The organism is Actinoplanes sp. NPDC051513, assembly GCF_044454685.1.
Classification (GTDB): Bacteria; Actinomycetota; Actinomycetes; order Mycobacteriales; family Micromonosporaceae; genus Actinoplanes.
On record NZ_JBITDW010000004.1, the window covers coordinates 1 to 57055 of the forward strand.

Sequence of the window (57055 nt, forward strand, 5' to 3'; positions counted from 1 at the left end):
CTCGGCGGCGAAGACCACGAATTCGAACTCGCCGAGACCCGCGTCGCCCTCGGGCCCGCGCTGGCCACCCTCGACGAGCGCGAGCAGAAGATCCTGACGCTGCGTTTCTACGGCAACCTCACCCAGTCGCAGATCGCCGACCAGATCGGCATCTCCCAGATGCACGTCTCGCGCCTGCTCACCAAGGCCCTCACCAAGCTGCGCAACGAGCTCAGCGCGACGTTCTGACCCTCCCGTGGTCTGTGGACAACCGCAAAGAATTGTCAGACCCACCTGCTTCACTCGGCCCCACCCAACGAGGGTGGGGGCGGCCCGGGTGGCCGGAAGAGCCTCGCTTGTTGATCACGACGGCGAAAATGAAGGCCAGGGTTCGGGTGGTCCGCCACTGCCCGACGCCCGATATAGAAGAGCCCCGGCTTCGGCCGGGGCTCTCCGCTTGCCTGGAGCCTTGGGTGGGTGTCGAAGACCCTGGGGCGCTGCCCCAGACCCCGGCCGCGCTCGGAGATCAGCCTGGCGGGATGGTTGCGGTGGGTGGTGGGGTGATCTCCTCACGGCGACATCCTCGAGGGAATGGCAATGGGGCTGGGATGCAACCACACCCCAGTTGCATCCCAGCCCCATTGCCATGGGTCGCGGCTGCCGCCGCGAGGAGATCACCCCACCTGGGGGCCTCTGGATGACGGCCGGCACTCCTCGTGGGGCTCTAGTTGAGGTTGGCGCCGGCGTGGTGGCTCGGGTGGGGTGGTGCTCGTCGCGGCGGGGTCGGCGCGGTGGCTTTGCCCGAGGTCGGCGTCTGGCGTGGCGGTGTTGAAGACTTCCTGCTCGCGGCGCGCCGGAAAGCTTCAAGATTGCGGGTCGGGCTCGTCTGGGTGCGCGAATATGTCGGGTATCGGCTGAATTTGCTAGTTACGGTGGCCGGAAGGCGGGACGGTTGCCCACGTCTGGGGACGGGAGTCCGTTAGCCGGGAACGCGGGGTCCGGCATGCGGGACACGCGCGGTGGACCGACGCGCAGGAGCCCCGAACCGACCGGCCTGGGGCTCCTGGAACGCCTGCTTCACTGAGCGCCGGAAGCGCGCCAATTCAGCTGGACCAGAAGCTGGCGGGCCTGGTCGGCGACCTCGGGGTCGGTGACGACGGCGTACTGGCCGGCCTGCAGGGAGCTGCGCGAGGCGAAGTCCCGGCGGCCGCCGGTGGCGGCGTGGGCGATCGCGCCGAAGATCGCGCCCCAAGCCGCGCCGATCAGCAGGCAGACGAAGATCACGGCGAACCAGTTGGAGTTGCTGAACAGGCCGAACAGCAAGCCTACGAACAGGCCGAACCAGGCGCCGCTGGCCGCGCCGGCGCCGGCCGCACGGGCCGTGGTGAGGCGGCCCAGCACGTTCTCCACCAGGCGCAGGTCGGTGCCGATGATCGCGGTGCGCTCGACCGGGAACTTGTTGTCGGAGAGGTGGTCGACGGCCTGCTGGGCCAGGGCGTAGTCGGGGTAGGTGCCGACCATGACGGTCGGGACCGCGGGACCGGGCGGGACCTGGCCGGGCAGGCGCGGCACGGTGCCGCCGGGGCCGGGCGGTACCGGGCCGGCGCCGCCGCCCGGATTACCAGTGGTGGCGCCGTACGAGGCGGCGGGGTCGGGCTCGGGAGCGGGGCCGGGGGTGGCTGCGGGGCCGGGCACCGCGCCGGAGCCGGGGGCGGTGGGGGTGCCGCTATCGGATGGGGTGGTCACTTCTTGCCTCCCTTGGTGCGGCGGGCCGGTCGGCCCGCCTTTGCGGGCGCGGACTCGGCGGCCCGGTCGCGGGCTGCGAGCCACACCCAGATCAAGAAGCCTCCGGCCACGGCGGCGGCGATGCCGGCCGAGCCGGTGAGGAACGCGAATCTGCCGGATACCAGGGCCGCGGTCATTCGAACATTCATGGCGACCGAGATCAGGCCGAACACGCCGGCGGCGCCGGTGATCACCGCCACCGCCAGCAGCGCGGCCGTGGTGAGGCGGCTGGGGCGGCCGGCCGGGCCGGCGGCGCGGCGGAACAGGCGGATGGCGAACAGGGCGAATGAGGCCCAGGCGAGCACCAGCAGCACCGCGGCGACCACGTCGCTGGGGCGGTGCCACTCGGCCCAGACGGTGGCCACCCCGATCACGGTGACGTAGGCGGCGCCGGCCAACGCCACGATGCCGCGTACGGCCGCGGGCAGCACCAGGATCAGCGCGCACACCACCGAGGCGGCGGCCGCGGCGTGGCCGCTCGGGAACGAGTTGGGGCCGGGGAAGCCGGAGAGGTCGGGGCGGGGGAGCCGCACCTTGAGCAACTGACAGCTGGCGTTCGCGCCGAGCACCAGCACGCCGGTGCCGATGGCGAGGTCGATCCGGCGGCGCAGCACGCCCACCGCGACGGCGACCAGGCACACCAGCACCAGGGTCACCAGCGTGGTGCCGTTGAGCGCGCGGCTGAGCACCTCGACGACGCGCTGGTGGTGGACGTCGCCGCCGAGCATCGCGGTGGTGTCCGCGTACTGGCCGGTGGTCGTCTGGACGAATGCGAGGTACATCGCGGCCACCCCGCCGGCGGCCAGGATCGCCACCGCGAGCGGGGCCAGCACGTGCCCGGCCCCGGGTGTGGACGGGGCGGACCTCCGAGTCCGGGACGCCAGGGCCGTCATCGAGGGTGGTCCTCCTGCTGCGGGGTGCGGGTGACGAAGACGGTAGCCGTTTGCCCAACCAAGGACCTTTTCACGCATCGGTGTACAGCCCCCGCTCCTGAAGCGCAACCGGCATCGCTCTTCGCCCGCAACGCCCCCTCGCGACCTTCGTACGGACCGACGACACGAAGGGACCTTCATGGGGCTCAACACCCGCCGACTGCTCGCGGTGCCGCTGATGGCGCTGGCCGCCGGCGCGGGGCTGGTGGTGGCGCCCGGCGCCGCCGAGGCCGCTGCCGTGACGGCAACCGTCAAGGTGGGCAGCACACTCAAGACCAGGTCCGGGCCGTCGCTGGCCGCGAAGATCACCGGGTCGCTGCGCAACGGGCAGAAGGTGACGGCTTCCTGCCGGGTCACCGGGCCGTCCGTACGAGGCTCGGTGCGCACGACCACGCAATGGGACCGGCTCAGCGATGGCTCGTACGTGAGTCACGCGTACCTCGTGATGAGCAAGACGGTCCCGCTGTGCGTGACCACGACGCAGAAGGTCGTCCCGGTGAAGGCGAAGCCGGCCTACAAGGTCGGCACGGTGCGCAGCGCCGACGGCCTCGTGAACATCCGCAGCGGCCCGTCGACCGCCTACCCGGTGAAGCGCTCGGTCGCGACCGGAGCGACGGTGCAGGGCGTGTGCGGCGTGGTCGGCTCGATGGTCAGCGGCACCGTCCGCTCGACCACGCAGTGGAACCGGCTCAGCGACGGCAGTTACATCTCGCACGCCTACGTGGTCACGCCGACCCTGCACCTGTGCCCGGGCGCGTCGACCAAGCCGATCGTCGCCCCGACGCCCGACCAGTTCATCGTGGCGGCGGCGCCGGGCGCGCAGAAGGGCTGGCGGGAGTACGGCGTGCCGGCGTCGGTCACGATCGCGCAGGCCATCCTCGAGTCGGGCTGGGGGCGTAGCAGCCTCTCGGTCACCGACAGCAACTACTTCGGGATCAAGTGCCAGGGCAGCAGCTACGGCACGCTCGCGAAGGGTTGCCACGTCTACAACACCACCGAGTGCGACAAGGCCGGCAAGTGCTTCGCCACCACGGGGAGCTTCCGGATCTACGCGAACATGGCGAACTCGTTCCGCGACCACGGCAACTTCCTGCGGGTGAACAGCAGGTACAAGCCGGCCTTCAGCTACACGAAGGACGCGAACAAGTTCATCTGGCAGGTGTGGAAGGCCGGGTACGCCACCGACCCGAACTACTACACGAAGATCACCACGCTCATGGCGTCGCACAACCTCTATCAGTACGACATCGGGAAGTGAGCCCCGCCCCCGTCGGCCGATCGCGCCGGCGGGGGCGATTTGCGTATTACGCTCGCATTGGTGAGTTTGGTGAGGCGACGGGGGAGCGCTACTGCCGCGGCGGGCGCCCGCCGGGGCCGGTTGACCGGTCCCTGGCTCGCCGCCGCCGTGCTGGTCGTCGGGCTGGCCGCCACCCTGCTGATCGTCGCGGGCGTGCGCTCCGCCCAGCGGGACAACGCCGAGAGCGTCATGGACCAGCGCTCCGACATGGCCGAGGCCGCCGTGCTCGCCGAGACCGAGCGGTACAGCTCGCTGCTCGCGGCGACCGCGGCCGGCCTGGCCACCGACAACGCGATGACCTGGGAGGACTTCGACGCGGCCACCTCGCCGCTCGCCTCCGCCTCGCTGATCGGCGCGTCCAGCGTCTCCTTCGTCGTGCCGGCCGTGGCGTCGCGGATCCCGGCCGTGCAGCAGCTCTGGCGCTCGCGCGGCGCGGACGGGATCGTGCTGCAGCCCACCGCCGACAGCGACGAGCACTACTTCACGATCTTCACCCGCGGCCTGGGCGGCGCCGCGGCGCCCGTCGGGACGGACGTGGCCGCCGCGAGCGAGCCGGCCAACGCGCTGATCGACGCCCGCCGGATGAGCGTGCCGACGGTCTCCGACACCTACGTCCTGCTGCGTGACCGCAACCTGCCCGCGGCCAGGCAGCAGCACTCGTTCGTCTTCGCCGCGCCGATCTGGCCGCGCGCCGCCGATCCCACCTTCCGCGGCTGGCTGGTGCTCGGCATGCGCGGTCAGGACTTCCTCAACGGCGTGCTCGCCACGGTCAGCCAGGGGCAGCTCGAGGGGGTGCTGCGCGCCCACAACACCGACGGCAGCCAGCCGGTCGTCGCCCGCTACCCCGCCGCCGGCGAGCCCGACCTCGAGCGGCAGTCGCTGCTCGACGTCGCCGACCGGGAGTGGACGCTGACCGTCCGCGCCGACTCGGGCCACCTGCCCGGCGCGCGCAGCGGCCTGCCCGGCGCGGTGCTCGGCGGCTGCCTGACGATCACGGTGATCCTGGCCGGGCTCGTCCACGTGCTCGCCACCGGGCGGGAGCGGGCCGTCGCCCGGGTCCGCGAGGCGACGGCCGAGCTGCGGGTGGCCGAGGCCGAGAGCCGGCGGCAGGCCGGCCTGCTCGGCGCGGTGATGACCAGCATCGGCGACGGCGTCGGCGTGGTCGACGAGAACGGCAGGTTCCTGCTGCACAATCCGGCCGCCAAACAACTGCTCGGGGTCGACGACGACACCGAGCAGCCGGACGGCTGGCAGGAGCACTACGGGCTGTTCCGGCCGGACGGGCGCACGCCGTTCCCGGTCGACGAGCTGCCGCTGATGCGGGCCCTGCGGGGCGAGCACGCCAACGGCGTCGAGATGGTGGTGCGCAACCCGGCCCGGCCCGAGGGCATCGTGATCAGCGTCGACGGCCGGCCCCTCGACGTCAGCGCGGGGCAGCGCGGCGCGGTCGCGGTGTTCCACGACATCACCGACCTGCGCCGGTACGAGACCGACCTCGCCGTGTTCGCGGGGGTGGTGGCGCACGACCTCAAGGCGCCGCTGACGGTCATGCGGGGGCACTGCGAGGTGGCCGAGGAGGCGCTCGAGGACGGCGACGACGCGCGGCCCTCGCTCGAGCGCATCCAGCGGGCGGTCCAGCGGATGAGCGGGATGATCGACACGCTGCTCGCGTACACCACGGCCCGGGACGCTCCGCTCAACGTCGAAGCGGTCGACCTCGGCGCGCTCGTGGCCGAGGTGGTGCAGGACCGGGCCGGGCACGACCCGCCGCCGGAGGTCTTCGTCGGGGAGCTGCCGGCCGTGCGGGCCGACCCGGCGATGCTGCGGCACGTCCTCGACAACCTGATCGGCAACGCGCTCAAGTACGTGCGCCCGGGCGCCGTCGCCCGGGTCGACGTGACCGCCACCCCGATCGGAACCGGCCCAGCCGGAACCGGTCCGGCCGGTTCCGGCTGGACCCGGATCGACGTGGCCGACCGCGGGATCGGCATTCCGGACGCCGAGAAGCCCGCGGTGTTCGAGAGGTTCCATCGGGCCCACGTGTCCGCCGGGTACGCCGGGACGGGGCTGGGCCTGGCCATCTGCAAACGGATCGTGGAGCGCCACGGCGGGGAGATCGGCGTGGACGACAACCCGGGTGGCGGTACACGGTTCCACTTCACGCTGGAGGTGTCGGACATGAAGCTCAGGTCGAGGAAGAAGGACGACGAGAGGGCCCGCGAGAAGCTGGAGCGGGCGCTCGCCGAGCGGTCCGCGATGGAGAACGTTCGCCTGCCGGGGATGAGCGCGCTGCCGGCCGCCGATCCGTCGGCGGGCGACCCCAGCGCCGCGCGGCTGCGCTCGCCGGTTCCGCACCACGACTGAAGCCGCCGGCGGCGGGCATGATTGCGGGTATGAGCATTCCCGCCCTTCCGTTGCCCGTCGCGCCCGCCATGCCGCTGCTGGGGTTCGGCACCTGGCAGATCCGCGGCGACGCCGCCTACCGGGCCGTCCGGCACGCTCTCGACGCCGGCTACCGGCACATCGACACCGCCACCATGTACGGGAACGAGGCGGAGGTCGGTCGCGCGCTCGCCGACTCGGGGGTGTCGCGCGACGAGGTCTTCGTCACCACCAAGCTGCCGCCCGAGCGGGCCGGCAAGGAACGCGCGACCCTCGACGCCAGCCTCCGGGGGCTGGGCGTCGACGCCGTCGACCTCTGGCTCATCCACTGGCCGCCGTCCCGCGGGCGGGCGGTCAAGGTGTGGGAGCAGTTCATCGCGCTGCGCGACGCCGGGCTGGCCCGTAACATCGGCGTCAGCAACTTCGGGCTCGACGAGATCGACGACCTGACCAAGGCGACGGGGGAGACGCCGGCGGTCAACCAGATCCGCTTCGGCCCGACGCTGTGGGACGCCGGCCTGGTCGAGGGACACCGGGCGCGTGGTGTGGTGGTCGAGGGCTACTCGCCGTTCAAGACCACCAACCTGCGGGACGCCGCGCTGACCCGGATCGCCGAGGCCCACGATGTCGACGCGGCGCGGGTGGTACTGCGCTGGCACGTACAGCATGAGATTGTCGTGATCCCCAAGTCGAAGACCGCCGCGCGCATCACAACAAACTACGACATTTCTGGTTTTGAACTCACGGCCCAGGAGATGGCGGCGATCGACGCTCTGGGGCGGCGTTAATCACCAGGCGTTTCACGCCGGATCCGCCTATTCTTGCTGCGCTATGTCGACAACACCCGCCGCGCTTCGCACCCGGCTAGCTGAGCTTCTTCCCCGCGACGAACGGCGACTCCAGCGCCGGCTGGACGGCACCAGAAAGATCCGTGACGAGGCGGCCCGGGCCGTCGTGCTCGCGGAGATCTCGTCGGAAGCCGACGCGGCGTTCGAAAGACTGCGGGCCCGGCTCGCCGCCGTGCCCAAGGTCACCTACCCCCAGGCGCTGCCGGTCAGCCAGCGCAAGGACGACATCCTCGCCGCCATCCGCGACCACCAGGTCGTGGTGGTGGCGGGCGAGACCGGCTCCGGCAAGACCACCCAGATCCCCAAGATCTGCATGGAGCTGGGCCGCGGCGTGCGCGGCCAGATCGGGCACACCCAGCCCCGGCGCATCGCGGCCCGCACGGTCGCCGAGCGCATCGCCGAGGAGCTCGACCGTCCGCTCGGCTCGACGGTCGGCTACAAGGTGCGCTTCACCGACCAGGTGAGCGACGACACCATGGTCAAGGTGATGACCGACGGCATCCTGCTCGCCGAGATCCAGAACGACCGGCAGCTGCTCCGGTACGACACCCTGATCATCGACGAGGCGCACGAGCGCAGCCTCAACATCGACTTCATCCTCGGCTATCTGCGCGAGCTCCTTCCGCGCCGCCCCGACCTCAAGCTGATCATCACCTCGGCCACGATCGAGACCCAGCGGTTCGCCGAGCATTTCGCCGGCAAGGACGGCAAACCGGCGCCGGTGATCGAGGTCTCGGGCCGCACCTACCCGGTGGAGGTCCGCTACCGGCCGCTGGTCATGACCACCGAGGACGATGTTGAAGAGCCGATGGACCAGGTCGACGGCATCGCGGAAGCGGTCGACGAGCTGGGGCGCGAGGGCGACGGCGACATCCTGGTCTTCCTCTCCGGCGAGCGCGAGATCCGCGACACCGCCGACGCGCTCGGCAAGCGCAACCTGCGCGGCACCGAGATCGTCCCGCTCTACGGCCGGCTCTCGGCCGCCGAGCAGCACAAGGTCTTCGAGCGGCACAGCCAGCGGCGGGTCGTGCTCGCCACCAACGTCGCCGAGACCTCGCTGACGGTCCCCGGCATCCGCTACGTGATCGACCCCGGCACGGCCCGGATCAGCCGCTACTCCAACCGGCTCAAGGTGCAGCGGCTGCCGATCGAGCCGGTCTCGCAGGCCAGCGCCAACCAGCGCAAGGGCCGCTGCGGCCGGCTTGCCGACGGCATCTGCGTCCGGCTGTACTCGGAAGAGGACTTCGAGGCCCGCCCCGAGTTCACCGAGCCCGAGATCCTGCGTACGAATCTCGCCTCCGTCATTCTCCAGATGACCAATCTGGGGCTGGGCGATCTCGCGAAGTTCCCGTTCATCGACCCGCCCGACAAGCGCAACATCAACGACGGCGTCAAACTGCTCGAGGAACTGGGAGCGCTCGACGAGCGCCGGCTCACGCCGCTGGGCCGTCAGCTCGCCCAGCTGCCCGTCGACCCGCGGCTGGCCCGCATGGTGATCGAGGCCGACAAGCAGAACTGCGTCGCCGAGGTCATGGTGATCGCCGCGGCGCTGTCGATCCAGGATCCGCGCGAGCGCCCGGTCGACAAGCAGCAGCAGGCCGACGAGAAACACGCCCGGTTCACCGACAAGGAGTCGGATTTCTTCAGCTACCTCAACCTCTGGCGCTATCTGCGCGAGAAACAACAGGAACTTTCGGGGAACCAGTTCCGGCGGTTGTGCCGTTCCGAATTCCTCAATTACCTGCGCGTACGGGAATGGCAGGACATCTACGCGCAGTTGCGTCAGGTCGCCCGCACGCTCGGCCTGACCCTGCAGGAGGACCGCGACGATCTCGCCGAAGGCCCGCACGTGCACACCGCCCTGCTGTCCGGCCTGCTCAGCCACATCGGGCTCAAGGAGGGCGACAAGCGCGAGTACCTCGGCGCCCGCGGCGCGAAGTTCGCCATCTTCCCCGGGTCGGCCCTGTTCAAGAAGCAGCCGCGCTGGGTGATGTCGGCCGAGCTGGTCGAGACCAGCCGCCTGTGGGGGCGGGTCAACGCCCGCATCGAGCCCGAATGGGCCGAGAACCTCGCCCCGCACCTGGTCAAGCACTCGTACTCCGAGCCGCATTGGGAAAAGAAGCAAGGCGCCGTCATGGCGTACGAGAAAGTGACTCTCTACGGTCTGCCGATCGTGCCGCGCAGGCGCGTCGGATACGCGCGGATCGACCCGGTGCTGTGCCGGGAATTGTTCATCCGGCACGCGCTGGTCGAGGGCGATTGGGACACCCACTACAAGTTCTTCGACGAGAACCGTCGCCTGCTCGAGCGGATCGAGGAGATCGAGAACCGGGCGCGACGGCGCGACATCCTGGTCGACGACGAGACGGTCTACCGGCTCTACGACGCGCGCATCCCGGCCGAGGTCGTCACCGCCCGGCATTTCGACGCGTGGTGGAAGAAAGCGCGGCGGGAGAATCCGGATCTGCTGACGTTCACCCGCGAGCTGCTGGTGAACGAGGGGCGCGACACCGTCGACCCCAACGCGTTCCCGGACGCCTGGCTGGCCAACGGGGTGCGGCTGCCGTTGACGTACGCGTTCGAGCCCAGGTCCGACGCCGACGGCGTCACCGTCGAGGTGCCGTTGCCGCTGCTCAACAAGCTCGACCCCGAAGACTTCGGGTGGTCGGTGCCGGGGTTCCGCAAGGACGTCGTGATCTCGCTGATCCGGGCGCTGCCCAAGGCGCTGCGCACCAACTTCGTGCCGGTGCCGGACTGGGCCGAGGCGGTGCTCGACCGGGTGCCGGCCCGGCGCGGGCCGCTGACCGACGCGATCGGCAACGAGCTGCGGCGGCTGACCGGGACCATCGTGCCGCGCGATGCGTGGAAGCCGTCCGAGGTGCCCTCGCACCTGCGGATGAACTTCCGGGTGGTCGACGAATCGGGCGAGGTCATCGGCTCCGGTCGCGATCTTGACGAGTTGCGGCGGCGGCTCGCGCCCAAGGTGCAGCAGACGATCTCCGCGGCGGCCGGGAACCTCGAACGGCGGGGCATCACCGCCAACGACTTCGGCATGCTGCCGCGGCGCGTCGCCCAGATGCGCGGCGGGTACGAAGTGACGGTCTTCCCGGCGCTGATGGACGAGGGGGACAGCGTCGCGATCCGGGTCTTCGAGTCGGAGCCCGAGCAGCGCGTCGCCATGCGGGCCGGCACCCGCCGGCTGCTGCTGCTCACGCTGCCGCCGGCCGCCCGCTTCCTGCAGGGGCGGCTCGACAACCGGGCCAAGCTGGAGCTGTCGCGGGCGAACCCGTACCGATCGATCGCGGAGCTTCTCGACGACTGCGCCGGCGCCGCCGTCGACAAGCTGGTGGCCGACGCCGGCGGACCGGTGTGGTCGTCGATCGAGTTCGCATCGCTGCGCGACGCGGTCCGGCAGGACCTGGTCGACGCGGTCGAGGGCGTGGTCGTGCAGGTCCAGGCCGTCCTGGCCACCACGTACGACGTGGACCAGCGCCTGAAGGGCCTGCGCGACCCGCAGCTGATCGCGGCGCTGGCCGACATCCGGCAGCAGCTCAAGGGCCTGGTCCACCCCGGCTTCGTCACCGAGACCGGCTGGAAGCAGCTGCACCACCTGCCCCGGTACCTGCGGGGCATCGTCTACCGGCTCGACCGGGTGGCGTTGAACCTCGGCCGCGATCGGCAGCTGATGGCCCAGATCCAGGAGATCGAGGCCGAGTACCGCGAGCTGCGCGCCGAGTTCCCGCCGCTCAACCCGGCCGCCGAGGGGCTCTTCGAGATCCGCTGGATGATCGAGGAACTGCGGATCAACCTGTTCGCGCAGACCCTCGGCACCGCGTACCCGATTTCGGACAAACGCATCTACAAGGCGATGGATCAGCTTCCCGCGTAGCGGGATCGTAGGCGCTCGGGTGCCGTTCGGTTACCCCCCTGTCCGGGGCGGCCGGCACCCCCTAGCGTCTTCGCCATGACGAACGAATTCCTCGCCTTCGCCCCGCTCGCCACCGACGCGACCGCCCCGATCCTCGACCCGGCGACCGCCCTGCTGGACGAGATGATGGCGCGGGTGGGCGTCGACGGCCTGGCCGCCGCGTTCGCCGACCCGGGCCTGCTGGCCCTGGTCGACCAGCACGCCGCCGCCGTCCGCGACGCCCTCGTCGAGGCCGAGCGGGCCACCGACGCCGAGTCGCTCGCCGCGTACGCCCGGTCGATCGTCGCCGCGGCCCGCCGGGCCGGCCGCTTCGTCCCCGCCGCCGGCGAGGCCCCGACCCACCCGGCCGACTGGGAGTCGACCGACTGGCACGTGCTGCGCCTCGTGGCCGTCTGCCTGCTGGCCGTGGCCGCCTAGCTCCTCTGCCCAATTTCCGGCATTTCTGGTTTTCCGGTAACAATCCGGTCAAATCGTGATCTCATAGGCATGAAGATCGCAATCGCGTTCGCGGCAATGGCCGGGCTGATCGTCCCGGCTTCGACCGCTCAGGCGGCCTCCGCCGCTCCGTCGGACACGCCGCCGGCCGCCGCCGCGGTGCCCGCCGCCGGAACCCCGGCCGCGCCGGCCCTGGTCGCCCGCTGGGACTTCGACGCCGGCCCGGTCGGCGGGCGGGTCACCGACACGTCGGGCCGCGGCCTGGCGCTCACCATCCGCGGCGCCGACCAGGGTGTCATCCAGTTCGAGGGCGGCGCGACCGGCGGCAAGTACGTCGCCTTCCCGGCCGCCTGCCCGGCCGCGGTCACGGCCTGCCCGCGCGGGCTGCTCGAGGCCGCCAACAACGTCAACCTCAACCCCGGCACCAGGCTGTTCCGCTGGTCGGCCCGGGTGCACCTGACGAAGGCCCAGGTCGTCGGCTCGGCGAACATCATGCAGAAGGGCGTGGCCAACACCGGCAGCCAGTGGAAGATGCAGGTGGGCGCCACCAACGGCCGCGCCCAGTGCGTCGCGGTCGGCACCGGCTCGCCCACGGCCTACATCGCCCGCTCGGCCACCCCGGTGACCGACGGCCTGTGGCACAAGATCCTGTGCCAGCGCGCCGGCACGTCCCTCGCGGTCTACATCGACGGCGTCCGGAGCGGCCAGGCCACGATCCCGTCGACGCTCGCCATCACCAACACGCTGCCGCTGCGCATCGGCGGTCCCAACTTCAACACCCGCAGCGACATGTACCACGGCCTCCTCGACGACGTGTACGCCGAGCTCGGCTGACCTTGCCCACCGGCCCGGCGCCCCGAGCGCCGGGCCCCGCGCCTACTTCGCCGCCGGGATCCTCGTGGCCAGGGGAAGCCGCGGCCAGGCGGCCGTGTCCCGGAGAAGTTGCCGGTCGTGGGTGGCGACCACGACCGCCGCCGCGGTGGTGGTCAGCGCCGTGGTCAGCTCGTCCACCAGGGCTGCCGACAGGTGGTTGGTCGGCTCGTCGAGCAGCAGGACGTGCGGCCGCCCGGCCGGCGCCATCGCCAGGTCGAGGCGGCGCTGCTGACCGGTGGAGAGCGTCGCGACCGGGCGGTCCCACTCGGCCGGGGTGAGCAGTCCGAGCGATTCCGGGGTGAGCAGCTCGAGCGATTCGGCATCCCGTTCTTCAGGTGGGGGCGAGGCGAGTTCCGCGGCGGTGACCAGAGCGGCGACGTGTGCGTGGTAGGCCTCACGGGCGGTCAGCGGCGAGGCCGGCGGCGACTCCTGGGTCAGCAGCGCCGTGCGGATGCCGGGAGCGGTCCGCAGCGTGCCGTCCGGCGGCGCCAGGTGACCGGCGAGGGCGGCGAGCAGCGTCGATTTACCCGCGCCGTTCGGGCCGGTGACCACGAGCCGGTCGCCGGAGGTGAGCGACAGCGACACGGCGTTCAGGCGGCCCGGAAAGCGCATCCCCCGGGCCTCGATCAGCGTGGCCCCCGGCCGGGCGGGCAGGGCCGGCATCTCCAGTGACAACGGGGGCTCCGGCGCGGTGACGGCATGGGCGGCCAGCTCCGCACGCCGCCGATGCGCCGACTGCACCAGCCCCGGCGCCCGGGTCGCCCGCTTGTGCTTGCCGGTGCCCTTGTCCGGCCGCCACCCGGTGATCAGCCGGCCGCGGGCGGCGTCGAGATCGCGCGCGAGCCGCGCATGCTCGCTCCGCTGCCGCTCGTACTCCTCGGCCCACCGCCGGCGCGAGGCCGCGCGCCCCTGCACATACCCGGCGTAGCCGTCGCCGTAGACCCGGGGCCGCCCGTCGACGCTCGGATCCAGGTCGACGATCGTGGTCGCGACGTCGGACAGCAGCGCCCGGTCGTGACTCGCCAGGACCACCCCGCCGGGGTGTTCGAGCAGCGCGTCCGTGAGGAACGCCAGGCCGGAGGCGTCCAGGTGGTTCGTCGGCTCGTCCAGCAGCAGAAAGTCGTGCCCCGCGCCGAGCAGGCACGCGAGCCGGATCCGATAGCGCTGCCCCACCGACAGAAGAGCCAGTTCACGCGTACGGTCGCCGACGGCGCCCAACGACGTGAGCGCGACCTGCACCCGTCGATCGGCATCCCAGGCGCCGAGGGTGTGGGCGGCGTCGAGCGCGGCCTCGTAGCCGGCCGTGGCCCCCGGCCGGCCGGCGGCCAGGGCGTCGGCGCTGTCCTGGACGGCGCGCAACACCAGCCGGACGTCGGCGAGCTCCCGATCGATGAGGTCACCGACCGTGCGGTCCCCGGCGACCGGGATCTCCTGTTCGGCGGCGCCGATCGTGCCCACCAGCCGCACCTCGCCCGCGTCCGGTGTGAGATCGCCGCTGAGGGTGCGCAGCAGGGTCGACTTGCCGCGGCCGTTCTCGCCGACGACGCCGATGCGGCTGCCGGGGGAGACGGTGAGATCGAGCCCGTCGAACACGGGACGAGCGCCGCGCGAGACGCGCACGCCGGCGCAGCCAAGCTGCGCGTGGGCGCGCGCGGGCAGGGTGATCGGAAGAAGGGACACGGAAACGCTCCAACACGACTGAACGGGACATGGCCGACGTGCCGACCGACGCGGCCGGACCTGGTCCCGATCAGAGGAAGAGCGAAGCCGTCATGCCTCGAACGTAGCACGCGGGAAAGGGGCTCCACCCGCTGCGACCTGCGGGTGGAGCCCCGGCCTTCGCTTCGATGCAGGGCCTAGCTGCGCCGGAACGCGTACGAGCGGGACTTGCCCGCCCCGAGGCGGGCATGGTCGCGCTCGGAGCGGCCGCGCGCCGCCTGCCGGCTGTCGTGGGCGCCGTGATGTCCGGTCCCGGACGCGCCGGGACGGTCGGCCGTGTCGCCGTTCGCCGCGGGGCGGCCCAGGGCGGCGGCGATGTCCTGTGTGGCGAGGTCGTCCCGGTCGACGTGGACGGAGAAGGGCGTGGTCATACGAGCCTCCTTGCGCGCCCGGCCGGAGCCGGGGCAGGGCTGGGCAGGGTGGTGCCGTGGAAAGGGGGAGATTGCTCCGGGCGTCGGCACGCCGGCGTCTCCACGGCGGACAACCCGCCGGAGCGCCCGGAGCCGGAACGCAGCGAGGGCCACGACCGTGGCCCGATGAGCATCAGAGGATCATGCGAAAGACGCTAGCCCGGCCCGCGCGCGGGACGCCACCGATTTATTCGATGTCGACCACGATGGGGGCGTGGTCGGACGGCCCCTTGCCCTTGCGCGCCTCCCGGTCGATCACCGCGTCGGTCACCTTGGCGGCGACGTCGGCACTGGCCAGCACCAGGTCGATCCGCATGCCCTTGTTCATGTGGAACATGCCGGCCCGGTAGTCCCAATAGGTGAACGGGCGATCGCCCTTGAGCGGACGACCCACGATGTCGTGCAGGCCGAGGTCGCGGATGGCGGCGAGCGCCTCCCGCTCGGGCGGGGTGACGTGGGTGGCGCCGACGAAGACCGCCGGGTCCCACACGTCGTCGTCGGTGGGCGCGACGTTGAAGTCGCCGGCCACGACCAGCGGCCCGGCGGCGAGGTCGTCCTTCAGCGCGCTGCGCAGCGCAGCCAGCCACGCGAGCTTGTAAGTGTAGTGCGGATCTTCCGGTGTCCGCCCATTGGGGACGTAGACCGAGGCGAAGCGGATGCCCCCGCAGAGCGCGCTGACGAAGCGGGCCTCGTGCTCGGGGAACCCGGGCTCGCCGGGAAACCCCTGGCGCACGTCGGCCAGGCCGATCCGGGACAGGACGGCGACGCCGTTCCACCGGCCCAGCCCGAAGTGGGCGGCCTCGTAACCAAGATCGGAGAGGTCGGGGAAGTCGGCGACCTTGGTCTCCTGCACGCACAGCACATCGGGCTTGGTGGAGGAGAGCCACTCCTGCAACCGGGGCAGGCGTGCCTTGACCGAGTTGACGTTCCACGTGGCGAAGCGCATCTGCCCAGCCTGCCGCATCTCGGCCGGACGCGGGAGATCAGGGCCGGCGAACCGCCGCCATGAGCGCCGCAGCGAGCCCGACGGTGAGCATGAACAGGACGGTGACCATCGCGGTCATCATCGGCAACTCCGGGTGTGATGCGCGTTACTGGGGGGAGGCTCGAATGATGCCCCACGCGGCGGCGCGGCGGAAGGGGTCATTCGGTACCCGCAAGTGTTGCCGCTGTTCCGGAGGTGTGCCAATGTGCCGCGAACTCCGACGGAGGGACCGCCGGACCCCACAGCCACCCCTGCCCGTTCGTCACGCCCATGGCCGCCAGCGCGTCCCGCTGCAAGCGGGTCTCCACGCCCTCGGCGATCACGCTCAGGTGCAGCGCCTGGCTCATCGCCACGATCGCCCGCACCAGCTCGCCGGCTTCTTCGTCGGCGCCCAGCCCGACCACGAACGAGCGGTCGATCTTCACACCGGTCACCGGGAAGCGGCGCAGGTAGCCCAGCCCCGAGAACCCCGTGCCGAAGTCGTCGATCAGCAGCTTGACGCCGAGCTCGCGCAGCTCGAAGACCACCCGTGAGGTGGCGCCCGAGCTGTCCATCATCACCGTCTCGGTCATCTCCAGGGCCACGCAGCGGGCCGGCACCCCGTACTCGAGCAGCTCGGACGAGACGACCAGCGGGAACGACGGATCGGTGAGCTGCTTCGCCGAGACGTTGATGGACAGGTAGAAGTCGTCGGCCACGGTCCCGTCGGCGCGCCACGCCGCGAGCTGGCGCAGCGCCTCCTGGCGTACATAGGTGCCGATCGCCCCGATCAGCCCGGCGTCCTCGGCGAGCGGGATGAACACGGCCGGCGAGATCGGACCGCGTTCCGCGTGCACCCAGCGGACCAGCGCCTCCGCGCCGAGCGGGCGGCCCGTCTCGAGCCGTACGAGCGGCTGGTAGGCCACCCAGAGCTCGCCCTCGCCGAGCGCGCGGCGCAGCGCGACCTCGAGCTCGATGCGCTCGCGCACCTGGTCGTGCATCGACCGGTCGAAGACCGTGGCATGACCCGGGCCCGTGGATTTCGCCTGGTACATGGCCGTGTCGGCGTCGCGCATCAGCTCCTCGGCGTCGCCGTCCGAGCCGGCCGAGGCGATGCCGATCGACGCGCTGATCTTGAGTTCGACGTCGCGCACCACGAACGGGCGGTCGAAGCAGCCGCGCACCTCGTCGACCACCCGCTCGGCGCGCGGCCGGTCGCCGGCGCAGGCGAGCAGGAACTCGTCGCCGCCCAGCGCCGCGACCGTGACGTCGGAGGGCACGCGGGCCCGCAGCCGCTCGCCGACCTCGATGACGAGGCGGTCGCCGGTGTCGTGCCCCCACGAGTCGTTGACGTACTTGAAGCCGTCCAGATCCAGCAGGAGCACCCAGATGGACGAACCCGTCTGCAGGAAGCGGTCGACTTCCTCGGCGACCATGCGCCGGTTCGGCAGGCCGGTCAGCGGATCATGGTTGGCCGCGTACTCGGCGAAATGCTGTGCCCGCGTCTGGGCCTGCACCGCGGCGACCGCGCGCGCCAGCAGCAGCGTCACGATGAGGACGCCGGTGACGCTCAGCACGAGCCGGCGCGCCGTGGTGTCCCCGACGAACAGCAGCAGCACGAACGGCGTGGCCAGGGCCGGCACCAGCAGCGCCATCCGGCGCGCCGACCAGGCCGGCACCGGGGGCCGGGCCGGCCGGCCGAGGACGGTCGCCGAGGGGTGCAGCGCGGTGACGCCCAGCAGCGTGTACGCGAGCAGGAACGGCACGTCGAGCAGCGGCGAGGTGTAGAGCTGCCCGGACCGGCCGATGATCGCGTACGAGAGATCGCCCGCCAGCATCAGGCCCATCCCGCCGAGCAGGGACAGCAGCGACAGCGGCCAGGCGCGCGCGGTGAAGGTCAGGTTCAGCACCATCATCAGCACCACGACGTCGAACAACGGGTAGATCCCCGCCAGCGAGGACACGACGACCGACCGGCCGCCGACCTCCACGGCCGGCATGGCCAGCAGCAGCATGCTCGCGGTCCCGCCGGCCAGGCAGATGATCAGGCCGTCGAGCACCACATGTCGTTCCATCACCTGCCGGGCCCGCAGCAGATTCCAGAAGAAGCAGAACAGCAGCAGGTAGCCGGGGATCGTGAAGCAGTCGGAGATCAGCGGCAGCCCGGCGTCGGTCACGAACGGCCGGACGACCATGCCGATCAGGAAGCTCAGCGCGGCGACGCCCATCAGGTTCCAGGCGCCGCGCGGCTCGGCGCGCAGGCGACGCGGACCGTAGAAGCAGGCGAACACCGTGCCCACCCCGACGATCAGCGCGCACGCGCTGTTCACGGCGGGGGAGAGGTCGGTCAGGTACAGGGCCGTCGCCGCCGCCCCGCCCAGGGCCCACAGCCGCCACAATCCGGTCATCAACGGTCTAGATCGGCTTGCGGGGCCCCGGGATTAGGTCAATGCGGTGGCCCTCGTCGGCGAGCGCTGCGCCGGCGGGGAGGGCGTCGACCGCCCGTGCACGAAGACCGATGGGCAGGCGCTGCGGTGCAGCACCTCACGGGCCACCGAGCCGAGCAGGCCCTCGTGGGCGCCGCGGGTGCCCAGCAGGATCACCCGGCCCCGGCGCGACGCGAGTACCAGGGTGGGCCCCGGCCGGCCGGCGAGCAACCGGGTACGCGCCTGCGGCGCCACGGCCGCGGCCTCGGCCAGCACCTGCCGGCCCAGTTCCTCGTGCCGGCCGCCGTACTCCCGGACCACGTGCACCACCTCGACCGCGATCTTGCGCCGGCGGCTCTCGGCGGCGGCGTGCCGCAGCGCCCGCATGCCGTTCGACGAGCCGTCGACGGCCGCCAGCACGACCCCGCGCGGCGGACGCGGTCCGCGGGCCACCAGCACCGGGCACCACGAGCGGGCGACCGTCTGCACGAGGACCGAGGACGGCGGCAGCCAGGAGGTGGTGGCCAGGTCGTCGTCGCCGAGGACCAGCAGCTCGGCGGTGCGGCTCAGGCGCAACAGCACCCGATCGGGCAATCCGTCGACGAGTTGTCCCGTCACCCGCACCCCGGGTGTGGAACGCTGGGCGGTGGCGACCGCCTCGCCGACCACCTGGGTGGCGGCCCGGCGCGCGTCGTCGTAATCGAGCCCGGCGCCCGGCGGGCCATGACTGGGCCAGGTGAACGCGTGTACGACTCGGAGCTGACCGCCACGGGAGACCGCCTCCCGCGCGGCCATGCGCACCGCGGCCAGTCCGGCCGACGTGCCGGTCACACCGACCACTACAAGGTTTCGCACCGGTCACACCTCCGCACTGAGACTGTGCACCATTATCTATGCAAGAACGCCACTCTTCGTGATCAATCCCTCAGCGGGTGGCCACCTGATGACCCATTCAGGTTGAGGGTTTACGGTGAACGACAAATTCTTGTGGACATCTGCCGGTGAAGTGAGGGAAATACATGACGGATGTCAAGCTCGACCACCCGGGTGGCCAGCTGTCGATGGCGGTGCGTGAGGCCGTCGAGGGTCCCGGCGGCATCGACGTCAGTGCCCTTCTGAAGGAGACCGGTTTCGTCACCCTCGACCAGGGTTTCGTGAACACGGCGTCGACGACCTCGTCGATCACCTACATCGACGGTGACGCGGGAATCCTGCGCTACCGCGGTTATCCGATCGATCAGCTCGCCGAGAAGTCGACGTTCCTCGAGGTGTCGTACCTCCTGATGCACGACGAGCTGCCGACGCCGACGCAGCTGAAGGACTTCGCCGACAAGATCCGCGTGCACACGCTGCTGCAGGAGGAGATGCGCTCGTTCTTCTCCGGGTTCCCGCGTGACGCCCACCCGATGGCGGTGCTTTCCTCGGCGGTCACCGCGCTGTCGACGTTCTACCAGGACACGCTCGACCCGAAAGATCCCGAGCAGGTCGAGATCTCCGGGATCCGGCTGATGGCGAAGCTTCCGACGATCGCCGCGTACGCGTACAAGAAGAGCATCGGCCACCCGCTGCCGTACCCCGACAACTCGCTCGACTACGTCGAGAACTTCCTGCGCATGACCTTCGGCCTGCCCACCGTGCAGTACGACGTGGACCCCAAGGTCGCCAAGATCCTCGACATGCTGTTCATCCTGCACGCCGACCACGAGCAGAACTGCTCGACCTCGACGGTCCGCCTGGTCGGCTCGGCCGAGGCCAACCTGTTCGCCTCGGTCTCGGCGGGTGTGAACGCGCTCTCCGGCCCGCTGCACGGCGGCGCCAATGCCGCGGTTCTCGAGATGCTCGAGCAGATCCGCAAGGACGGCGGCGACGTCAACGCGTTCGTCACCCGGGTGAAGAACAAGGAAAAGGGCGTCAAGCTCATGGGCTTCGGCCACCGGGTCTACAAGAATTACGACCCGCGTGCCGCCATCGTCAAGAAGGCCGCCCAGGAGATGCTCAACACACTGGACAAGCCCGACCCGCTGCTCGACATCGCGTTCCAGCTCGAAGAGATCGCCCTCAACGACGACTACTTCGTGAGCCGCAAGCTCTACCCGAACGTCGATTTCTACACGGGCCTCATCTACAAGGCGATGGGTTTCCCGACCAAGATGTTCACGGTTCTGTTCGCTATCGGCCGCCTGCCCGGCTGGATCGCGCAGTGGACCGAGATGATGAACGACCCGGCCACAAAGATCGGCCGCCCGCGCCAGCTCTACACCGGTTCTCCGGAGCGCGAGTTCGTCGCGATCGACAAGCGCTGATTTCGGTTACGCCCCGCCGCTTTTCTTGCGGCGGGGCCGTTTTTTGTGTCGTACGGGGGCGCGCGGCCCCAACCGCAGCGCTGGCGGCTCGGCGTCGATGGGCCGGCATACGCTTTGTTCATGGCCACGACACCGGCAGGACCCGCGGGCTTCGTCCTCCGTTGGCGTGAGCCCGCCACCCGGGCCGTCTCCCGGCTGATCCCCGGCGACGTCCTCTGGTACGTCGACACCGACGACCCCGTTTTCGCCCTCACCTTCGACGACGGTCCCGGCCCCGAGAGCACCCCGCGCCTGCTGGAGGTGCTGGCCCGGCACGGCGCGAAGGCCACGTTCTTCCTGGTTGGCGAGCGGGTCGAAGCCTACCCGCACCTCGTCGCGTCGATCACCGCGGCCGGCCACGAGCTCGCGAACCACCTGATGCGCGACGAGCGCTCGGCGCTGATCCCCGACCCGCAGTTCCGCCGCGACCTGGCCCGCACCACCGAGCTGCTCAGCCCGTACGGTCCGATCCGCTGGTTCCGGCCCGGCTCCGGCGTCTTCACCCCGCGCATGCTGCGCTCGGCCGCCGAGCAGAACCTGCAGGCCGTGCTCGGCACGCTGGTCGCCGCCAACAGGGGCCTGCCCTCCGACGAGCGGATCGCGAAGTCCCTGCTCCCCGGCGTCCGCCCCGGCTCGATCCTGGTCCTGCACGAGGGCGGCCCCGAGCGTCAGGGCGTGGTCGAGACGACCGACGAGCTGCTGTCCGCCCTGTCGTTGCAGGCCGTGACCGTCTCAGACCTCGTCGCCCGGTCCTAGCGTCGCGCTGGTCGCGCCGAGCCGGGCGCACGCCAGCACCGTCAGGGTCGTCCCCAGCAGGGCCGCGCCCACCTGCGTCCCGGTTCCCACGTACGGCGGCCCGGCCACGGTGGCGCTGAGCCCCGAGAGCACATCGCTGCCGGCGAGGTCGGCCGACAATGCCTGCCAGCCGCGCCATCGGTCCCCGGCGTACTGCGCCTCGCCGGTGGCCGCCCCCGCGAGCATCGCCATCCCGGCCACGATCGCCAGCGCCCCCACCCCGAACGGCGGCCGCCGCCCCAGCAGCCAGCCGGTGACCACGGCGAGGCAGGCCCAGGCGAGGAACTGGAAACCCGCCACGGTCGCCTCCCGCTGGAACGCCGCCCGCAGGTTCTCCGCCAGCACGGTCAGCCTCGGAACGTTCAGCGTCGCTTCCCCCGGCAGCCACCCCGACACCTTCACCAGCATCGCGCCCGCGAGCAGCACCAGCGCGGCGCCCAGCGTCACCCGCAGCCACGAGGGCGCCTCCCGCTCGTTCACGGCGAGATGGACCGCCAGCACCGCGAGCAGGCCGATGCACCCGCCCGCCGTCACCCACGGCAACGTGTACAGCGCGCCCCAGACGCTCACCGCTCCCGCCCCCGCCATCGCCAGGAGCGGCACCGCCCATCGCACCCTCACAGGCTAGATCGCCGCATCGCTCTCCCGCCCCGTTCCCGCCGTTGCGGGCGCCCCGATCTTGATGATCTGCCGTTCGAGGCGCGCGGCAATTCATCGGCGCCATCCTCCGCGCGGGTCTCATAAACTCCCGGGCGTGAGCGAACCAGTGACGCGCGAGGTAGTGCTGGACGTGACCCTGCCGGCGGTGCGAAGCACCGGCCGGGTCGAGGTGCGCGAGATCCTGCTCGGACCGGCCGAGCAGGCCGAGATGACCTTCCTGGAGGCCTGACGTGCATTCCTTCCGAGCCGCCGTCGAAGCGGGCGACATCGATGCCGCCGTGGCGCTGCTCGCCGACGACGTGGTGTTCCACAGCCCCGTGGCGTTCAAGCCCTACGAGGGCCGCGCCACCGTCGAGGTGATCCTGCGGGCGGTGTTCACCGTTTTCGAAGACTTCCGATACGTACGCGAAATCGCCGCCGCCCCCGACGCCGCGCTCGTCTTCGAGGCGCGCGTCGGCGAGCGGGCGCTGACCGGGTGCGACTTCGTGCACGTCGACGGGGACGGGCTCATCGACGACTTCATGGTCATGGTGCGCCCGCTGAGCGGGGTGCAGGCGCTCGGCGAGGCGATGGCGGCGAAGCTCTCAGCCCGCTGACAGGCTCTTCTCGTACGCGTTCTTGAGGTCCTCCCAGCCGTGGTCGAGCGCGTCCTTGCCCCGGATCACGCCGGTGGGCTCGCCGTCGAGCAGGCGCTGCAGCACGTCGGTGCACAGGTGCCAGCCGGCGGCGACCATCGCCTCGATGCCCGGCTGCGCGAGGGTGTGGCGCAGCGTCAGGCGGGTGCCGTCCGGTGTGGGCTCGAGCTCCCAGCGCAGCCGGTCGTCGCCCCACGTGTAGTCCAGCAGCGTCGGCCGGTCGGCCCGGTGGACGACGGCCGGCAGGTCGGTGCGCTCGTCGCCGTCGACCATGGTCAGCGTGGTCTCGCCCGGGGTGCTCAGCGCCGACGCCGCCGTGAAGGGCGCCCACTGGTCGAGCTCGCCCGGGTCGGTCAGCGCGGTCCAGACCCGCTCCGGGGGCTGGGTCAGCTCCCGGATGAAGATGAGCGTCCACTGCGGGCCGCTCCGGTCCAGGGTGGCTTCGATCATGATTCGTCCTCTCTGCTCAGGTGCTCTTCCAGCGCTGCGAGGTGCCTGGTCCAGAGCCGGCGGTAGGGCGTCAGCCAGGCATCCAGCTCACGGAACGGTTCCGGGTTCAGCCGGTAGATGCGTCTCTGGGCGTACGCCTCGGCGGTGACCACGCCGGCCTCGCGCAGGACCCGCAGGTGCTTGGAGATCGCGGGCTGGCTCATGCGCAGCAGCTCGACCAGGTCGGTGACGCTGCACTCCCGCACCCGCAGCGCGTCGACGATGCGGCGGCGGGTCGGCTCGGCTATCGCGGTCAACGCGTCCACGCCGCCATCGTGCCTCTCCGGTTATATAACTGTCAAGGCATGCAGCTGGGTTCGTTGCCGATCGTGCTGCGGGCCACGGCCACGATCGCCGGTGTCACGATGGGGTGATGCGCGTCTTGATCGTCACGTCGGGTTCGATGGGCGACGTGGCGCCCTACACCGGGCTGGGCGCACGCCTGCAGGAGGCCGGGCACGAGGTCACGATCGCCACGCACGCGCCGTTCCGGGAGACGGTCGAGCGGGCCGGCCCGGCGTTCGAGCCACTGCCCGGCGACTTGCGGGCCACCCTGACGCACGCCATCGGCGGCCTGAACGCGCGGGCGCTGGCACGCCAGTTCACCCTGGCGAGACCGCTGATCGCCGCCCTGTCGCCCGGGATCGTCGCGGCGGTCGAGTCGGCCCGCCCGAGGGTCCTCCTGCTGTCGACGATGGTGGCGCCGCTGGGATATCAGGTGGCCGACGCCTACGGGCTCCGCCGGGCCGGCGTGTTCCTGCAGCCCGTGTACCCCACCCGGGAGTTCGCCCCCGTGCTGCTGGGCGGCCGGTCGCTCGGCCCGTGGGGCAACCTGGCCGCGGGATGGGCCACGTTCCGGGCAGCCGAGTCGTTGTACGCAAGCCCGATCCGGGAGCTGCGGCGCGACCTGGGGCTGCCACAGGCCCCGCTGCCGACGCTGCGGAAGAAGCAGGAGTGGGCGGCCCCGACGTTCCACGGCTTCAGCCCCACAGTGGTGCGCCGCCCCGGCGATTGGCCGTCGCAACTGCGCGTCGCCGGTTACTGGTGGCCGGCAACGGACCCGGCTTGGCGCCCGCCGGAGAACCTGGAGGCCTTTTTGGCGGCCGGCCCAGCGCCGGTGTCCATAGGCTTCGGAAGCATGGCGCCCGGACAAGGCGAGCGCCTCGGCGAGATCGCGGTAGCGGCAGCGCGCCGGGCCGGGGTGCGGGCCGTCCTGCAGGCCGGTTGGTCGGGCCTGGCCGCGGGCGCTGGGGGTACCGCGGGGGCTGGGGGTACCGCGGGGGCTGGGGGTACCGCGGGGCTGGGCGGGTCGCGGGGTTTGGGGGCATCGCAGGGGCTGAGGGCACCGAGTGGGCCGGGGACGCCGCGGGTGCGATGGACATCATGCGGGCCGGAGACGTCGCGAGAGCCAGGGATGCCGCGTGGGCTGAGCGCAATGTGCTGAATGTGGGGGAGGTTCCGCACTCCTGGCTGTTCCCGCGGATGGCGGCGGTGGTGCACCACGCGGGGGCGGGGACCACGGCCGCGGGGCTGCGGGCCGGAGTGCCGGCCGTGGCGGTGCCGGTGCTGGCGGACCAGCCCTTCTGGGCGCGGAGGCTGCACGACCTCGGAGTGGCGCCCCGTCCGATCCCGATGCCGGCGCTGACCGCGGACGCGCTGGCGGCAGCGTTGCGGCAGGTCACGGCGAACCCGCACTTCGCGGCCCGGGCGCAGGCCCTCTCGGCGCGGATCGCCGAGGAGGACGGCGCCGCGTCGCTCCTCGAGTGGATCGGCTAGGACCAGCGGCGCCCCGCCGATCATGGCGTCGCCCATTCGCCGTGCCAATCTTCGTTCGACACGTTTTCCGGTGGGGGTGAAAACAGTTGAGCTGCCCCGGAAGTGACCTGCTGGAATGGGGAGTTGCGAACTCTGGCCGACAGCGTCGAAATGCCCTCGCCGAACCCAGTCAAATGCGGGTGGCGCGACTCCGCCGCTGGTTCGATGACATAATGGGCAAGGTCGCCGCGGCAGCCCGGAACCGAAAAGCTGAGAGTGCAATGGCACCCGATGGCGGAATGCCGGGCGAACTGCGGGCCGGGTAGCCGGCCGTCGCGAAACCGGCGTGGCGGGCGGCTGTCGACTCGGTGCCATCTGCCCGCTCGCGGGGCTGGGTGCCTGCTGGCCAGCCGGTTCTGCGGCTTGCACGGTTGCGGTCGGCGCTGCCTGCTCGCTGCCGGCGCCACTGCGACTGAGCCGCAGCTTTCGCGCGTGCCGCTGCGCAAGACCCCATTCCCGATGTCGGGCATGCTCGCGGCGAAACTTTTCTGCCTCGGGAGAATAGTTGCGCGACGCAGTGCGATCACGCATCTTGGCCAATTGGCTCGTGGTGAAGAACTGCAGCTGCCGCATACCAGAATTATTTCACTCCCGGGAATGCGGCGGTAAGCCCCGACCGTCGGTCGATCATGCCAATCTCGCCCGGCGCCACTCTCCATTACTTTTTCGACAATGAAAGCGATTCCCTTTGCCCGGGGGCCACCCACCAAGCGGGACGGGCCGCGCGAACCGCAACCGGGCAGACGCCGGGCCATGGCAACCCGGCCGCGCCACCACCGGGCCGCGCCACCACCGGGCCGCACCACCACTGGCCGCAACCAAGGCAGGGGCCGGAAGCCGGGTATGGCCCGGTGTTGCAGCGAGAGTGGCCGCAACGGCGGGAACTGCCCGGGCTGTGGTTGGGGGAGCCGTCCCCTCGTACGCGAAAAAACAGCCCCGGCGGGTGCGCGGCGTGGCGGATAAGTTGAAGGGCATGACGGTGCGTGGGGTGCGGCGGATCATTGTGTCGGTGGCGGATCTGGATCGGGCGCTCGCGCTCTACCGGGATGCGCTCGGGCTCGGCGAGAAGTATCGGGCCGGGGACGTGGTGATGCTGGGGGAGCCGGAGGTCATGCTGCATCGGCGGCCGCCTTCGCCGGGGCTGGCGGGAGTGGCGGCGAGCTTTGTGGTCGATGACGTGGACGCGGCTGCCGCGGCGGCGGAGAAGGCGGGGGCCACGGTGATCGACCCGCCGGGGGATCAGCCCTGGGGTGAGCGGCAGGCCGTGCTGACCGATGTCGACGGTCACGTCTTCTGCCTGGTGAGCTGAGCGCCGTGGACGTGGTGATCGGCATCGATACCGGGACCACCGCGACCAAGGGGATCGCGGCGGGGGCCGACGGGCGGCTGCGGGCGCAGACGAGTGTCCACTATCCGCTGTCGGTGCCGGGGCCGGGGCGGGCCGAGCTCGACCCGCGGCACCTGGTCGACGCGGCGGTGAAGGCGCTGACCGACGTGGCGGCCGCCTGCCGTGAGCAGGGGGACCGGGTTGTCGCGGTGAGTCTCAGCGCGTTTCTGCACGGGCTGGTGCCGATGGACTCCGGGAGCGCGCCGCTGGGGCCGTTGGTGACCTGGGCCGACGCGCGGGCCGGCGAGCAATGTGACGAGATCATCGCTTCGGGGCGGGCACGGCAACTGCAGGCGCGTACGGGGACGCCGGTGCACCCGATGTCGCCGCTCGCCAAGCTTGCCTGGTGGCGGGCTAACGACCCGGCGACGCTGCGGGACACGCCGCGGTGGGGCGGCGTGAAAGAGCTGGTCCTGGCCGCCCTGGCCGACGAGGCGTTCCTGCTCGACCTGTCGGTGGCGTCGGGGACGGGGCTCTACGACATCCACGCGCGCCGGTGGGACCCGGAGGCTCTCGAGATCGCCGGGATCGGCTCGGGGCAGCTGGCCGAGGTCGTGCCGACGACGACGATCCTGAAGCTGCGGCCGGGTCTCGGCGGGCTGCCGCCGGGCACGCCGCTGGTCATCGGGGCGGCCGACGGGCCGCTGGCCAACCTCGGCCTGGGCGCCACCCCGGCGGGGGTCGCGGCCGTGTCTCTCGGCACCAGCGGTGCCCTGCGCACGATCGTCGACCGGCCCACCGCCGACGCCGACGGCCGGCTGTTCTGCTACGCGCTCACCGAGGACCGCTGGGCGGTCGGTGGCGCGGTCAACAATGCCGGCTCGGTCGTGCGCTGGGCCGGGCAGAGCTTCGCGGCCGGTTTCGAGCGGCCCGGCGCCGAGGGCGAGGACGAGGACGAGCGGGACGCGGCGCTGCTCACCGAGGCGCAGAGCGCACCGCCGGGCAGCGACGGGCTGCTCTGCCTGCCCTACCTGCTCGGCGAGCGGGCGCCCTGGTGGCGGGCCGGCCTGCGGGGCGCCTACCTCGGACTGCGTCGCGAGCACGGGCGGGCACATCTGGTGCGCGCCGCCGTCGAGGGCGTCTGCCAGCAGCTCGCGCTGGTGCGGGACTCGTTCGCGAGCGAGGGCTTCGAGGTCACCGAGGTGCGGGCCACCGGCGGCGCGGTCGCGTCCGAGCTGTGGGTGGGCGTGCTCGCGGCCGCGCTCGACCTGCCGGTCGCGGTCGCCGACACGCCCGAGGGCACCGCGCTCGGCGCCTGCCTGCTCGGCCTGCACGCGCTGGGCGAACTGCCCGACCTCGACGACGCGGCCCGCCTGGTCGCGATCGGCGAGCCGACCCGGCCCGACCCGGCGAACGCCGCCCTGTACGGCCGGCTGCGCCCGTTCGTGGAGAAGTCGGCGCTCGCCATGATGGAGACGGTGCGTGAGCTCGACCGGCTCGCCCCGCCGAGGTCGCCCGGCACCGAGAAGGCGATCACCGTCACCGGTGGCCGCGTTGACGTGGCGCCGGAGGGTGAGAAAGCATGACCGGCGAGCGGTAGCGGAGGAACCCGGTGCGAATCCGGGGCGGTCCCGCCACTGTGACCGGGGAGCGACCCCTTCGAAGCCACGGCCGTGATGGCGGGAAGGCGAGCGGGGAGCGTCGATCCGGGAGTCAGGAGACTCCGGCCGCTCGTGCCGACCGCCGTGCGGGCGTGGACACCCGCCGCAGAAGGGATCTTCGTGACGCCGTACCCGTTCTCCGCCGTGGTCGGGCTTGCCGACCTGCGCCTCGCGCTCCTGCTGACCGCCGTCTCGCCGCACGTGGGCGGTGTGCTCGTGCGGGGCGAGAAGGGAACCGCGAAGAGCACGGTGGTGCGAGCGCTGGCCGGCCTGCTACCGGCAGTTTCGATCGTACGGGGGTGCAGGTTCGCCTGCGATCCGGCGGCGCCCGACCCCGCGTGCCCGGACGGGCCGCACCCGGCCGACAGCCCGGTGGTGTCGCGGCCGGCCGCGCTGGTGGAGCTCCCGGTCGGGGCGACGGAGGACCGCGTCGTGGGCACGCTCGACATTCAGCGGGCGCTCGCGGACGGGGTCAAGGCGTACGAGCCGGGGCTGCTGGCGGCGGCACACCGTGGCGCCCTGTACGTCGACGAGGTGAACCTGCTGCCCGATCACCTGGTGGATCTGCTGCTGGACGCGGCGGCGATGGGACGGGCGCACGTCGAGCGGGACGGGGTGTCGGTCAAACACGCGGCCCGGTTTCTGCTCGTGGGGACGATGAACCCGGAGGAGGGCGAGCCGCGGCCCCAGCTCGTCGACCGGTTCGGGCTGGTGGTGACGGTGGCGGCGCCGCGGGAGGCCCGGGAGCGGGCCGAGGTGGTGCGCCGGCGTCTCGCGTACGAGGCGGATCCGGTCGGGTTCGCGGCGCGGTTCGCCGCCGAGGAGCGCGAGCTGGCCGGGCGGATCGTGACGGCGCAGGCGCTGCTGCCCCGGGTGGCGCTGCCGGACGGCGAGCTCGACCGGATCGCCCGGGTGTGCCTGGCCTACGGCGTCGACGGGATGCGGGCGGACATCGTGGTGGCCCGGTGCGCGGTGGCGCTGGCGGCGTGGCACGGGCGCTCGACGGTCACCGCGGACGATGTGCGGGATGCGGCCCGGCTCGCGCTGCCGCACCGCCGGCGGAAAGATCCGCTGGACCCGCCGGGGACCGACGAGCAGCGGCTCGAGGACGCGCTCGCCGAAGCCGAGCAGGAGCGGCAGGCCGAGCTGGAGCGGGCCGAGCAGGAGCAGGCCGAGCTGGAGCGGGCCGAGCTGGAGCGGGCCGTGCAGGAGCGGGCCGAGCCGGAGGGCGACCCCGATGGCGACGGTGCTCCGCCGGGTGGGCCATCGCGGCCGGACGGCCCCGATCCCGGCGGCCCGGGTGGTTCGGGCGGCAGTCCCTCCGGTGGCCCGCCTCCGCCCGGCCCCGCGCCGACCGACATTTCCGAAAAATCCGGCATGGACGGCGATGGTGGCGCCGACGAGGCCGACAGTGGCCGGGTGGCCGTCTCCGCCGGGAACCCCTACCGGACGCGCGCGCTCTCGATCGCCCGCCGCGGCGAGGGCGGCCACGCCGGCCGCCGCTCCCCGGCCTTCGCCCGTCGCGGCCGCGTGATCGGCAGCCGCATCCCGCGCGGCAAGCTGGCCGGCGCCCCGCATCTGCCCGCGACCCTGCGAGCCGCCCTGCACCGCGGCGCCCGCGCCGTCGACCCCCGCGACCTGCGCGAGTCGGTGCACGTCGGCCGGGAGGCGAACCTGGTGCTGTTCGTCGTCGACGCCTCCGGCTCGATGGCCGCCCGCAAGCGCATGACCATCGTCAAGACCGCGGTCCTGTCCCTGCTGCGCGACGCCTACCAGCGCCGCGACCGGATCGGGATGATCACCTTCCGCGGGCACGACGCCGAGCAGGTCCTGCCGCCGACCTCCAGCCACGAGGTGGGCGTCCTGCGCCTGGCGAGCCTGCGCACCGGCGGCCGCACCCCGCTGGCCGCGGGCCTGCGCGCCGCCGCCGCCACCATCGCCACCGAGCGCCGCCGCGACCCGCGCCGCCGCCCGCTGCTCATCGTCGTCACCGACGGCCGGGCCACCAGCGGCCCCGACCCGGTGACGGTCGCCCCCGCGCTCGCCGGCGTGGCCGCGGTGGTCGTCGACTGCGAGTCCGGCCCGGTCCGCCTGGGCCTGGCCCGGCGGCTGGCCACCGCCCTCGACGCCGATCTCATGCCGCTGGACCGGCTGGAAGCCGCCGCCGGCCCGGCCGCCCGCCCCGCTTCCGGCCCAGCCGCCGGCTCCGGGTCCGGCCCAGCCGCCGGCTCCGGGTCCGGCCCAGCCGCCGGCTCCGGGTCCGGCCCGGCCGCCCGCCCCGCTTCCGGCCCAGCCGCCGGCCCTGCCTCGAGGAGCGCCGCCTGATGCCGCAGGGCAAGGTCACCACCGTGCCGCAGGACGGCCTCACCACCCGGCAGCGCCGCCGGCAGGCCGTGCTCGCCGTGCACACCGGCCACGGTAAGGGAAAGTCGACGGCCGCCTTCGGGATGGCGCTGCGGGCCTGGAGCGCGGGCTGGCCGATCGGGGTCTTCCAGTTCGTGAAGTCCGAGAAATGGCGGGTCGGCGAGGAGGCCGCGCTCAAGGCTCTCGGCGCCACGGGCGGGCCGCCGGTCGCCTGGCACAAGATGGGCGAGGGCTGGTCGTGGATCCAGCGGGCCGGCACCGAGCGGGACCACGCGGCCGAGGCGGCCGAGGGCTGGGCGCAGATCAAGCGCGACCTGGCGGCCGAGACCTACCGGTTCTACGTGCTCGACGAGTTCACGTACCCGATGAAGTGGGGCTGGGTCGACGTCGCGGACGTCGTGGCCGCGCTCGCCGAGCGCCCCGGCACGCAGCACGTCGTGATCACCGGGCGGGACGCGGCGCCGGAGCTGGTCGAGGCGGCCGACCTGGTGACCGAGATGACCAAGGTGAAGCACCCGATGGACGCGGGGCGCAAGGGACAGCAGGGCATCGAGTGGTGAACATCCCGCGCGTCGTGATCGGCGCGCCCGCCTCGGGACACGGCAAGACCACGGTCGCCACCGGTCTGCTGGCCGCCTTCGCCCGTCGCGGCATGCCGGTCGCGCCGTTCAAGGTCGGCCCCGACTACATCGACCCCGGCTACCACGCCCTCGCCGCCGGCCGCCCCGGCCGCAACCTCGACCCCGTGCTGGTCGGCGAGAGCCGGATCGGCCCGCTGTTCGCGCACGGCGCGGCCGGCGCGGAGCTGGCGATCGTCGAGGGCGTGATGGGCCTCTACGACGGCCGTACCGGCGCCGGCGACACCGGCTCGACCGCCCAGGTGGCCGGGCTGCTCGACGCGCCGGTGATCCTGGTGGTCGACGCCGCCGCGCAGGGCCGCTCGATCGCCGCGCTGGTGCACGGCTTCCGCAGCTTCGGCAGCGTCCGGCTGGAGGGTGTGATCCTCAACCGGGTCGGCTCCGACCGGCACGAGGCGCTGCTGCGCGAGGCCTGCGAGGAGGTCGGCACCCCGGTCCTGGGCGCGATGCGCCGCGCCGACGCGGTGGCCGCCCCCTCCCGTCACCTGGGCCTGATTCCCGCCGCCGAGCGCCGCGCCGAGGCCCGGGCGTCGGTGGATGCGCTCGCCGCCCTGGTGGCGGCGTCGGTGGACCTCGACGAGGTCCTGGCGGTCGCCCGCTCCGCGCCGCCGCTGCTCGCGCAGCCGTGGAGCCCGTCGGAGGCCGTCGGGGAGCCGATCGAGGGGCGCCCGGTCATCGCGCTGGCCGGCGGTCCCGCGTTCTCGTTCTCCTACGCCGAGACGCCGGAGCTGCTCACGGCCGCGGGCGCCGAGGTGGTCGTCGTCGACCCGCTGCGCGACGAGAAACTGCCGGCGAGAACGCGCGGCCTGGTGGTGGGTGGCGGTTTCCCCGAGGTGTACGCGTCGGAGCTGTCCGCCAACGAGCCCCTGCGCCGCGAGGTGGCCGCCCTGGCCGCCGCCGGCGGGCCGATCGTCGCCGAGTGCGCGGGCCTGCTGTGGCTGTGCCGCACCCTGGACGACGCGCCCATGTGCGGGGTGCTCGACGCCGAGGCCGTCATGACCCCGACCCTGACCCTCGGCTACCGCGACGCCGTGGCGCTCACCGACAGCCCCCTGGCCCCGGCCGGAACCCGGGTCACCGGCCACGAGTTCCACCGCACCGCCGTCCACCCCCGCTCGGGTCTGCTGCTCTCCCCGGCCGCCGGCGGGGCCTGGCAGTGGCGCGGCGCCGACCCCGAGGGGTTCGCGCTCCCGTCGGTCCACGCCTCCTATCTGCACCTGCACTGGGCGGGAGCGCCCGCGCTGGCCCGCAACGTGGTCGCAGCGGCCCGGGCCCGCGCATGACCGGTCGAGCCGCGTCCGGCCGGCTGATCGTCGCCGCGCCGGTGCCCGGGTGACCGCGGGCGGCGGCCGGCCGGGCCTCGACCGCCACGTCGTGGTCGGCCTCGGAGCACGGCCGGGGCGGGCGGCGGCCGAGCTCACCCGTGCGATCGGCGCCGCTCTGGCCGAGGCGGGCCTGACGGCGGCCGACGTGCGGGTGCTCGCCACGCTCGACCGCCGGGCGGCCGAGGACGGCGTCCGGGCCGTGGCCGCCGCGCACGGGTGGGAGCTGAGCGGCTTCCGGGCCGAGGAGCTCGGTGCTCACGACGTACCCAGCAGGAGCGAACGAGTCGCGGCGGCCGTAGGCACCCCCAGCGTCGCCGAAGCGGCGGCCCTGGCCGCCGGCGACGAGCTCATCCTCCGCAAGCGCGTCTTCCCCGGCATCACGGTGGCCATCGCGCGAGGGTTTTCCCTTGCGTCACCGCGGGGCGGCTTCGCAGGGTAGGCCCCGCCACCTCCCGCCCATAGGCTCCGGTCGATATATCGACCATCGGAGGTGCAAGGTGCAGGTCCGTACCCGGGCTGTCCTGTCTGCCGCCATCCTGGCAGCCGGAGCCGCCCTCGTCGCCGCCGTCTCGACGCCACCCGCGTCGGCCGCGGTCGTCCACCGTGTGCTGTTCGACAACAGCAAGGCCGAGACGGCGGGCAACGCCGACTGGATCATCAGCACGTCCCAGCCCGACCCGCTGGGGCAGAACCCGAACCCGTCCTCGGAGACCTCGTGGACGGGCGCGCTCTCGGCGTGGGGGGTGGCTCTGCAGCGCACCGGTTCCTACAGCCTCAAGACGCTGCCGGCCGGCAACGCCATCACGTACGGGGGCTCCGGCGCCCTTGATCTGAAGAATTTCGACGTCTTCGTGCTGCCCGAGCCGAATGTGCTGCTGAGCGCGGCCGAGAAGACGGCGATCATGAAGTTCGTCCAGGCCGGCGGCGGGTTCTTCCTGATCGTCGACCACACCGGCAGCGACCGGAACAACGACGGGTACGACTCCGTCGAGGTCGCCAACGATCTGCTCACCAACAACGGCGTCGACAACACGTCGCCGTTCGGGTTCAGCATCGACTCGAACGACATCTCCAGCGAGAACCCGGTGGCGATCTCGAGCAGCACCGACCCGGTGATCAACGGCCCCTACGGCCGGGTGACCGGCAGCATCATCCGCGACGGCAGCACGCAGACCCTCGACAAGACCGCGAACTCGAGCGTCAAGGGGCTGGTGTGGCGCCCGGGGTCGAGCCAGAGCGGCACCACCGGCGCGTTCTTCACGACCAGCACGTTCGGGTCGGGGCGGGTCGCGGTGTGGGGCGACAGCTCGCCGATCGACGACGGGACCGGGCAGTCCGGCAACACGCTCTACGACGGCTGGAACGATCCGGCGGGAACGAACGACTCACTCGCCTTGAACGCCACCGCATGGCTGGCCGGGACCGGCACGCCGACGACCTCCCCGACCACCTCTCCGACGACCGGACCCACGGGATCCTGCGCCACGGGCCAGCTGCTGGCGAACACGGGCTTCGAGTCGGGCGGCACGGGCTGGACCGCCACGTCGGGCGTCATCACCAATTCGTCGTCGCAGGCCGCGCACGCCGGCTCGTACAAGGCCTGGCTCGACGGCTACGGCGCGACGCACACCGACACCCTCTCGCAGACGGTCACCATTCCCGCGGGATGCGCGGGCGCGACGCTCAGCTTCTGGCTCCACGTCGACACCGATGAGACGACCACGACGACCGCGTACGACAAACTGACCGTCACCGCGCGCGGCACGACGCTGGCCACGTACTCCAACCTCAACGCCTCTTCCGGGTATGTCCAGAAATCGCTGTCGATCTCGGGTTCGGGGAGTACGACGCTGACCTTCACCGGCGTCGAAGGCACCCAGATCCAGACCTCGTTCGTTCTCGACGATGTGACCCTGACACCGAAGGCTTAGGCGCGGCGGGCCCCTTCGCTAGGATCAAGGCACGGCGGTGGGCCCGCCGACCCCGGCGCATCGGGGTGAACCGCGACGACGCCAACGGTCCCTGCCAGGATGCTGGTGGGGAGGAGTGTGTCATGACGGAGCGTGACCTGGCCGACGCGGAAAGATCCGGCGCCACCAGGGCGCCGATGGATTCTGATGTCGATCTCCATGTGCCGGCCGTCGAGGCCGAGCTGCGCCCGAGCCCGTGGCCGGTCCTCGCCGCGATCTCCGCGGGCGGCGTCGTCGGCGCGCTGTCCCGCTATCTCGTGGCGCAGGCGTGGCCGCACCACCCCGGCGGCTTCCCCTGGTCGACCTTCGCCGTCAACGTGACCGGCTGCCTGCTGATCGGCGTCCTCATGGTCATCGTCACCGACGTGGTCACCAGCCGGCCGCTGCTGCGACCGTTCGCCGGCGTCGGCATCCTCGGCGGCTACACGACTTTCTCCACGTACGTCGTCGACATCCAGCGCGCTGCGGGCGACGGCGCCGCCTGGGTGGCCCTGTCCTACCTCGCGCTCACGCTCGTGGGGGCGCTGTTCGCGGTGTGGGCCGGAACGGCCCTGACCCGCGCCGCCGTGAAGGGCGCACGCCGGTGACCCTGCTGCTGGTCGCGCTGGGCGCGGCGATCGGCGCCCCGCTGCGCTATCTCACCGACCGGGCCGTCCAGTCCCGGCACGACTCGGTCTTCCCCTGGGGCACGTTCAGCGTGAACGTGGCCGGCTCGCTGCTGCTCGGCTTCCTCGCCGGCCTGCCCGCCGGCTCGGCCTGGACCGCGCTGCTCGGCACCGGCTTCTGCGGCGCGCTCACCACGTATTCGACGTTCAGCTACGAGACGCTGCGCCTGACCCAGGACGGATTCCGCTTCTACGCGCTGGTCAACGTGATCGCGTCCGTCGTCGCCGGCCTCGGCGCGGCCGGTGTCGGTCTGCTGCTCGCGCAGGCGCTCTAAGCCTCGGGGTACTCCCATTCGTGGACCGGCACGTTCTCGTGCATCGGCGGCAGGTAGCGCCGCAGCATCTCGTGCAGCGCCTCCTGCCGGTCGCGCCCCTCGGCCTCCAGCGCGTGCAGGGTGCGTACCTGCCAGGCGGCGCCGTTGCGATGGGTGAGGCAGCGCTGCTCGATGATGCCGAGCAGCCGGTCGCGCTCGGCGGGGGAGACGCCCCACCGCTCGAGACCGTGCTGGGCGAGGGGCAGCAGCCGGCGCAGCACCAGCTCGGTCACCTGGATGTAGCCCAGCCCCGGCCAGAACACGCTGGCGTCGATGCCGTGGCGGGCGCAGGCGTGGAAGTTCTCCTCGGCCGCGCTGAAGCTCATCTGCGTCCACAGTGGCCGTTCCGCCTCGGCGAGGTTGCGGATCAGGCCGTAGTAGAACGCCGCGTTCGCGATCGTGTCGACCACCGTGGGCCCGGCCGGCAGCACGCGGTTCTCGACGCGCAGGTGCGGGCGGCCGCGCACCACCGCGTAGATGGGCCGGTTCCACCGGTAGATGGTGCCGTTGTGCAGGCGCAGCTCGCTCAGCTCGGGCACCTCGCCGCGTTCCAGGATCTCGGCCGGGTCGGCCTCGTCGCAGATCGGCAGCAGGGCGGGGAAGTAGCGGACGTTCTCCTCGAAGAGGTCGAACACGCTGGTGATCCACCGCTCGCCGAACCACACCCGCGGGCGTACCCCCTGAGCTCTTATCTCCTCGGGCCGGGTGTCGGTGGCCTGCTCGAAGAGCGGGATGCGCGTCTCGCGCCACAGCTCCCGGCCGAACAGCAGCGGGGAGTTCGCCCCCAGCGCCACCTGGATGCCCGCGATGACCTGCGCGGCGTTCCAGTACGCCGCGAACTGCGCGGGACTGACCTGCAGATGGAACTGGGTGCTGGTGCAGGCCGACTCGGGCGCGATCGTGTCGGTGGTGACCGCGAGCCGGTCGACCCCGTCGATGCGGATGTCGAGGTCTTCGCCCCGCGCCGCGAAGATCTGCTCGTTCAGCAGCTTGTAGCGCGGGTTGGCCGAGAGGGCGTCGAGCGTCATGTGCTCGCGGCGCAGCGTCGGCAGGATGCCCACCATCACGGTGTGCGCGCCGACGCCGCGGGCATGCTTCTCGGCGTTGTTGAGGCTGGCCCGCAGCGTCCGCTCGAGGTCGGCGTTCTCGTCGCCGGCCAGCCGCCGCGGCGGAACGTTTATCTCGATGTTGAACTGGCCCAGCTCGGTCTGGAAATCGGGATCGGCGATCGCGCCCAGCACCTCGGCGTTGCGCATCGCCGGATCGGCCGCCTCGTCGATGAGATTGAGCTCGATCTCCATGCCGGTGAGCGGCCGCTCGAACTCGAAACGCGACTCGCGCAGCATTGCGGCGAACACGTCCAGGCTCCGCCGGATCTTGTGCCGGTACCTGGCTCGATCCTCTCGGGTGAAGTTGGTCTGCTCGACTTCCTCGCCCACGGCACACCACCTCTCTCGAGTGACTCCAAGTTCGCACACCGTGAAGGTCTGCGCCAGGCGTCCATCGACATGTGCCGGTACCCGGTGGAAGAGGTTCTCAAGCGACCCAGGCCGCGACCACCGCCACCACCACGACCGTCCCCAGAATCGCCTGGATCAGCAGGGCGGGGCCGAGGTGTGACCACGTGGTGGGGATGCGCGGGGTCAGCGGTTGCATGGTGGTCAGGTTGACCACCTGGACCAGCCGCACCGGAAGCCGGTCGTCCTTCTGCGGGCGGGTGGTGAGCTGGACCAGGTCGCCCCGGTGCAGCGCCGACTGCGGCAGGTGGCCGTGCATCTCGACCTCGTACGTCTGCCCGAGGTCGTCGCGCACCCGCAGCGGGGTCACCAGGAACTCGGGCCCCTTCTTCAGATCCTTGAAGCTGCGCCGGCCCGGCCGCATCCGCAGCAACGAGCCGAGCAGCTGGGCGACGCTCGCCGCGAGGAAGACGAGAACCAGCAGCGGCTGACCGACCTTCACCTCGCGGGTGTACGACGCCTGGTAGCCGGCGAACCGGCCGGTGATGACGGGACTCACGTGCCGGAGGATCTGCTCGCGGTACAGCTCGACCTCGTCCATGGGGGATCACCTCCTGGAGGTCTTCATATCGTACGGAGAGCAACTTCATGGGTACCGTGAGTGAATAAGTGAGAACGGGGGACTCTCCGGACATGGATCTCTCCTACCTGCGCCCGCTGTTCGCGGGCGACGGCCCGTGGGCCTCGGTCTACCTGGACGCGACCAGCGACGAACGGTCGCCGGGCCCGGGGATCGACGCCCGCTGGCAGACGCTCGCCGGGCACCTGACCAGCCAGGGAGCCGACCCCGGGACGGTCGCCGCGATCGGCGAGGCGATCCGCGGCCACCCGCGCCGGCCCGGCCGGCACGGCTTGGCGATCTTCGCCTCCGGGGGCCGGGTCGTGCTCGCCGAGCCCCTCGACACGCCACCGGCCGCGGGACTCGCGGTCTGGGCGCCGTTACCGCACGCAATGCCCCTGGTGGCACAGCGTGAGATGGCGACCGCGCGAGCCGACCGCTCCCGGGACGAGTCCGAGCGCGCCGTCGCCGAGGAGAACACCCGCGCCGCCGTCGCCGACCAGAACACCCGCGCCGCGCTCGCCCGCTTCGGCGCCGGCCCGCATGCCGGCGGCCTCGCCGAGGTCGTCGTCAGCCTGCGCGACGGCCGGGTCGAGCAGGTGCTGCTGGTCGACGACCCGTCCTCGACCGACCGGCTCTGGATCGGCCCCGGCGACCCGCGCCTGATCGCCTCCGAGCCCGGCGCCCTGAGCGCCGCCGGGGTCCGGCCGGTCGAGGTGCGCGCCGACGCCGCCCTGCTGCGCGCGGTCGTCGGCACCGGCGCCGGCCTGCTGCTGATCGGCCCCGACGACCTCGACCTGCCGCACGGCATCGGCGCGATCCTGCACGACGACGACCCACCGGACCCCGCCTGACCGGCCGATCTGCCGAAAACCCCGCGAATCGCCACCCAGGAAAGGTGAACTTGACTCGGAAGCCGCGGGATGGGGGCAGGACATGGCATCGAAGGCGTTCGTGGATCCGGACAGCGTGCTCGCACGCACCGCCCAGCAGATGCTCGTCGCGCACGCCGGCGGGGCCGGGCCCAGCGAGGGCATGACCGAATGCCCCGTCTGCGGCGAGCCATTGCCGTGCCCGGCTGGGCGCTCGGCCGCCGAGGTCGTCGAGGCCGCGGGAATGGCCGAGGCTTCCGGCCTGGTCACGGCCGCGCGTGGTTGGCCACGCGAAGAGCAGATTTCGTACGCCGAGAGCACCGAACCCGCGTTCGCGTCGCCGCTGGCCTTCGGATCCCCGATGGAGCCGCACCCGTCCGCGTCCCCCGGGCCGTCTCCGTTCTTGGGCCCGTCCCCGGGCCTGGGCCCGCTCGGCGAGGCCTACCCGCCGCCGGACGACCTGCCGCCGTGGGCCGGGCCGTCCGCCGGTAACCCCGTTCTGGGCCCGGTCGAGGTCTCCTTCACCTCGTCCGGCGTCGACCTGCCGCCGATCATGCCGCCCTCGCCGCCGCCTTCCTCGACCCTTCCGTCTGCGCACTTCCCGTCCTCTTCGTCCGTGCCTTCCCCGTCTCCGTCGTTCTCCCAGTTCCCTTCGTCCTCTTCAACCCCGTCGCAGCAGCCCTCGTCTCCGGAGCGGTCGTTCCCGGAGTCGTCGTTCTCTGAGCCGTCGTTCTCGGAGCCGTCGTTCCCTGAGTCTTCGTTCCCTGAGTCTTCGTTCCCGGGGCCGTCGTTCTCGGAACCGTCGTTTTCCCAGTCCGCGTTTCCGGAGCCGTCGTTCCCGCGCGCCGAGGCCGAGCCGCCCGGGCCGCGCCTGCCCGGACCTTCCGCCGCCTCGCTCGACCTGCCGCCGCTGGAGGCGCCGAGCGGCCTGCCCTTCGGCGAGCCCACTTCCGGGCCCGCACCCTCGATCCACGCCGAGCCACGCGTCCCCGAGCCGTCCCGCGTCGAGTCGGCCCGCGTCGAGTCGGCCCGCATCGAGTCGGCCCCCCTCGCGCCGCCGAGCATGGATTCGCGGCCCGAGCCGCCGCGCATGGACGCCGGCCCGGCGCGCATGGACGCAGGTTCGCCGCGCGTGGACGCAGGTCCGCCGTACATGGACGCCGGCCTGCCGCACATGGACGCCGGCCCGCCCCGCGTGGGCGCGCCGCCGCGCACGGACGCAGGCTCGCCGCCCACGAGCCCGCCCCGCCCGGCGGCCGGCCACGATCCGCTGGCCGCCCCTCCGGTCTACCGCCCGCAGGACCGTCCGCTGGACGCCCCGCTGTACTCGCCCGCCCGCCCAGGGACCCCGCCCGAGTCGCGTCCCGTCTCACCGGCCGCCCGCCCGATGTCGCCTGCCGCCGCCCGCCCGAGCAGCCCCGCTCCCGCTTCTGCCGCTGCTCCCACACCCGCGAACGGCTCGATGATCGGCAAGTCCCCGTCCCCGCTCGATGTGCCACCGCTGGGCCAGCCCTCGATGACCCAGCCGCCCGCCATCCCGGGCCAGCCCCCCGCCGCGCCGCAGCCCACCGGCCTGGGCCGGCCCCCGGCCCATCAAGCGCCCGGCGGTCTCGGTCAGCCCATGGCGGCCCAGCCCAGCGGACCATCCCCAGCAGGTCAAGCGCCGGGCGGTTTCGGTCAGGCCGGAGCGGCTCCTCAGCCCAGCGGCGCGGCAGCTCCTCAGCCCGGCGGTCAGTCCCCGGCGAGTCAGCTGCCGAGCGGTCTTGGCCAGTCGTCGGCGGGTCAGATGCCCAGTGGTCTCGGCCAGCAACCCGCCGCCGGAGCCTCGCCGAGCCACACCACGTCCGCTCCGGCCCCACAGTCGGACGACGCCCCCAGCGGCTTGGGCCTCCGCCCGCCGGCCACCCAGGCCCCGGCCGGCCATGCCCCGACCGCCCAGTCCCCGGCCGCCCAGTCCCCGGCCGCCCAGTCCCCGGCCGCCCAGTCCCCGGCCGCCCAGTCCCCGGCCGCCCAGTCCCCGGCCGCTCAGGCCCCGCCGGCGCAGCCCTCAGCAGCCCCGATCGGGCGGCAGCAGCCCGATCCGTCCGGCCAGGCTCCCGCCAACCGCTTCGGCGGCGCCGGCGAGGCCGAGCCCAGCGGCCTGGGCATTCGCCCGAACCGTCCGCCCGCCGAGCCGCAGGCCGCCGCTCAGCAGCCGCCCAACCAGCCGCCGCAACCCGCCGCGAAGGCAGCCCGCCGCAACCGGCCGCCGCTCGAGCCCCCGCAGATGGGTCAGCTCAACCGCCCCCTTACCGAGGGCGACCAGAGCCAGAACGGCTAGAGACGTCGGGGTCGCGGTCGTCAGCCGCCGCCTGTGGACGGCGGCCGGAGATTGTCGTACCCGGTTGCTTCACTTGGCCCCACCCAGTGCCGGGGCGGGGAAGATCCGGGGCAACGACGGGAATATCGCTTATATCGACCGACTGTCGATCGAGGGCGGCCAGCTCTCCCCAACAGGTGTCTAGATCGCCGCCCCGATCTGTGACCACACCACCTTGCCGTCGGAGACCGGCAGCACGCCCCACGCCTCGGTGAGGTCCCGCACGAGCCAGAGCCCGCGCCCGCCCGGCGACGCCAGCCCCGGATCCGCGGGCTTGGGCATGCGCCGGCTGCCGTCCCGCACGCTGATGCTCAGCCGCCCGTTGCGCAGCCCGAACGTGAACTCCATCGTCGTGTGCGCGTGCCGCACCACATTTGCCACGAGCTCGGTGGCGACCAGTGCCGCGGTCCCCGCGAGGTCGGACCGGTGCCACGCTTCGCACGCCTGCGTCACCATCTGTCGCACCTGCCGGCAGGCGTCGGGCACCGGTCGCAGCCGTACCCGCACTTGCGGCGGCTCGGGCTCGGTCAGGAACCCGGCGAGCGCCACGTCGCAGTTCGTCGCGTATTCGAGCTGCGCGCACTCCGGCGTCGCCTCGATCGCTGCCCGCGTCGCCCGGGAGGCACCGCACAGCACGATCGGCACGTCCGGCCATTCTGCCGTCTGGCAGACCACGGCGCTCAGCGAGGAAACCCCGAGCGGGTCGCCGACGTGCAGGCCGGTGACGTCCAGGAGAAGCCGGGCGGGATCGGTGGCCAAGCTGCGCCGCACCGCCTGCTGCAGCGCGTCGCCGGTGACCGGGTCAAGTGTCCCGGTGATCCGCAGGACTGCCACAGGCAGCTCCCGCTCCGGCCGGCAGACGAGCTGGCTGGGCAACGGCTCTCCCTTCCCGCACGCTGGCCTCGTGATACACGTTCCTGGTGCCCGGCGCCACCCGGGGGCAAACGTCAGACCTGTGACCGGCAGCCAGGGCGCCGCTCGGTGATCGGCGAAACGCGACCTACTCTGGACGACATGGTCGCGGGGAGGGTCGGGCTACGTGCCCTGACGCCATATCTCGCGCGCTATCGCCGCACCCTGACCATCGTCGCCGTTCTCTCCCTCGTCGCCGCCGGCGCGGCGCTCCTCCAGCCGCTCCTGGTCCGCCGGGTGCTGGACGGCGTCACCGCCGGCCGCCCGATCGCCGCCCCGGTCGCCCTGTTGATTCTCCTGCTCCTGGCCGGCGCCGCCCTGCGCGGCGTCCGCGACTACCTGCTCCAGCGCACCGCCGAGGGCGTCGTCCTCACCACCCGCCGCCGGCTGGCCCGCCACCTGCTCCTGCTGCCGATCGCGGAATACGACCGCCGCCGCACCGGTGACCTGCTGTCCCGGGTCGGCGCCGACACCACCTTGCTGCGGGCGGTGGTCACCAGCGGCCTGTTCGAGATCGTCACGGGCGTGGTCATGGTGGGCGGCGCCCTGATCGCCATGGCCGTGCTCGATCCGCTGCTGCTCGGCGTCGCCGTCGCCGCCCTCGCCGTCGGGCTGTCGGTGGCGATTCTCGCCTCGCGGCGGGTGCGTGGCCTCTCCGAGCTGGCGCAGGCCCGGCTGGGCGAGATGACCTCGGCGGTCGAGCGGGCGATCTCGGCGGCCCGCACGATCCGGGCCGGGCGGGCCGAGGAGCGTGAGGCGGCGACCGTGGCCGAGGGCGCCGAGCAGGCCTATGCGGCGGGGGTGCGGCTGGCCCGGCTCGAGGCGACCGTGGGACCGGCCGCGGACACCGCCATCCAGGGCGCGTTCCTGGTGGTGCTGGGCGTGGGCGGGGCCCGGGTGGCATCGGGCGCGCTCGGGGTGGGCAGCCTGGTGGCGTTCATCCTGTTCCTGTTCTTCCTGGCCATGCCGCTGGGCCAGGCCCTGCACGCGTACACCCAGCTGCAGACCGGGCTGGGGGCGCTTCAGCGGATCGAGGAGATGCTTGCGCTTCCCGCGGAGAAGGACGGCGATCCCACTCGTACGCCCGAAAGCAGCGCGGCGAGCGCAAGCGGGGTCTCCTTGGCCGGTGTCTCCTTCGGCTACCCCGGGGAAAGCCTGGTTTTGCATGATGTGAGCTTCGAGGTGCCCCGCGGTAGCCGGATAGCGCTGGTCGGGCCGTCGGGCGCGGGCAAGTCGACGATCCTCGCCCTGATCGAGAGGTTCTACGACGTCACGGGCGGCAGCGTGCGGGTGGGCGGCCATGACGTGCGTGACCTGCCGCGCGACGCCCTGCGCGCCCAGTTGGGGTACGTCGAGCAGGAGGCCCCGGTGCTGGCCGGCACGCTGCGCGACAACCTGCTGCTCACGGCGCCGCACGCGACCGACGCCGAGCTGCGCACGGCGCTCGACGAGGTCAACCTGGGCGGACTGGCCGAGCGCGCTCCCGAGGGTCTGGGTGTGCAGGTGGGTGAGGGCGGCGTGCTGCTGTCGGGCGGGGAGCGGCAGCGGCTGGCGATCGCCCGCGCCCTGCTCACGAACGCGCCGATCCTGCTGCTCGACGAGCCGACCAGCAATCTCGACGCCCGCAACGAGGCCGCGCTGCGCGCCGCGATCGCTGCCGCGGCCGAGCAGCGCACGCTGATCGTGGTGGCGCATCGGCTGAGCACCGTGGTCGACTCCGACCGGATCGTCGTGATCGAGGGCGGCCGGGTGGTCGCCTCCGGCCCGCATCACGAGCTGCTCGACACCAGCGACCTGTACCGGGAGCTGGCGACGCATCAGCTGCTGGTGTCGTGACACCGCTCTCAGCAAAATGAAGTACCGTTGCGCGCCATGGGTGTGTCGACGCGGCTCAAGAGCCGGTTCCGCAAGTTTCTGCAGCGTCCGGGCACGACGGTCGACCTGGCGCCGTTCCGCAAGCGGCTGCCGGCGATCGATGCTCGTGAGGAGGCGCTGCGCGAGCTCGACGACGAGGCGCTGACCGAGGCCGCCGGCGAGGCGAAGGATCTCACCGAGCTCTGCGCGATCGGCCGGGAGGCCGCGTGGCGGGCGCTCGAGCAGCGGCCGTACGACGTGCAGCTGCTCGGCGCGATGGCGCTGCTCTCCGGCAAGGTCGCCGAGATGGCCACCGGTGAGGGCAAGACGCTCACCGCCACGATCGCCGCGTACGGTCACGTCCGCCTCGGCAACGGCCCGGTGCACGTGCTGACCGTCAACGACTACCTGGCCCGCCGCGACGCCGAATGGATGGAGCCGGTCTACAAGCTGCTCGGCCTCACCGTCGCCTGGGTCACCGAGGCGTCCACCCACGAGGAGCGCCGCGAGGCCTACCTGGCCGACGTCACGTACGTCTCGGTGAGCGAGGCCGGCTTCGACTACCTGCGCGACCAGCTGGTCACCGACGTGGAAGACCGGGTGCAGCGCGAGCTGGCGACCGCGATCGTCGACGAGGCCGACTCGATCCTGATCGACGAGGCCCGCGTGCCGATGGTGCTCGCCGGCTCGATCACCACCGAGGCCGACCCGGTGCACGAGGCCGCCGACCTGATGCGTGAGCTGCGCTCCGGCAAGGACTACGAGGTGGCCGAGGACGGCCGCAGCGTCGCGTTCACCGACGCCGGCCTCAAGAAGATCGAGGAGCAGCTCGGCGGCATCGACCTGTACGGCGACGACCAGGTCGAGCACCTCTCCGCGGTCAACGTGGCCCTGCACGCCCACGCCCTGCTGCACCGCGACGTCGACTACATCGTCCGCAACGGCTCCGTCGAGCTGATCGACGAGATGCGCGGCCGGGTCGCCCAGCGCCGCCGCTGGCCCGACGGCCTGCAGGCCGCCGTGGAGGCCAAGGAGGGCCTGAACGCCACCGCCGAGGGCGAGGTCCTCGACACGATCACCGTGCAGGCCTACATCGCCCTCTACGAGACGGTCTGTGGCATGACGGCGACCGCCGTGCACGTCGGCGAGCAGCTGCGCGAGTACTTCAAGCTCGAGGTCGCGGTCATCCCGTCCAACGCCGAGAACATCCGCGAGGACGAGCCGGACCGCATCTACTCGGCGCACGACACCCGCGACGAGGCCCTGGTCGAAGAGATCAAGATCGCCCACGAGAAGGGCCGGCCGGTCCTGATCGGCACCCTCGACGTGAAGGCGTCCGAGCTGCTGGCCAAGCAGCTGGCCGCGGCCGGTGTGCCGTCCAACGTGCTGAACGCCAAGAACGACGCCGAGGAGGCGACCATCATCGCCGAGGCGGGCGCGCTCGGCGCGGTCACCGTCTCGACCCAGATGGCCGGCCGGGGCGTCGACATCCGGCTCGGCGGCAGCGACGAGGCCGACCGGGACGCGGTCGTCGAGCTGGGCGGCCTCTACGTGATCGGCGCGGGCCGGCACGACAGCCGCCGCGTCGACGACCAGCTGCGGGGCCGCGCCGGCCGGCAGGGCGACCCGGGCGGCTCGGTGTTCTTCGTGAGCCTCGAGGACGAGCTGGTGACCCGGCACGCCGGCGACATCCTGCCCGCCTCGCCGCGGATGGACATGGACGGTGTCGTCCACGACGACCAGGTGGAGTACGCCGTCGAGCACGCCCAGCGCGTCGCCGAGGGCGTCAACCACGAGATCCACCGCAACACCTGGCGGTACAGCGTCGTCATCGAGCAGCAGCGCATCCAGCTGGCCGAGCGCCGCGAGCGGCTGCTCACCTCCGAGGTCGCCACGATCATGCTGCTCGAGCGCTCGCCCGAGAAGGCCAAGGAGCTCGACGAGGACGTCCTGTCCGACGCCGCGCGGGCGATCGCGCTGTTCCACCTCGACCGGCTCTGGGCCGAGCACCTGGCCGAGCTGCAGGAGGTTCGGGAGGGCGTGCACCTGCGCGCGCTGGGCAAGCTCGACCCGCTCGACGAGTTCCACCGCGCGGCCGTCCCGGCGTTCCAGGACCTCCTGACCAAGGTCGAGGCGCGCACCATCGAGACGTTCGAGGAGACCGACCTCTCCGAGGGCTGGGTGCCCGAGCGCGCCGAGATCGTGCGGCCCAGCGCCACCTGGACCTATCTGGTGCACGACAACCCGTTCGGCTCGGAGCTCGACCGGCTGATCGCGGCCGTGGGCCGCAGGCTTACCGGCGGGAGCTGATCCTTTTAGCAGATCCCGTGTGGCGTACGACACGCCACACGGGATTCTTTGCTTCTCCAAAGAAATGGAATGTGGCGCTGGTCTCAAATTTGCCCGAAAGCGCCTGACCAGTTGGGCAATGTTTAAACAAGCTGTCAGAAGCCGTTCTCAGAATGCATTTCCCAGGTCAAAGCCGATGTGGAACGATTTTCCCACAGTGTGGTTGCCGCCTTGACCGGGCAACGGCATCAGCGGAATTATTCTCCGCGAATTCACGGAGGGTGATCGGTTGTATACGGTTGCCGACCACGCAATTTCAGGGGGCTCTTTCACAATGCCGGTAAGCGCGCTGTCGCCTCGTGCCAACCGACTCACCGGACCAGGACGCGGCACTACCGGACCTCGCCGTTCCGCCGACCCCGCTCTGACCGTCACGGTCGCCATTCCGCTCACCACCGACGCGCTCACCCCGCAGGCCCACCGGCTGATCGAGGCGGTCCGCGAGCTCGTCGAGATCAGCCAGGGCACGATCACCGTCGAGTCGGCGGCCCCGGCCCCCTTCGAGCGCGACGAGCCGGCACCCGGCCCCGAGGTGCGGTTGCTCACCGGCACCCGCCAGGTGCTGCTCGACGGGCAGCAGCTGCCGCTGACCCGCCTCGAGTTCGACCTGCTGCTGTTCCTCGCCGAGCGTCCCCGCCGGGTCTTCACCCGCGGCCAGTTGCTGGCCGGCGTCTGGGGCTACGAGCACACCGGCGAGCGCACGGTCGACGTCCACGTCCGCCGGCTGCGGCTCAAGCTCGGCGGCAACCTCCCGATCGTCACGACGGTCTACGGGGTGGGCTACCGCCTCTCCGACGACGCCCGCATCGTCGTCACGCCGCACGAGTAGCCTTGCCGGGCGTGCGCGTGCGTCCGGTGTCCGTCGAGGGTCTCGTCGATGAGCTCGCCGACGAGCTGATCAGTCGGAAACCCGACAATTTCCTCCGGGTGGGCGTCGACGGGGCCGCGGCGGCCGAGCCAGGCCGCCTCGCGGACGCCCTGGTCGACCCGCTGCGGCTGCGCGGGCGCGACGCCGTACGCGTCAGCACCGGGGACTTTCTGCGGCCCGCCTCGTTGCGCCTGGAGTTCGGGCGGGAGAACCCGGACTCGTTCTACGCCGGCTGGTTCGACGAGGCCGGGCTCGCCCGCGAGGTCCTCGACCAGGCCGGCCCGGGCGGCGACGGGCGCATCCTGACCCGTCTGCGGAACCCGGAAACGGACCGCGCGGCTCGTGATCCTTACCACCCCCTGCCCCCGGGAGCGGTCGTTCTGGTCAGCGGCCCGCTGCTGCTGGGCGGCGGCCTGGGGTTCGATTTCGTGGTTCATCTCGAGCTCTCGCCGGCCGCGCTGCGCCGCCGCACCCCCGCTGACCAGCAATGGACCCTACCGGCCTTCGAGCGGTACGCCGGGGAGGTCGGGCCCGCCGGCTTCGCGGATGTCGTGCTGCGGGTCGACGATCCGAAGCGCCCCGCCATGGTCGAGCAACGTTGGTGACGCGAGTCTGTGGCGGACGCGACCACTGACAGTTATGCTCCGGTTACTTTTTTAGCGGAGACCCCAGTTTGGGATCTCCGGCGGCGGGTATCAGGCGGCACCACGGTGCGATGGGTCCGCCCTCCGGGGGACTCGCCGGCAGGGGCAGAGGAAGGGCAGGGGAGCGCATGCTCGTCAATGGAGCGGTGATCACGGGCAAGGGTGCCGCGAAGTCGCGTACCGCGGAGGAGGTCGAGCAGATCCGGGTCATCCTGCGCGGCCGGTTCGACGACGCGAACTCCGAGTACGAGGACGCCCTCGCGGAGAGCCACAAGCTCAGGCTGGTCGAGATCGGTGACGCCGCCGGCGACGACCAGGCCGACAGCGGGTCCAAGACGGCCGAGCGCGACGCCGCCTCGTCGCTGCTGCGCACTCTGCTCGACCGGCGCACGCAGGCCGAGCACGCGATGCAACGGCTCGACGACGGCGCCTACGGCAACTGCGAGGGGTGCCACAACCCGATCCCGGTGGAGCGGCTCGAGGTGTTCCCGTCCGCCACCACCTGCGTCAACTGCAAGCAGGTCCGGGAGCGCCGGGCCGGCTGACCGAGGCATACCGGGTCCGCCGCCGTGGGCGGCGGACCCGCTGTTTCCGGGTTAGCGTGATCGCATGGGCTCGATCGTCGTGGGCACGGCCTCGTGGACCGACCGGACGCTGCTGGCCTCGGGGTGGTACCCGGCTTCCGCCGACACCCCCGAGAAGCGGCTGGCCTACTACGCGAAGCAGTTCCCGATCGTCGAGGTCGACTCGACCTACTACGGGCCGCCCAGCGAGCAGACCACGAAGCTGTGGGCGCAGCGCACGCCGGACGGGTTCATCTTCAACATCAAGGCGTTCAGCCTGCTCACCGGCCACCCGACCAAGGTGTCCGCGATCTACAAAGACCTGCGTCCCGAGACCGACAAGAAGAACGTCTATCCCGGCGACGTGCCGCCCCAGGCGTACGAGGAGATCTGGAGCCGTTTTCTGACGGCGCTGGACCCGCTCGCCCAGGCCGGGAAGCTCGGCGCCGTGCTCTTCCAGTTCCCGCCGTGGTTCGGGATCCGCCGGTCCAACAAGGACTTCATGGTCGAGGTCGCCGAGCGGTGCAAGCCGCTGCGGCCGGTGTTCGAGCTGCGCAACGCGTCGTGGTTCGAGGGCGCCAACCAGGCCGAGACGTTCGACTTCCTGCGGGCCCACGAGCTGCCGTTCGTCTGCGTCGACATGCCGCAGGGCCACAAGTCGTCGGTGCCGCCGGTGATCGAGGCGACGGCCGATCTCGCGGTGGTCCGGTTCCACGGTCACTCCGACAAGTGGACCAGCAAGGACATCCACGAGAAGTTCGGCTATGAGTACTCTTCTCAGGAACTCGCCTCCTGGAAGCCGAAGTTGCGCGATTTGTCCGAAAAGGCGGGACAGGTCCAGGTCTTCATGAACAACTGCTACTCGGACTACGCCCAGCGCAACGCCTCCACGCTCATCGATCTGCTGGACTCCGACTGACCTCGACGCCTCGGCGGCGGGCCATCGCGATCAGGGCCGCGGCGTCGGTGACGGCCGCGCCACCAGGGTCATTGTTGAAATATACGTACGTCTCGGAGCACTCGTTCCCGCGTTCGAGCCACCTCGCGAGCGCCGCCCGCCCGTACCGCGGCCACGGCTCGGCCCGGCCCTCGTGCAACCGGATGTACGCCCAGTCCGTGGTCTTCCACAGCGGACCGGTAGGCCGTCCCTTCCGATCCGCCCAGCACAGCGCCGCCCGATGCTTCTCGAGCACCGCCCGCGTCTCGTCGGTGAACCACGACTGGTGCCGCGGTTCCACCACCACTTTCGTTTTCGCAGAGAACTGCGCCAATGTCTCATCGAGCAGCGCCGAATCCCCCTTGAGCGTCGGCGGCAGCTGGATCAGCACCGGCCCGAGCTTGTCGCCGAGCCCCGCCGCCCTTTCCAGAAACCGCCGCACCGGCTCTTCCGGCTCCCGCAGCCGTTTTACGTGGGTGAGATACCGGCTCATCTTGACCGCCACCACGAAGTCGTCCGGCGTCCGCTCCCGCCACTGTTCGAACGTCGTACGCTCCGGCAGCCGGTAGAAGGCATTGTTCACCTCCACGGTGCGGAACCGCTTGGCGTAGTGTTCCAGCCACAGCCGCTGCGCCAGCTTCTCCGGATAGAGGCGGCCCTTCCAGTCCCGGTACTGCCAACCCGAGGTTCCAACCATCAGCACGTGTGACGTGTACCCGGTTTCGCACGATCAACTCCGGGTATGCGGGAGGCTCACGCGAGACGAGGAGCTTTCCCATGTCACTCAACGACGACGACATCACCTCGACCAGCGCCGCGGCGACCGAGGGCCCGGCCGACGGTGGCGCCAACCCGGCCGGCCATGACGGCGGCGCGGACGGCAGCGCGACCGGCGAGGGCCCGGCGGACGGTGGCGCCAACCCGAACGGCCACGACGGCGGCGCCGACGGCAGCGCCTCGGGCGAGGGCCCGGCGGACGGTGGCGCCAACGCCGGTGGCCACGACGGTGGCGCCGACGGCCCCGCGGCCTGAGAGGGCCCGGCCATGACGATCCATGCGCCGGGCGGGACCCGCCCGGCGCTCGCCCGCTGCGTCTCGCTCGACCCCGCCAAGTTCGCCGCCTCCCACTGGGGCTGCGCTCCGCTGCTCTCGCACACCGGCCCGTTCACCGACCTGCTCTCCGCGGACGCCGTCGACGAGCTGCTCAGCCGCCGCGGCCTGCGCACCCCGTTCCTGCGCGTCGCCCAGCAGGGCAAGGTGCTGCCCACCGCCCGTTTCACCGGCGCCGGCGGCGCCGGCGCCGAGGTGGCCGACCAGGTCATCGACGAGGAGGTCATGCGCCTGTACGCCGGGGGAGCGACCCTGGTCCTGCAGGGCCTGCACCGCATCTGGCCGCCGCTGATCGACTTCGCCCGCGAGCTGGGCGCCGAGCTGAACCGCCCGCTGCAGGTCAACGCCTACCTGACGCCGCCCGGCAGCCAGGGCTTCAACACCCACTACGACACCCACGACGTGTTCGTGCTGCAGGTCGACGGCGTCAAGCGCTGGCGGATCCACGAGCCGGTCCTGACCGACCCGCTCGAGCGCCAGGCGTGGGGCGGCCGCTCCGAGGAGGTGGCCGCGACCGCCCAGGGCACGCCGGCCATGGAGGTGGTCCTCGCCCCCGGCGACGCCCTCTACCTGCCGCGCGGCTGGCTGCACTCGGCCGAGGCGCAGGAGCACCGCTCGCTGCACCTGACCATCGGCGTGCGCGCGCTGACCCGCTACGCCTTCGTCGAGGAGCTGCTCACGATGGCCTCCGCCGACGCCCGCCTGCGCGGCACCCTCCCCTTCGGGCTCGACGTCACCGACCCCGCCGCCGTCGAGCCCGAGCTGACCGAGACGGTCGAGGCGCTGCGCGACTGGCTCGCCCGCGCCGACCCGGCCGACGTCGCCGACCGGCTCGCCCGCCGCGACTGGCCGGCCGCCCGCCCGGCGCCGCTGAGTCCGCTCGCCCAACTCGACTTCGCCGACGGCCTGACCACGTCCTCGCTGGTCGCGGCCCGCGGGGGCCTGCGGTGGCGACTCACCGACGACGGCCCCGAGAAGATCGTGCTCCGGCTCGTCGGCCGCACGCTGCGCTTCCCCGCCGCTTGCGCGGCCGCGCTGCGGCTCGTGCTCGACGGCGAGCCGACGCGGGTGGGGGACCTGCCGCTCGACTCCGACGAGGACCGCCTCGTCCTCACCCGGCGGCTGCTCCGAGAGGCCGTGCTGACACCGGCGTGACCGACGCCGGGACGCCAACCGTGCTCGACCAGCTCAAACCGGAAAAGGATGCCTAAAGGCCGACCGCGGCGATGATCAGGCCGGCCGTCACCAGGCCGGTGAGCAGCACCGTGGCCACCGTTGCCGCGTCCAGGCCGACGCTGCGGCGGTCGGCCACCTTCTTGGCCGCCACCACCGCCAGCACCGGGCAGGCCAGCAGGACGACGAGGGCCACCACCGGCATCGCGTCCCGCCACGTGCCGGTCTGCTCGGCGCCGCCGAGGCCGCGCAACCCCAGGAACGCGCCCGCACCCACCAGCCCGCCGCCCAGGCCGAACAGCACGAACAGCGTCTTCACCCCGAGGTTCAGCGGCTGCGGCGGCGCGATGTACTTCACCTTCGCGGCCACCTCGTCGAGGTAGTCGGCCGCCTCCCGGTTGCCGCGCTGGCGGGGGATCGCGGCCTGCGGCATCGTCCGGCCGTAGCGCTCGGCGCGCGGGCCGACCTTGTGCACGTACTCGGCCCAGAGCCCGAGCGCCCGCGCGTCGACCTGTTCCAGGTCGCGCTGGGCCCGCTCGGCCTGCCCGGCCGTCGCCGCCAGGTTCTCGTCGGCCTCGCGCACCGCCTGGTCGGCCGCGGCGACACGGCCGTCGTGCCATCGCTCCGCCTCGGCGCGGAGGTCCGCGGCCTCCTCGTCCAGGGTGGTCAGCCGCCGCAGCACGCTGCGGTAGTCGGCGGTCTCGAAGTCTGCTGGTTGAACTTCGCTCATCACTGTCCGTAGGGGATGATCACCTCGGCGCCTCGATGCACCGAGCGGTCGAAATGCAGCGCCCGCCACGGCCGTGGGTACCAGACCGGCGCGGTGGCGCCAGGGTAGTACGGCGTGAGCTCGCTGCCGTGCACGTCCAGGGCCACCCACGCGCCGATCGCGTCGGTCCGGCTCGACGGCCCGCCGAGCGCGTCGCGCAGCAGGCCGGCGCCGCGCCACCAGCCGAGCACGTGGATGCGCCGCTCCGGGCCCTGCCGCAGGATCGTCCGCAGCTGGTCGGCCGCCGCCTTCCCGCCCGGCAGCGCGTCGGCCGCGTAGATCAGGATGAAATGCGGCCGGTCGCTGGGCCAGGTCGCGCTGGCCTCGTTGGCGGCGTCCTCGAGCAGCCAGTCGGCGTCGGCCGCGTGGAACATGCGCGGGTTGTCGGGAAGCTCGTTGCGCAGCGCCTCGGCCGCCGGGAGCGCGTCCTGGTCGAGGCAGAGCAGCGAGAACGCGGCGCCGTCCGGCGGGAACTGCGCGGCCAGCGAACGGGCGGCGGTGGCGAGCACCGCGCACGCCTCCTCGGTGCGGGTGCCCAGCACGGCCAGGTTGCGGCCGGGGGCGCGGCGCAGCACCGTACGCGCCGAGCGGGCCGCCACGTCGATCGTCTCGCCCAGCAGCACCATCGGCGCCTGGCCCTCGGCCGGGGCGAGCCGCCGGAAATCGCGGCTGTCCGTCAGCCGCGGCCGCGCGTCGCCGTCGAACAGCCTCGGCGGGCCCTGCTCGTCCGGGCGCATCCGCCACAGCCGGTGCTGCAGCGCGTTCCACCGCTCGCGGTCGCCGGCGGCCGGCACCCGTACGATCCGGTTGGCCTCCACCGCGCCGGAGTCGGCGTTGACCACCGCGTGGTAGCGCTGCAGCGACTCGGCGGCCGTGTTCGTCTCGGCGAGGATCCGCCGGGCCCGGGGCAGCGCGATCCGCAGCGAGAACTGCGCGACCAGCGCCGGGCGGCCCCACAGCGCCTCGATGCCCGAGACGTCCTGACTCGCCAGGATCAGGTGGATGCCCTGCGAGCGGCCCCGGCGGGCCAGGTCTTCCAGCAGGTCGACGGCCTCGGTCGCCACGGCGTCGCGCCCGGCCAGCAGCACCTGGAACTCGTCGACCACCGCCACGATCCGCGGCCACTGCCCGTCGGGGTCCTCGGCGCGCAGCTCGGCCAGGTTCGTCACCTCGTACCGCTTCGCCGCGTCGGCGCGCCGCCGCAGCTCCTCGCCGAGGAACCGCAGCAGCGCCAGACCGAACTCACGGTCGGTGTTGACGTTGACGCCGACCAGCTTGACGTGCGGCAGCCAGGACGGGTCGCGCCGGCCCGGCGCGAACCGGGCGAACGACACGCCCTCCTTGAAGTCGAGCAGGTAGAAAGCCAGCTCGGCGGGGGAGTAGCGGGCCGCGAGCGCGCCCATCCAGGCGTAGATCAGGTTGGTCTTGCCGGTGCCCGACGGCCCGGCGATCAGCGCGTGCGGCGGGTAGTCGCTCAGCGTCACCGAGACGGGCACCCCGAGCGGGCTGTCACCGAGCGGAGCGGTCAGTCCGGTCGCGGCGCTCTCCTTCCACAGCTCCTGCGGCAACAGACTGTCCAGCGCGACGGGCGCCGGCCCCGCTTCCACGGCCTCCGCGATCCGGCGACAGGCCGCCGCGACAACAGCTTGCGGAGGACCACCATCCAGCCGTACGGGCAGAGCACCGGCGCTGCTGATCCGCGCGTGATCGCCCTCCAGCGCCGTGATGAACTCGATGCCCGGGCCCGCCTGCACCGGCATCCCCTGGATGATCAGGTGTACGCCGGCCGCCGCGCCCGTACGCAGAAGCCGTTGAAGTTGGGTCTGCTCCGGCCGGCTCAGCTCGCCCGCGCCGAGCAGCACCGCGACGCGCCACGGCTCGGGACGCCGGTGGGTGGCCGCGGCCAGTTCCCGCAGCGACGTGTACTCGCCCGCCAGGACCGTCTCGTTGATCCGCCGCACCTGGTCGACCAGGTCGTTCAGCAGCGCGCCCAGACCTCCCGGCCCGATGAAGGTGAGCACGCCGGCCGGCGCCAGCGTCGCGAACCGCGCCAGACCCCCGCCGAGGTGCTCCGGGTCGTACCCGGTGATGGTGAGCGCCCCCGGCGCGGCCGTGCCCAGCGCCCGCAGCAGCAACCCCGCGACCACCTCGTCGCCGATCCGGCGCTCGCCGCGGACCACGACGTGACCCTGGTCGAGCAGCGGCACCAGCGCCGGCACCGGCTCGGGATGGGGCAGCAGCAACCGGCCCACCCGCAGCTCGGGCGCCCGGTCGAACGGCGTCGGCTGCCAGTCGTCCCACGGATCGCCGGCGGCGCCCGGAGCGGCCCGGTCGGCGGCCGACGCGGCGGCCCCGGCGAACGCGGCGAGATCCTTGCGATGCCGGTCGTCGATCTCGCGCAGCCGCGAGTCGAGCGTCTCGGACACCTTCTTGCGGCGGGCGATCGCGGCGGCCACCACCCGCTCGCGGCGGGCGATCGCGGCCGCGTACGCCTCCTGGGCCGCGGCCACGGCTTCCTCCGCCGCGCCGAGGGCGTTCGATAGCCCGGCCCGGATGTCCATCACCTGTTGTGCGGTCGACTCAGCCATGGGGAATCAACACGTTCTCATCGGGCGTCGGCGGCCTCGGGGCGGCGCAACGGGTCGGGGGCGTTCGGGTCGAGGGACGAGGCGTCGCGGCCCAGGCGGGCCAGGAGCACCCCGGTGAGCACGCTCGCCGTGACGGCGCTGTCGGCCGGATGGCCGGCGGGCTGCCCCTGCTGCTTCTCGGCCGGGACACGGCAGATGCGGGCCAGCAGGGTCTCGAGCACCGCCGGGGAGGTGCCCGGCAGCAGCGACCGCACCCGGCCCGCCGAGGCGCTGCGCAAGCGCTCGAAGTCGTCGGGCCTCGGCTCGTGGCCGAGCAGGTCGCCGGCGAGACGGTGCAGCACCGGCGAGGTCATCGCCGACAGCGCCAGCCCGGTCGCCGCGTTCGCGGAGTGCAGGTCGCGGCCCACCTTGGCCTTGTCGCCGGCCCGCACGCCGGAGGCGACCCGGCGTAGCAGGTCGGCGGTGTCGCCGTCCGGCTTCGGCTTGTCGTCGTTGCCCGAGGGCGCGGGCTCGCCGGTCAGTTGCGCGACCCGCTGCTGCCACCACGGGCCGAGCTTCTCGGCCGGCGGGCTCTGGCCGGCGCCGTCGGCCGTCACGTCGGGTCGCCGCTCGAGCCCGGCCTTCCAATCGCGGTCGGGCGGGGCGGCGGCATCGCCGGAGAGCCCGATGGCGGCGAGATAGGCGGCGATGGCGTCCTGCGCCACCCGGATCGCGGCGGCGGCCCGCTCGGCGGCCTCGGTGGCGTTGCCGAGCTGCGGCACCCCCATCGGGTCCTGCGAGGTCTCGCGCACCCACATGAGGATCTCGGTGGCGCCGCGCAGCTTTTCCATCGCCACCGTGACCAGCCCGGTGGGCAGCTCGTCGGAGGTGGCGCGGAGCTGGGCGCCGAGCTCCTGGATCAGCGACATCTCAGAGGTTGGCCGTGTAGGTCTGGGCCTGCTCGACCGCGAGCGACGTCGCGCCGAGGACTTCCTCGAGGGACTGATCGGCCTGCGACAGCGAGGCGTGCGCCGAGCTCACCGCGTCGTTGCCGCTGCCGTCGAGCGCCGCCGCCAGGCTCTGCTGGGCCTCGCCCAGCTTCTCGCGGGCCGCCTGGATAGCCGCCTGCCCCTCGCTGACCTGCTGGAGCGCGGCATCGACGGCCGCTTTGACCTCGGCGACACTGGCCACCCGTGCAGCCTCCTGCTGTGCGGAACCCGACTACTGCCGTCAGCCTACTGCCCCCTTCCTGCCCCACCGTCCCCGCTACCCCATTTGTGGATCAGCTCGGTATTTGTGGATCAGCTCGGTGCGGATCAGTACGGACGGTTTCCCGAAGCATCGGCCGACGCGGTCCCGCGCTGGGTCACGCTGTCCTTGATCCGACGCGAATGAACATGACTCACGGCGCGATCTGCCAACGGACTGGCGCGTTCTGCCACTGTGCTCGCGCCCCGGCTTTCGTAGCGTCGTTCCCATGACTTGGACGATTCCCCCGCAAGACGGCCGGGTGGCCGTGGTGACCGGCGCCAACGGCGGCCTCGGCCTGGCCACCGCGACGGCGCTCGCCGGCGCCGGCGCCCACGTCGTCATGGCCGCCCGCGACCAGGCGAAGGCTCGTGCCGCCCGCGACCGGGTGCTCGCCGAGCACCCCGGCGCCTCCCTCGAGGTCGTCCCCCTCGACCTGGGATCCCTCGACTCGGTCGCCCGGGCCGCGGCCGAGATCCAGGCCGCGCATCCGGTCGTGGACCTGCTGATCAACAACGCCGGCGTGATGGCGATGCCGTACCGGCAGACCAGCGACGGCTTCGAGTCCCAGCTCGGCATCAACCACCTCGGACACTGGGCGCTCACCGCACACCTGCTGCCGGCCGTGCTGCGCGCCCCCGCCGCCCGCGTGGTGACGCTGACCAGCGGCGCCCAGCACATGGGCCGGCCGCTCGACCCTTCGCTGCGACGCAAGTACGGCCCCTGGCGCGCCTACGCCGACTCCAAGCTCGCCGACCGGCACTTCGCCCAGGGCCTCGACCGCCAGTTCCGCGCGGCCGGCGCCCCCGCCATGGCGCTCACCGCCCACCCCGGCCTCACCAACTCCGACCTCCAGTCCCACACGGTCGCCGAGGGCGGCGGCGGACTCTCGGGCCGCTTCTTCCTCTTCCTGACCCGGACCACCGGCATGTCGGTCGCGCAGGGCGCGCTGTGCCCCCTGCGCGCCGCCACCGACCCGCAGGCCACCGGCGGCACCATGTACGGCCCGCGCTGGAGCTCCGCCGGCCCGCCCGTCCGCCGCTGCCTGATCCGCCCCGGCTCGGACCGGGCGATCGCTACGCTGTGGTCCATGTCCCGCCGCCTCACCGGCCTCGACATCGACGTGGCCCAAGCCCTGGCCGCCGCGCGCCCGTGACGACCGGCAGCTTCGCGCTCAGCCCGTCGACCGGCGCCCTGCTCGCCGACCTCGGCGTGCCCACCGCCGCGGTGCTGAGGTCGGCCGGCCTCGCCGAGGACCTGTTCCGGCACCCGCAGATCGCGCTCACCCCGCCGCAGTTCTACCGGCTGTGGCGCGCCCTCGAGGACGTCTCCGGCGACCCGGCGATCGGCGCCGCGATGGCCGCCCGGATCAGCACCGAGACGTTCCAGCCGCCGCTGTTCGCCGCGCTGTGCAGCCCCGACCTGCACCGCGCGGTGGAGCGGGTGTCGGTCCACAAACGACTGATCGGCCCCCTGACCCTGCACGTCGCGTCCCATGCCACCGGCGCCGACGGGCTGCGCCTGACCGTCGACTGGCCGCGCGACCCTGCTCCGCCGCCCGGCTTCATCGCCTTCGAGCTGGCCTTCATGGTGGCGCTGGCCCGCCTGGGCACCCGCACCCGCGTCGTACCGCTCCGCGCCGCGATGCCCGAGCCACCCCGCGGCCCTGCCCTCGACGCCTACCGCGACCTGCTCGGTGTGCCCTTCGGCACGGCCGCGGAGGCGACGGTGACGTTCAGCGCCCTGGACGCCCGCCGTCCCTTCCTCACCGCGAAC

The 57055-nt window shown here is 72.4% G+C and carries 52 protein-coding genes and 1 riboswitch (1 of these 53 cut by a window edge); of the genes, 34 read left to right on the top strand and 18 right to left on the bottom strand.

All coding sequences use genetic code 11. The annotated features are described in order from the left end of the window. A partial coding sequence (locus ACIA5D_RS14415; RefSeq protein ID WP_396030359.1) for a sigma-70 family RNA polymerase sigma factor occupies nucleotides 1-228 on the top strand: 228 nt, incomplete at its 5' end. Nucleotides 229-1056: 828 nt separating this feature from the next. Here the strand turns inward: ACIA5D_RS14415 and ACIA5D_RS14420 are convergent. Both ACIA5D_RS14420 and ACIA5D_RS14425 read right to left on the bottom strand, forming a co-directional pair. After that, nucleotides 1057-1551 (bottom strand): general stress protein, encoded by a 495-nt coding sequence (locus ACIA5D_RS14420; RefSeq protein WP_396030995.1) that lies wholly within the window; start codon nucleotides 1549-1551, stop codon nucleotides 1057-1059. Nucleotides 1552-1721: 170 nt separating this feature from the next. After that, nucleotides 1722-2657: a phosphatase PAP2 family protein gene (locus tag ACIA5D_RS14425; RefSeq protein WP_396030360.1), complete on the bottom strand. Its 936-nt coding sequence runs from the start codon at nucleotides 2655-2657 to the stop codon at nucleotides 1722-1724. Between the two features lie 178 nt (nucleotides 2658-2835). On the opposite strand from ACIA5D_RS14425, the gene gsmA reads away from it, so the two are divergent. From gsmA to ACIA5D_RS14455, 6 genes are all read left to right on the top strand, one after another. Continuing rightward, the gene (gsmA, locus tag ACIA5D_RS14430) at nucleotides 2836-3954 is read left to right on the top strand and encodes a sporangiospore maturation cell wall hydrolase GsmA (RefSeq protein WP_396030361.1); all 1119 of its coding nucleotides are present in this window, start codon (nucleotides 2836-2838) and stop codon (nucleotides 3952-3954) included. Between the two features lie 69 nt (nucleotides 3955-4023). Beyond that, nucleotides 4024-6357, top strand: coding sequence for an ATP-binding protein (locus ACIA5D_RS14435; protein ID WP_396030362.1), 2334 nt, complete (start codon nucleotides 4024-4026; stop codon nucleotides 6355-6357). A gap of 29 nt (nucleotides 6358-6386) precedes the next feature. Next, the gene (locus ACIA5D_RS14440; protein ID WP_396030363.1) at nucleotides 6387-7163 is read left to right on the top strand and encodes an aldo/keto reductase; all 777 of its coding nucleotides are present in this window, start codon (nucleotides 6387-6389) and stop codon (nucleotides 7161-7163) included. Between the two features lie 43 nt (nucleotides 7164-7206). Beyond that, nucleotides 7207-11112, top strand: a complete 3906-nt coding sequence (gene hrpA / locus ACIA5D_RS14445; RefSeq protein ID WP_396030364.1) for an ATP-dependent RNA helicase HrpA — start codon at nucleotides 7207-7209, stop codon at nucleotides 11110-11112. 75 nt (nucleotides 11113-11187) lie between these two features. Then, the gene (locus tag ACIA5D_RS14450; RefSeq protein WP_396030365.1) at nucleotides 11188-11568 is read left to right on the top strand and encodes a DUF6401 family natural product biosynthesis protein; all 381 of its coding nucleotides are present in this window, start codon (nucleotides 11188-11190) and stop codon (nucleotides 11566-11568) included. A gap of 69 nt (nucleotides 11569-11637) precedes the next feature. Then, nucleotides 11638-12420 carry a LamG-like jellyroll fold domain-containing protein gene (locus ACIA5D_RS14455; protein ID WP_396030366.1) on the top strand — a complete coding sequence of 261 codons (783 nt, stop codon included), beginning with the start codon at nucleotides 11638-11640 and terminating at the stop codon, nucleotides 12418-12420. Between the two features lie 42 nt (nucleotides 12421-12462). Here the strand turns inward: ACIA5D_RS14455 and ACIA5D_RS14460 are convergent, their stop codons facing one another. The 5 genes from ACIA5D_RS14460 to ACIA5D_RS14480 form a co-directional block, all read right to left on the bottom strand. Beyond that, the gene (locus ACIA5D_RS14460; RefSeq protein WP_396030367.1) at nucleotides 12463-14139 is read right to left on the bottom strand and encodes an ATP-binding cassette domain-containing protein; all 1677 of its coding nucleotides are present in this window, start codon (nucleotides 14137-14139) and stop codon (nucleotides 12463-12465) included. A 176-nt stretch (nucleotides 14140-14315) separates the two neighbouring features. Beyond that, on the bottom strand, nucleotides 14316-14549 hold the full coding sequence (locus ACIA5D_RS14465; protein ID WP_396030368.1) for a hypothetical protein: 234 nt from the start codon (nucleotides 14547-14549) through the stop codon (nucleotides 14316-14318). Between the two features lie 226 nt (nucleotides 14550-14775). Beyond that, entirely contained in the window at nucleotides 14776-15534 is a 759-nt protein-coding gene (locus ACIA5D_RS14470) for an exodeoxyribonuclease III (RefSeq protein ID WP_396030369.1), read from the bottom strand. 197 nt (nucleotides 15535-15731) lie between these two features. Next, on the bottom strand, nucleotides 15732-17960 hold the full coding sequence (locus tag ACIA5D_RS14475; protein ID WP_396030370.1) for a putative bifunctional diguanylate cyclase/phosphodiesterase: 2229 nt from the start codon (nucleotides 17958-17960) through the stop codon (nucleotides 15732-15734). A gap of 33 nt (nucleotides 17961-17993) precedes the next feature. Beyond that, entirely contained in the window at nucleotides 17994-18833 is an 840-nt protein-coding gene (locus ACIA5D_RS14480; RefSeq protein ID WP_396030371.1) for a universal stress protein, read from the bottom strand. Nucleotides 18834-18997: 164 nt separating this feature from the next. On the opposite strand from ACIA5D_RS14480, the gene ACIA5D_RS14485 reads away from it, so the two are divergent. Together ACIA5D_RS14485 and ACIA5D_RS14490 are read left to right on the top strand one after the other, a co-directional pair. After that, nucleotides 18998-20281: a citrate synthase gene (locus ACIA5D_RS14485; RefSeq protein WP_396030372.1), complete on the top strand. Its 1284-nt coding sequence runs from the start codon at nucleotides 18998-19000 to the stop codon at nucleotides 20279-20281. Nucleotides 20282-20401: 120 nt separating this feature from the next. Beyond that, nucleotides 20402-21076 carry a polysaccharide deacetylase family protein gene (locus ACIA5D_RS14490; RefSeq protein WP_396030373.1) on the top strand — a complete coding sequence of 225 codons (675 nt, stop codon included), beginning with the start codon at nucleotides 20402-20404 and terminating at the stop codon, nucleotides 21074-21076. Here ACIA5D_RS14490 and ACIA5D_RS14495 read toward each other — a convergent pair. Continuing rightward, nucleotides 21053-21730: a hypothetical protein gene (locus ACIA5D_RS14495; RefSeq protein ID WP_396030374.1), complete on the bottom strand. Its 678-nt coding sequence runs from the start codon at nucleotides 21728-21730 to the stop codon at nucleotides 21053-21055. The genes ACIA5D_RS14490 and ACIA5D_RS14495 overlap by 24 nt on opposite strands. A gap of 139 nt (nucleotides 21731-21869) precedes the next feature. On the opposite strand from ACIA5D_RS14495, the gene ACIA5D_RS14500 reads away from it, so the two are divergent. Then, entirely contained in the window at nucleotides 21870-22004 is a 135-nt protein-coding gene (locus ACIA5D_RS14500) for a hypothetical protein (protein WP_396030375.1), read from the top strand. Nucleotide 22005: 1 nt separating this feature from the next. Beyond that, a complete protein-coding gene (locus tag ACIA5D_RS14505; protein ID WP_396030376.1) occupies nucleotides 22006-22371 on the top strand; it encodes a nuclear transport factor 2 family protein in 366 nt (121 codons plus the stop codon). Here ACIA5D_RS14505 and ACIA5D_RS14510 read toward each other — a convergent pair. Both ACIA5D_RS14510 and ACIA5D_RS14515 read right to left on the bottom strand, forming a co-directional pair. Beyond that, the gene (locus tag ACIA5D_RS14510; RefSeq protein WP_396030377.1) at nucleotides 22360-22860 is read right to left on the bottom strand and encodes an SRPBCC domain-containing protein; all 501 of its coding nucleotides are present in this window, start codon (nucleotides 22858-22860) and stop codon (nucleotides 22360-22362) included. The genes ACIA5D_RS14505 and ACIA5D_RS14510 overlap by 12 nt on opposite strands. Next, a complete protein-coding gene (locus tag ACIA5D_RS14515) occupies nucleotides 22857-23165 on the bottom strand; it encodes an ArsR/SmtB family transcription factor (protein WP_396030378.1) in 309 nt (102 codons plus the stop codon). Before ACIA5D_RS14515 ends, ACIA5D_RS14510 begins: the two co-directional genes overlap by 4 nt. Before the next feature lie 107 nt (nucleotides 23166-23272). On the opposite strand from ACIA5D_RS14515, the gene ACIA5D_RS14520 reads away from it, so the two are divergent. The 11 genes from ACIA5D_RS14520 to crcB all read left to right on the top strand — a co-directional run bounded on the left by ACIA5D_RS14520 (nucleotide 23273) and on the right by crcB (nucleotide 34939). After that, a complete protein-coding gene (locus ACIA5D_RS14520; RefSeq protein WP_396030379.1) occupies nucleotides 23273-24343 on the top strand; it encodes a glycosyltransferase in 1071 nt (356 codons plus the stop codon). Nucleotides 24344-24345: 2 nt separating this feature from the next. Continuing rightward, a complete protein-coding gene (locus tag ACIA5D_RS14525; protein ID WP_396030380.1) occupies nucleotides 24346-24675 on the top strand; it encodes a glycosyltransferase in 330 nt (109 codons plus the stop codon). Nucleotides 24676-25687: 1012 nt separating this feature from the next. Beyond that, entirely contained in the window at nucleotides 25688-26023 is a 336-nt protein-coding gene (locus tag ACIA5D_RS14530; protein ID WP_396030381.1) for a VOC family protein, read from the top strand. 5 nt (nucleotides 26024-26028) lie between these two features. Then, nucleotides 26029-27627, top strand: a complete 1599-nt coding sequence (locus ACIA5D_RS14535) for a gluconokinase (protein WP_396030382.1) — start codon at nucleotides 26029-26031, stop codon at nucleotides 27625-27627. Between the two features lie 16 nt (nucleotides 27628-27643). After that, a riboswitch (cobalamin riboswitch) is annotated at nucleotides 27644-27765 on the top strand. A 9-nt stretch (nucleotides 27766-27774) separates the two neighbouring features. Then, nucleotides 27775-30027: a VWA domain-containing protein gene (locus ACIA5D_RS14540; RefSeq protein ID WP_396030383.1), complete on the top strand. Its 2253-nt coding sequence runs from the start codon at nucleotides 27775-27777 to the stop codon at nucleotides 30025-30027. After that, nucleotides 30027-30626: a cob(I)yrinic acid a,c-diamide adenosyltransferase gene (gene cobO / locus ACIA5D_RS14545; RefSeq protein WP_396030384.1), complete on the top strand. Its 600-nt coding sequence runs from the start codon at nucleotides 30027-30029 to the stop codon at nucleotides 30624-30626. Before ACIA5D_RS14540 ends, cobO begins: the two co-directional genes overlap by 1 nt. Then, nucleotides 30620-31987 (top strand): cobyrinate a,c-diamide synthase, encoded by a 1368-nt coding sequence (locus tag ACIA5D_RS14550; RefSeq protein ID WP_396030385.1) that lies wholly within the window; start codon nucleotides 30620-30622, stop codon nucleotides 31985-31987. The genes cobO and ACIA5D_RS14550 overlap by 7 nt, the downstream gene beginning before the upstream one ends. 49 nt (nucleotides 31988-32036) lie before the next feature. Next, nucleotides 32037-32468: a cobalamin biosynthesis protein gene (locus ACIA5D_RS14555; RefSeq protein WP_396030386.1), complete on the top strand. Its 432-nt coding sequence runs from the start codon at nucleotides 32037-32039 to the stop codon at nucleotides 32466-32468. A 58-nt stretch (nucleotides 32469-32526) separates the two neighbouring features. Continuing rightward, nucleotides 32527-33960: a hydrolase gene (locus tag ACIA5D_RS14560; RefSeq protein WP_396030387.1), complete on the top strand. Its 1434-nt coding sequence runs from the start codon at nucleotides 32527-32529 to the stop codon at nucleotides 33958-33960. 122 nt (nucleotides 33961-34082) lie between these two features. After that, a complete protein-coding gene (locus ACIA5D_RS14565) occupies nucleotides 34083-34586 on the top strand; it encodes a fluoride efflux transporter FluC (protein WP_396030388.1) in 504 nt (167 codons plus the stop codon). Next, the gene (gene crcB / locus ACIA5D_RS14570) at nucleotides 34583-34939 is read left to right on the top strand and encodes a fluoride efflux transporter CrcB (protein ID WP_396030389.1); all 357 of its coding nucleotides are present in this window, start codon (nucleotides 34583-34585) and stop codon (nucleotides 34937-34939) included. Before ACIA5D_RS14565 ends, crcB begins: the two co-directional genes overlap by 4 nt. Here crcB and ACIA5D_RS14575 read toward each other — a convergent pair. Next, nucleotides 34936-36417: a glutamate--cysteine ligase gene (locus ACIA5D_RS14575; protein ID WP_396030390.1), complete on the bottom strand. Its 1482-nt coding sequence runs from the start codon at nucleotides 36415-36417 to the stop codon at nucleotides 34936-34938. The two genes, crcB and ACIA5D_RS14575, sit on opposite strands and share 4 nt — an antisense overlap. Before the next feature lie 97 nt (nucleotides 36418-36514). After that, nucleotides 36515-37036 (bottom strand): hypothetical protein, encoded by a 522-nt coding sequence (locus ACIA5D_RS14580; protein ID WP_396030391.1) that lies wholly within the window; start codon nucleotides 37034-37036, stop codon nucleotides 36515-36517. 92 nt (nucleotides 37037-37128) lie between these two features. Here ACIA5D_RS14580 and ACIA5D_RS14585 point away from each other — a divergent pair, with 92 nt between their 5' ends. Both ACIA5D_RS14585 and ACIA5D_RS14590 read left to right on the top strand, forming a co-directional pair. Then, nucleotides 37129-37908 carry a hypothetical protein gene (locus tag ACIA5D_RS14585; protein ID WP_396030392.1) on the top strand — a complete coding sequence of 260 codons (780 nt, stop codon included), beginning with the start codon at nucleotides 37129-37131 and terminating at the stop codon, nucleotides 37906-37908. An 82-nt stretch (nucleotides 37909-37990) separates the two neighbouring features. Beyond that, entirely contained in the window at nucleotides 37991-40246 is a 2256-nt protein-coding gene (locus tag ACIA5D_RS14590) for a hypothetical protein (protein WP_396030393.1), read from the top strand. A gap of 180 nt (nucleotides 40247-40426) precedes the next feature. On the opposite strand, the gene ACIA5D_RS14595 is transcribed toward ACIA5D_RS14590, so the two are convergent. Then, on the bottom strand, nucleotides 40427-41161 hold the full coding sequence (locus ACIA5D_RS14595) for an ATP-binding protein (RefSeq protein WP_396030394.1): 735 nt from the start codon (nucleotides 41159-41161) through the stop codon (nucleotides 40427-40429). Between the two features lie 138 nt (nucleotides 41162-41299). Between ACIA5D_RS14595 and ACIA5D_RS14600 the strand changes: the two genes are divergently transcribed. The 6 genes from ACIA5D_RS14600 (at nucleotide 41300) to ACIA5D_RS14625 (ending at nucleotide 48394) form a co-directional block, all read left to right on the top strand. Continuing rightward, a complete protein-coding gene (locus tag ACIA5D_RS14600; protein WP_396030395.1) occupies nucleotides 41300-43033 on the top strand; it encodes an ABC transporter ATP-binding protein in 1734 nt (577 codons plus the stop codon). Between the two features lie 36 nt (nucleotides 43034-43069). After that, nucleotides 43070-45361, top strand: a complete 2292-nt coding sequence (gene secA2 / locus ACIA5D_RS14605; protein WP_396030396.1) for an accessory Sec system translocase SecA2 — start codon at nucleotides 43070-43072, stop codon at nucleotides 45359-45361. Nucleotides 45362-45674: 313 nt separating this feature from the next. Beyond that, nucleotides 45675-46229 carry a winged helix-turn-helix domain-containing protein gene (locus ACIA5D_RS14610; RefSeq protein WP_396030397.1) on the top strand — a complete coding sequence of 185 codons (555 nt, stop codon included), beginning with the start codon at nucleotides 45675-45677 and terminating at the stop codon, nucleotides 46227-46229. 11 nt (nucleotides 46230-46240) lie between these two features. After that, nucleotides 46241-46873 carry a uridine kinase gene (locus ACIA5D_RS14615; RefSeq protein WP_396030398.1) on the top strand — a complete coding sequence of 211 codons (633 nt, stop codon included), beginning with the start codon at nucleotides 46241-46243 and terminating at the stop codon, nucleotides 46871-46873. A 167-nt stretch (nucleotides 46874-47040) separates the two neighbouring features. Next, nucleotides 47041-47457, top strand: coding sequence for a TraR/DksA family transcriptional regulator (locus tag ACIA5D_RS14620; RefSeq protein WP_396030399.1), 417 nt, complete (start codon nucleotides 47041-47043; stop codon nucleotides 47455-47457). Between the two features lie 64 nt (nucleotides 47458-47521). After that, nucleotides 47522-48394, top strand: a complete 873-nt coding sequence (locus ACIA5D_RS14625) for a DUF72 domain-containing protein (RefSeq protein WP_396030400.1) — start codon at nucleotides 47522-47524, stop codon at nucleotides 48392-48394. On the opposite strand, the gene ACIA5D_RS14630 is transcribed toward ACIA5D_RS14625, so the two are convergent. Then, nucleotides 48369-49109, bottom strand: coding sequence for a DUF72 domain-containing protein (locus ACIA5D_RS14630; protein ID WP_396030996.1), 741 nt, complete (start codon nucleotides 49107-49109; stop codon nucleotides 48369-48371). The genes ACIA5D_RS14625 and ACIA5D_RS14630 overlap by 26 nt on opposite strands. A gap of 80 nt (nucleotides 49110-49189) precedes the next feature. Between ACIA5D_RS14630 and ACIA5D_RS14635 the strand changes: the two genes are divergently transcribed. Both ACIA5D_RS14635 and ACIA5D_RS14640 read left to right on the top strand, forming a co-directional pair. After that, on the top strand, nucleotides 49190-49444 hold the full coding sequence (locus ACIA5D_RS14635) for a BatC protein (protein WP_396030401.1): 255 nt from the start codon (nucleotides 49190-49192) through the stop codon (nucleotides 49442-49444). A gap of 12 nt (nucleotides 49445-49456) precedes the next feature. After that, nucleotides 49457-50677: a cupin domain-containing protein gene (locus tag ACIA5D_RS14640; RefSeq protein ID WP_396030402.1), complete on the top strand. Its 1221-nt coding sequence runs from the start codon at nucleotides 49457-49459 to the stop codon at nucleotides 50675-50677. 52 nt (nucleotides 50678-50729) lie between these two features. Here the strand turns inward: ACIA5D_RS14640 and ACIA5D_RS14645 are convergent, their stop codons facing one another. Genes ACIA5D_RS14645 through ACIA5D_RS14660 form a run of 4 tightly spaced genes read right to left on the bottom strand, consistent with a single transcriptional unit; the run spans nucleotide 50730 to nucleotide 55222 of the window. Continuing rightward, entirely contained in the window at nucleotides 50730-51425 is a 696-nt protein-coding gene (locus tag ACIA5D_RS14645; RefSeq protein ID WP_396030403.1) for a hypothetical protein, read from the bottom strand. Then, nucleotides 51425-54052: an FtsK/SpoIIIE domain-containing protein gene (locus ACIA5D_RS14650; protein WP_396030404.1), complete on the bottom strand. Its 2628-nt coding sequence runs from the start codon at nucleotides 54050-54052 to the stop codon at nucleotides 51425-51427. The genes ACIA5D_RS14645 and ACIA5D_RS14650 overlap by 1 nt, the downstream gene beginning before the upstream one ends. Before the next feature lie 17 nt (nucleotides 54053-54069). Then, complete coding sequence (locus ACIA5D_RS14655) at nucleotides 54070-54960, bottom strand: hypothetical protein (RefSeq protein ID WP_396030405.1); 891 nt, start codon at nucleotides 54958-54960, stop codon at nucleotides 54070-54072. 1 nt (nucleotide 54961) lies between these two features. Beyond that, a complete protein-coding gene (locus ACIA5D_RS14660) occupies nucleotides 54962-55222 on the bottom strand; it encodes a hypothetical protein (RefSeq protein WP_396030406.1) in 261 nt (86 codons plus the stop codon). Between the two features lie 286 nt (nucleotides 55223-55508). Here ACIA5D_RS14660 and ACIA5D_RS14665 point away from each other — a divergent pair, with 286 nt between their 5' ends. Together ACIA5D_RS14665 and ACIA5D_RS14670 are read left to right on the top strand one after the other, a co-directional pair. Then, nucleotides 55509-56435 (top strand): SDR family NAD(P)-dependent oxidoreductase, encoded by a 927-nt coding sequence (locus tag ACIA5D_RS14665; RefSeq protein ID WP_396030407.1) that lies wholly within the window; start codon nucleotides 55509-55511, stop codon nucleotides 56433-56435. Further along, nucleotides 56432-57055 carry the 5' portion of an AraC family transcriptional regulator ligand-binding domain-containing protein gene (locus tag ACIA5D_RS14670; RefSeq protein ID WP_396030408.1) on the top strand. 387 nt of this gene lie beyond the right edge of the window, so the window shows 624 of its 1011 coding nt (coding positions 1-624); the start codon lies at nucleotides 56432-56434; its stop codon lies off the right edge, out of view. Before ACIA5D_RS14665 ends, ACIA5D_RS14670 begins: the two co-directional genes overlap by 4 nt.

Coding starts and splice junctions, on each gene's coding strand:
- ACIA5D_RS14425 (WP_396030360.1), bottom strand. CDS start 2,657: ATGACGGCCCTGGCGTCCCGGACTCGGAGGTCCGCCCCGTCCACACCC.
- gsmA (WP_396030361.1), top strand. CDS start 2,836: ATGGGGCTCAACACCCGCCGACTGCTCGCGGTGCCGCTGATGGCGCTG.
- ACIA5D_RS14440 (WP_396030363.1), top strand. CDS start 6,387: ATGAGCATTCCCGCCCTTCCGTTGCCCGTCGCGCCCGCCATGCCGCTG.
- hrpA (WP_396030364.1), top strand. CDS start 7,207: ATGTCGACAACACCCGCCGCGCTTCGCACCCGGCTAGCTGAGCTTCTT.
- ACIA5D_RS14450 (WP_396030365.1), top strand. CDS start 11,188: ATGACGAACGAATTCCTCGCCTTCGCCCCGCTCGCCACCGACGCGACC.
- ACIA5D_RS14455 (WP_396030366.1), top strand. CDS start 11,638: ATGAAGATCGCAATCGCGTTCGCGGCAATGGCCGGGCTGATCGTCCCG.
- ACIA5D_RS14465 (WP_396030368.1), bottom strand. CDS start 14,549: ATGACCACGCCCTTCTCCGTCCACGTCGACCGGGACGACCTCGCCACA.
- ACIA5D_RS14470 (WP_396030369.1), bottom strand. CDS start 15,534: ATGCGCTTCGCCACGTGGAACGTCAACTCGGTCAAGGCACGCCTGCCC.
- ACIA5D_RS14475 (WP_396030370.1), bottom strand. CDS start 17,960: ATGACCGGATTGTGGCGGCTGTGGGCCCTGGGCGGGGCGGCGGCGACG.
- ACIA5D_RS14485 (WP_396030372.1), top strand. CDS start 18,998: ATGACGGATGTCAAGCTCGACCACCCGGGTGGCCAGCTGTCGATGGCG.
- ACIA5D_RS14490 (WP_396030373.1), top strand. CDS start 20,402: ATGGCCACGACACCGGCAGGACCCGCGGGCTTCGTCCTCCGTTGGCGT.
- ACIA5D_RS14510 (WP_396030377.1), bottom strand. CDS start 22,860: ATGATCGAAGCCACCCTGGACCGGAGCGGCCCGCAGTGGACGCTCATC.
- ACIA5D_RS14520 (WP_396030379.1), top strand. CDS start 23,273: ATGCGCGTCTTGATCGTCACGTCGGGTTCGATGGGCGACGTGGCGCCC.
- ACIA5D_RS14530 (WP_396030381.1), top strand. CDS start 25,688: ATGACGGTGCGTGGGGTGCGGCGGATCATTGTGTCGGTGGCGGATCTG.
- cobO (WP_396030384.1), top strand. CDS start 30,027: ATGCCGCAGGGCAAGGTCACCACCGTGCCGCAGGACGGCCTCACCACC.
- ACIA5D_RS14565 (WP_396030388.1), top strand. CDS start 34,083: ATGACGGAGCGTGACCTGGCCGACGCGGAAAGATCCGGCGCCACCAGG.
- ACIA5D_RS14580 (WP_396030391.1), bottom strand. CDS start 37,036: ATGGACGAGGTCGAGCTGTACCGCGAGCAGATCCTCCGGCACGTGAGT.
- ACIA5D_RS14585 (WP_396030392.1), top strand. CDS start 37,129: ATGGATCTCTCCTACCTGCGCCCGCTGTTCGCGGGCGACGGCCCGTGG.
- ACIA5D_RS14590 (WP_396030393.1), top strand. CDS start 37,991: ATGGCATCGAAGGCGTTCGTGGATCCGGACAGCGTGCTCGCACGCACC.
- ACIA5D_RS14600 (WP_396030395.1), top strand. CDS start 41,300: ATGGTCGCGGGGAGGGTCGGGCTACGTGCCCTGACGCCATATCTCGCG.
- secA2 (WP_396030396.1), top strand. CDS start 43,070: ATGGGTGTGTCGACGCGGCTCAAGAGCCGGTTCCGCAAGTTTCTGCAG.
- ACIA5D_RS14610 (WP_396030397.1), top strand. CDS start 45,675: ATGCCGGTAAGCGCGCTGTCGCCTCGTGCCAACCGACTCACCGGACCA.
- ACIA5D_RS14620 (WP_396030399.1), top strand. CDS start 47,041: ATGCTCGTCAATGGAGCGGTGATCACGGGCAAGGGTGCCGCGAAGTCG.
- ACIA5D_RS14625 (WP_396030400.1), top strand. CDS start 47,522: ATGGGCTCGATCGTCGTGGGCACGGCCTCGTGGACCGACCGGACGCTG.
- ACIA5D_RS14630 (WP_396030996.1), bottom strand. CDS start 49,109: ATGGTTGGAACCTCGGGTTGGCAGTACCGGGACTGGAAGGGCCGCCTC.
- ACIA5D_RS14635 (WP_396030401.1), top strand. CDS start 49,190: ATGTCACTCAACGACGACGACATCACCTCGACCAGCGCCGCGGCGACC.
- ACIA5D_RS14640 (WP_396030402.1), top strand. CDS start 49,457: ATGACGATCCATGCGCCGGGCGGGACCCGCCCGGCGCTCGCCCGCTGC.
- ACIA5D_RS14645 (WP_396030403.1), bottom strand. CDS start 51,425: ATGAGCGAAGTTCAACCAGCAGACTTCGAGACCGCCGACTACCGCAGC.
- ACIA5D_RS14650 (WP_396030404.1), bottom strand. CDS start 54,052: ATGGCTGAGTCGACCGCACAACAGGTGATGGACATCCGGGCCGGGCTA.
- ACIA5D_RS14655 (WP_396030405.1), bottom strand. CDS start 54,960: ATGTCGCTGATCCAGGAGCTCGGCGCCCAGCTCCGCGCCACCTCCGAC.
- ACIA5D_RS14665 (WP_396030407.1), top strand. CDS start 55,509: ATGACTTGGACGATTCCCCCGCAAGACGGCCGGGTGGCCGTGGTGACC.